Annotated in this window: 54 protein-coding genes (2 of these 54 cut by a window edge); 20 read left to right on the forward strand and 34 right to left on the reverse strand. The window is 69.3% G+C overall.

Annotated elements, in window-relative coordinates; genetic code table 11:
* On the forward strand, nt 1-293 hold the 3' portion of the coding sequence (locus ABGB12_RS13160) for a hypothetical protein (RefSeq protein ID WP_347677423.1). The gene continues 115 nt to the left of window position 1, outside the view; only the last 293 of its 408 coding nucleotides appear in the window; the start codon falls outside the window, past its left edge; the stop codon is at nt 291-293.
* 12 nt (nt 294-305) lie between these two features.
* Nucleotides 306-995 (forward strand): Crp/Fnr family transcriptional regulator, encoded by a 690-nt coding sequence (locus ABGB12_RS13165; protein WP_347677425.1) that lies wholly within the window; start codon nt 306-308, stop codon nt 993-995.
* A 40-nt stretch (nt 996-1,035) separates the two neighbouring features.
* Here the strand turns inward: ABGB12_RS13165 and ABGB12_RS13170 are convergent, their stop codons facing one another.
* The 6 genes from ABGB12_RS13170 to ABGB12_RS13195 all read right to left on the reverse strand — a co-directional run bounded on the left by ABGB12_RS13170 (nt 1,036) and on the right by ABGB12_RS13195 (nt 7,283).
* Nucleotides 1,036-3,765 (reverse strand): DEAD/DEAH box helicase, encoded by a 2,730-nt coding sequence (locus ABGB12_RS13170; RefSeq protein WP_347677427.1) that lies wholly within the window; start codon nt 3,763-3,765, stop codon nt 1,036-1,038.
* A 59-nt stretch (nt 3,766-3,824) separates the two neighbouring features.
* Nucleotides 3,825-4,694: a twin-arginine translocase subunit TatC gene (gene tatC, locus ABGB12_RS13175; RefSeq protein ID WP_347677429.1), complete on the reverse strand. Its 870-nt coding sequence runs from the start codon at nt 4,692-4,694 to the stop codon at nt 3,825-3,827.
* Nucleotides 4,695-4,740: 46 nt separating this feature from the next.
* Complete coding sequence (tatA, locus tag ABGB12_RS13180; protein ID WP_347677431.1) at nt 4,741-5,022, reverse strand: Sec-independent protein translocase subunit TatA; 282 nt, start codon at nt 5,020-5,022, stop codon at nt 4,741-4,743.
* Between the two features lie 144 nt (nt 5,023-5,166).
* On the reverse strand, nt 5,167-5,361 hold the full coding sequence (locus ABGB12_RS13185; protein WP_347677433.1) for a hypothetical protein: 195 nt from the start codon (nt 5,359-5,361) through the stop codon (nt 5,167-5,169).
* Nucleotides 5,362-5,382: 21 nt separating this feature from the next.
* A complete protein-coding gene (locus ABGB12_RS13190) occupies nt 5,383-6,345 on the reverse strand; it encodes a WYL domain-containing protein (protein WP_347677435.1) in 963 nt (320 codons plus the stop codon).
* On the reverse strand, nt 6,342-7,283 hold the full coding sequence (locus ABGB12_RS13195; protein WP_347677437.1) for a WYL domain-containing protein: 942 nt from the start codon (nt 7,281-7,283) through the stop codon (nt 6,342-6,344). Before ABGB12_RS13195 ends, ABGB12_RS13190 begins: the two co-directional genes overlap by 4 nt.
* Before the next feature lie 42 nt (nt 7,284-7,325).
* Between ABGB12_RS13195 and ABGB12_RS13200 the strand changes: the two genes are divergently transcribed.
* Nucleotides 7,326-8,402, forward strand: coding sequence for a DUF3866 family protein (locus ABGB12_RS13200; RefSeq protein WP_347677439.1), 1,077 nt, complete (start codon nt 7,326-7,328; stop codon nt 8,400-8,402).
* 37 nt (nt 8,403-8,439) lie between these two features.
* Here the strand turns inward: ABGB12_RS13200 and ABGB12_RS13205 are convergent, their stop codons facing one another.
* The 10 genes from ABGB12_RS13205 to ABGB12_RS13250 all read right to left on the reverse strand — a co-directional run bounded on the left by ABGB12_RS13205 (nt 8,440) and on the right by ABGB12_RS13250 (nt 19,969).
* Nucleotides 8,440-9,282 carry an FKBP-type peptidyl-prolyl cis-trans isomerase gene (locus ABGB12_RS13205; RefSeq protein WP_347677441.1) on the reverse strand — a complete coding sequence of 281 codons (843 nt, stop codon included), beginning with the start codon at nt 9,280-9,282 and terminating at the stop codon, nt 8,440-8,442.
* 204 nt (nt 9,283-9,486) lie between these two features.
* Nucleotides 9,487-10,845 carry a Pup--protein ligase gene (gene pafA, locus ABGB12_RS13210; RefSeq protein WP_347677443.1) on the reverse strand — a complete coding sequence of 453 codons (1,359 nt, stop codon included), beginning with the start codon at nt 10,843-10,845 and terminating at the stop codon, nt 9,487-9,489.
* Nucleotides 10,846-11,012: 167 nt separating this feature from the next.
* On the reverse strand, nt 11,013-11,720 hold the full coding sequence (prcA, locus tag ABGB12_RS13215) for a proteasome subunit alpha (RefSeq protein ID WP_347677725.1): 708 nt from the start codon (nt 11,718-11,720) through the stop codon (nt 11,013-11,015).
* Between the two features lie 39 nt (nt 11,721-11,759).
* Nucleotides 11,760-12,602, reverse strand: a complete 843-nt coding sequence (prcB, locus tag ABGB12_RS13220) for a proteasome subunit beta (protein WP_347677445.1) — start codon at nt 12,600-12,602, stop codon at nt 11,760-11,762.
* 116 nt (nt 12,603-12,718) lie between these two features.
* Nucleotides 12,719-13,507, reverse strand: a complete 789-nt coding sequence (locus ABGB12_RS13225) for an endonuclease domain-containing protein (protein WP_347677447.1) — start codon at nt 13,505-13,507, stop codon at nt 12,719-12,721.
* 116 nt (nt 13,508-13,623) lie between these two features.
* Nucleotides 13,624-13,833, reverse strand: a complete 210-nt coding sequence (locus ABGB12_RS13230; RefSeq protein ID WP_347677449.1) for a ubiquitin-like protein Pup — start codon at nt 13,831-13,833, stop codon at nt 13,624-13,626.
* Nucleotides 13,834-14,151: 318 nt separating this feature from the next.
* Nucleotides 14,152-15,669, reverse strand: coding sequence for a depupylase/deamidase Dop (gene dop / locus ABGB12_RS13235; RefSeq protein ID WP_347677451.1), 1,518 nt, complete (start codon nt 15,667-15,669; stop codon nt 14,152-14,154).
* A gap of 195 nt (nt 15,670-15,864) precedes the next feature.
* Nucleotides 15,865-17,625 carry a proteasome ATPase gene (gene arc / locus ABGB12_RS13240; RefSeq protein WP_347677453.1) on the reverse strand — a complete coding sequence of 587 codons (1,761 nt, stop codon included), beginning with the start codon at nt 17,623-17,625 and terminating at the stop codon, nt 15,865-15,867.
* 203 nt (nt 17,626-17,828) lie between these two features.
* Nucleotides 17,829-18,797, reverse strand: a complete 969-nt coding sequence (locus tag ABGB12_RS13245; RefSeq protein WP_347677454.1) for a tRNA (adenine-N1)-methyltransferase — start codon at nt 18,795-18,797, stop codon at nt 17,829-17,831.
* A gap of 50 nt (nt 18,798-18,847) precedes the next feature.
* Nucleotides 18,848-19,969, reverse strand: coding sequence for a M50 family metallopeptidase (locus tag ABGB12_RS13250; RefSeq protein ID WP_347677455.1), 1,122 nt, complete (start codon nt 19,967-19,969; stop codon nt 18,848-18,850).
* A 60-nt stretch (nt 19,970-20,029) separates the two neighbouring features.
* On the opposite strand from ABGB12_RS13250, the gene ABGB12_RS13255 reads away from it, so the two are divergent.
* The 4 genes from ABGB12_RS13255 (at nt 20,030) to ABGB12_RS13270 (ending at nt 23,751) form a co-directional block, all read left to right on the forward strand.
* Nucleotides 20,030-20,908 (forward strand): PD-(D/E)XK nuclease family protein, encoded by an 879-nt coding sequence (locus ABGB12_RS13255; protein WP_347677456.1) that lies wholly within the window; start codon nt 20,030-20,032, stop codon nt 20,906-20,908.
* 385 nt (nt 20,909-21,293) lie between these two features.
* Complete coding sequence (locus ABGB12_RS13260; RefSeq protein WP_347677457.1) at nt 21,294-21,596, forward strand: hypothetical protein; 303 nt, start codon at nt 21,294-21,296, stop codon at nt 21,594-21,596.
* 489 nt (nt 21,597-22,085) lie between these two features.
* Complete coding sequence (locus ABGB12_RS13265; protein ID WP_347677458.1) at nt 22,086-22,376, forward strand: hypothetical protein; 291 nt, start codon at nt 22,086-22,088, stop codon at nt 22,374-22,376.
* A gap of 784 nt (nt 22,377-23,160) precedes the next feature.
* Nucleotides 23,161-23,751 carry an exonuclease gene (locus ABGB12_RS13270; protein WP_347677459.1) on the forward strand — a complete coding sequence of 197 codons (591 nt, stop codon included), beginning with the start codon at nt 23,161-23,163 and terminating at the stop codon, nt 23,749-23,751.
* A 58-nt stretch (nt 23,752-23,809) separates the two neighbouring features.
* Here ABGB12_RS13270 and ABGB12_RS13275 read toward each other — a convergent pair whose 3' ends face one another.
* The 17 genes from ABGB12_RS13275 to ABGB12_RS13355 form a co-directional block, all read right to left on the reverse strand.
* On the reverse strand, nt 23,810-24,382 hold the full coding sequence (locus tag ABGB12_RS13275; RefSeq protein ID WP_347677461.1) for an HdeD family acid-resistance protein: 573 nt from the start codon (nt 24,380-24,382) through the stop codon (nt 23,810-23,812).
* A 141-nt stretch (nt 24,383-24,523) separates the two neighbouring features.
* The gene (locus tag ABGB12_RS13280) at nt 24,524-27,034 is read right to left on the reverse strand and encodes an FtsX-like permease family protein (protein WP_347677463.1); all 2,511 of its coding nucleotides are present in this window, start codon (nt 27,032-27,034) and stop codon (nt 24,524-24,526) included.
* Entirely contained in the window at nt 27,031-27,810 is a 780-nt protein-coding gene (locus ABGB12_RS13285; protein WP_347677465.1) for an ABC transporter ATP-binding protein, read from the reverse strand. Before ABGB12_RS13285 ends, ABGB12_RS13280 begins: the two co-directional genes overlap by 4 nt.
* Before the next feature lie 175 nt (nt 27,811-27,985).
* Nucleotides 27,986-28,672, reverse strand: coding sequence for a response regulator transcription factor (locus tag ABGB12_RS13290; RefSeq protein ID WP_347677467.1), 687 nt, complete (start codon nt 28,670-28,672; stop codon nt 27,986-27,988).
* A complete protein-coding gene (locus ABGB12_RS13295) occupies nt 28,669-29,865 on the reverse strand; it encodes a sensor histidine kinase (RefSeq protein ID WP_347677469.1) in 1,197 nt (398 codons plus the stop codon). The genes ABGB12_RS13290 and ABGB12_RS13295 overlap by 4 nt, the downstream gene beginning before the upstream one ends.
* Before the next feature lie 84 nt (nt 29,866-29,949).
* On the reverse strand, nt 29,950-30,954 hold the full coding sequence (locus ABGB12_RS13300) for a dipeptide ABC transporter ATP-binding protein (protein WP_347677727.1): 1,005 nt from the start codon (nt 30,952-30,954) through the stop codon (nt 29,950-29,952).
* Between the two features lie 26 nt (nt 30,955-30,980).
* The gene (locus ABGB12_RS13305; RefSeq protein ID WP_347677471.1) at nt 30,981-32,021 is read right to left on the reverse strand and encodes an ABC transporter ATP-binding protein; all 1,041 of its coding nucleotides are present in this window, start codon (nt 32,019-32,021) and stop codon (nt 30,981-30,983) included.
* Nucleotides 32,018-33,031, reverse strand: coding sequence for an ABC transporter permease (locus ABGB12_RS13310; protein ID WP_347677473.1), 1,014 nt, complete (start codon nt 33,029-33,031; stop codon nt 32,018-32,020). Before ABGB12_RS13310 ends, ABGB12_RS13305 begins: the two co-directional genes overlap by 4 nt.
* Nucleotides 33,032-33,137: 106 nt before the next feature.
* Nucleotides 33,138-34,892: an ABC transporter substrate-binding protein gene (locus ABGB12_RS13315; RefSeq protein WP_347677475.1), complete on the reverse strand. Its 1,755-nt coding sequence runs from the start codon at nt 34,890-34,892 to the stop codon at nt 33,138-33,140.
* Nucleotides 34,893-34,944: 52 nt separating this feature from the next.
* Nucleotides 34,945-35,880, reverse strand: a complete 936-nt coding sequence (locus ABGB12_RS13320) for an ABC transporter permease (protein WP_347677729.1) — start codon at nt 35,878-35,880, stop codon at nt 34,945-34,947.
* Between the two features lie 361 nt (nt 35,881-36,241).
* On the reverse strand, nt 36,242-37,237 hold the full coding sequence (locus tag ABGB12_RS13325) for a dipeptide ABC transporter ATP-binding protein (RefSeq protein WP_347677477.1): 996 nt from the start codon (nt 37,235-37,237) through the stop codon (nt 36,242-36,244).
* Nucleotide 37,238: 1 nt separating this feature from the next.
* On the reverse strand, nt 37,239-38,306 hold the full coding sequence (locus ABGB12_RS13330; RefSeq protein ID WP_347677479.1) for an ABC transporter ATP-binding protein: 1,068 nt from the start codon (nt 38,304-38,306) through the stop codon (nt 37,239-37,241).
* Nucleotides 38,306-39,319 (reverse strand): ABC transporter permease, encoded by a 1,014-nt coding sequence (locus tag ABGB12_RS13335; RefSeq protein WP_347677481.1) that lies wholly within the window; start codon nt 39,317-39,319, stop codon nt 38,306-38,308. The genes ABGB12_RS13330 and ABGB12_RS13335 overlap by 1 nt, the downstream gene beginning before the upstream one ends.
* Before the next feature lie 100 nt (nt 39,320-39,419).
* Nucleotides 39,420-41,171 (reverse strand): ABC transporter substrate-binding protein, encoded by a 1,752-nt coding sequence (locus ABGB12_RS13340; protein WP_347677483.1) that lies wholly within the window; start codon nt 41,169-41,171, stop codon nt 39,420-39,422.
* A 55-nt stretch (nt 41,172-41,226) separates the two neighbouring features.
* Nucleotides 41,227-42,162, reverse strand: a complete 936-nt coding sequence (locus tag ABGB12_RS13345; protein WP_347677731.1) for an ABC transporter permease — start codon at nt 42,160-42,162, stop codon at nt 41,227-41,229.
* Nucleotides 42,163-42,697: 535 nt separating this feature from the next.
* Nucleotides 42,698-43,117, reverse strand: a complete 420-nt coding sequence (locus ABGB12_RS13350) for a hypothetical protein (protein ID WP_347677485.1) — start codon at nt 43,115-43,117, stop codon at nt 42,698-42,700.
* Nucleotides 43,118-43,226: 109 nt separating this feature from the next.
* Complete coding sequence (locus ABGB12_RS13355; protein WP_347677487.1) at nt 43,227-43,880, reverse strand: HAD family phosphatase; 654 nt, start codon at nt 43,878-43,880, stop codon at nt 43,227-43,229.
* A 173-nt stretch (nt 43,881-44,053) separates the two neighbouring features.
* Here ABGB12_RS13355 and ABGB12_RS13360 point away from each other — a divergent pair, with 173 nt between their 5' ends.
* From ABGB12_RS13360 to mshC, 3 genes are all read left to right on the forward strand, one after another.
* Nucleotides 44,054-44,509 (forward strand): universal stress protein, encoded by a 456-nt coding sequence (locus ABGB12_RS13360; RefSeq protein WP_347677489.1) that lies wholly within the window; start codon nt 44,054-44,056, stop codon nt 44,507-44,509.
* A gap of 176 nt (nt 44,510-44,685) precedes the next feature.
* Nucleotides 44,686-45,540 (forward strand): PAC2 family protein, encoded by an 855-nt coding sequence (locus ABGB12_RS13365; RefSeq protein WP_347677491.1) that lies wholly within the window; start codon nt 44,686-44,688, stop codon nt 45,538-45,540.
* Between the two features lie 152 nt (nt 45,541-45,692).
* The gene (gene mshC / locus ABGB12_RS13370) at nt 45,693-46,922 is read left to right on the forward strand and encodes a cysteine--1-D-myo-inosityl 2-amino-2-deoxy-alpha-D-glucopyranoside ligase (RefSeq protein ID WP_347677493.1); all 1,230 of its coding nucleotides are present in this window, start codon (nt 45,693-45,695) and stop codon (nt 46,920-46,922) included.
* A gap of 36 nt (nt 46,923-46,958) precedes the next feature.
* Here the strand turns inward: mshC and ABGB12_RS13375 are convergent, their stop codons facing one another.
* Complete coding sequence (locus tag ABGB12_RS13375) at nt 46,959-47,990, reverse strand: glycosyltransferase (protein ID WP_347677495.1); 1,032 nt, start codon at nt 47,988-47,990, stop codon at nt 46,959-46,961.
* Nucleotides 47,991-48,304: 314 nt separating this feature from the next.
* Between ABGB12_RS13375 and ABGB12_RS13380 the strand changes: the two genes are divergently transcribed.
* The 10 genes from ABGB12_RS13380 to ABGB12_RS13425 all read left to right on the forward strand — a co-directional run.
* Nucleotides 48,305-49,081: a glycoside hydrolase family 16 protein gene (locus ABGB12_RS13380; RefSeq protein ID WP_347677497.1), complete on the forward strand. Its 777-nt coding sequence runs from the start codon at nt 48,305-48,307 to the stop codon at nt 49,079-49,081.
* A gap of 183 nt (nt 49,082-49,264) precedes the next feature.
* On the forward strand, nt 49,265-50,416 hold the full coding sequence (locus tag ABGB12_RS13385) for a glycosyltransferase family 4 protein (protein ID WP_347677499.1): 1,152 nt from the start codon (nt 49,265-49,267) through the stop codon (nt 50,414-50,416).
* Nucleotides 50,413-51,558: a glycosyltransferase gene (locus ABGB12_RS13390; protein WP_347677501.1), complete on the forward strand. Its 1,146-nt coding sequence runs from the start codon at nt 50,413-50,415 to the stop codon at nt 51,556-51,558. Before ABGB12_RS13385 ends, ABGB12_RS13390 begins: the two co-directional genes overlap by 4 nt.
* Nucleotides 51,548-52,579: a glycosyltransferase gene (locus ABGB12_RS13395; protein WP_347677503.1), complete on the forward strand. Its 1,032-nt coding sequence runs from the start codon at nt 51,548-51,550 to the stop codon at nt 52,577-52,579. The genes ABGB12_RS13390 and ABGB12_RS13395 overlap by 11 nt, the downstream gene beginning before the upstream one ends.
* On the forward strand, nt 52,579-53,451 hold the full coding sequence (locus ABGB12_RS13400) for a glycosyltransferase (protein ID WP_347677505.1): 873 nt from the start codon (nt 52,579-52,581) through the stop codon (nt 53,449-53,451). Before ABGB12_RS13395 ends, ABGB12_RS13400 begins: the two co-directional genes overlap by 1 nt.
* Nucleotides 53,448-54,503 carry a glycosyltransferase gene (locus ABGB12_RS13405; protein WP_347677507.1) on the forward strand — a complete coding sequence of 352 codons (1,056 nt, stop codon included), beginning with the start codon at nt 53,448-53,450 and terminating at the stop codon, nt 54,501-54,503. The genes ABGB12_RS13400 and ABGB12_RS13405 overlap by 4 nt, the downstream gene beginning before the upstream one ends.
* A complete protein-coding gene (locus tag ABGB12_RS13410; RefSeq protein WP_347677509.1) occupies nt 54,500-55,795 on the forward strand; it encodes a hypothetical protein in 1,296 nt (431 codons plus the stop codon). The genes ABGB12_RS13405 and ABGB12_RS13410 overlap by 4 nt, the downstream gene beginning before the upstream one ends.
* Nucleotides 55,792-56,640 carry a hypothetical protein gene (locus tag ABGB12_RS13415; protein WP_347677511.1) on the forward strand — a complete coding sequence of 283 codons (849 nt, stop codon included), beginning with the start codon at nt 55,792-55,794 and terminating at the stop codon, nt 56,638-56,640. Before ABGB12_RS13410 ends, ABGB12_RS13415 begins: the two co-directional genes overlap by 4 nt.
* A gap of 54 nt (nt 56,641-56,694) precedes the next feature.
* Nucleotides 56,695-57,603 (forward strand): glycoside hydrolase family 16 protein, encoded by a 909-nt coding sequence (locus ABGB12_RS13420; RefSeq protein ID WP_347677513.1) that lies wholly within the window; start codon nt 56,695-56,697, stop codon nt 57,601-57,603.
* On the forward strand, nt 57,600-57,671 hold the 5' end (the start) of the coding sequence (locus ABGB12_RS13425; protein ID WP_347677515.1) for a hypothetical protein. It continues 396 nt past the right edge of the window; the window shows 72 of its 468 coding nt (coding positions 1-72); its start codon is at nt 57,600-57,602; the stop codon falls past the right edge of the window. Before ABGB12_RS13420 ends, ABGB12_RS13425 begins: the two co-directional genes overlap by 4 nt.

Raw genomic sequence — 57,671 nt, forward strand, 5'->3', positions numbered from 1 at the left:
CCACGATGGCCCTCGGCCTGCTGATCCAGGTGGTGCTGCTGGCCAAGGCGCCGCTCTCCCCCGCCCAGCTCGGGCTGGGCGCGCTGGTGCTCCCCCTGCTGACCGCCGGCACCCGGATCGTGCTGCTGCTGGACCACGCCTCCGCCTCGATCGGCTCGGCCGCCGACCGCGTCCAGCTCCTGGCCGGGATCGAGACCCGGCGGTTCTGGACCTTCCAGGCCCGCCTGTGGACCTACGGGACCGGCGCGGCGTTCGCCCTCTGGACCGTGGCGGTCCAGCTGGTGGTGCACTGAACGGAAAGAGCCATGCCTGATTCCTCCCCCCGCCAGACGTTCTGGAGCAGCCTGGACCCTCCCGCCCGGGAGAGCCTGCTGCGCGGCTGCCGGATCCGCCGGTACCGCTCCGGCGAGCACCTGTGCTACCAGGGCGAGCCCCCCGACCACGTGCTCGTCCTCCGCGAGGGCTGGGTCAAGGTCTGGAAGACCGACGAGGACGGGCACGAGTGCGTGATCGCCGTGCGCGGCCCCGGCGACCTGATCGGGGAGGCCGGACTGCTCACCGAGACCGACCGCACCGCGACCGTCACCGCCCTGCACGGGGTGACGGCGCTGTCGGTGCCCCGGGGCCGGTTCAACGGCTTCCTCAACGAGCACCCCGGCGCCTGGCCCAAGGTGTTCGGCTCGCTGAGCCGGCGCCTGAACCAGTCCGACGAGCGCATCATGGCGCTGGGCGGCAGGTTCGGGGCCGCCCGGCTGGCGGTGTTCATGTTGAGGCTCGCCGCCGACAGCGGGCAGGTCCGCCCGGACGGCGGGGTGCGGATCCCGCCGCTGTCCCAGGCCGAGTTGGGCAGCTGCGTGGACTCCTCCCGCGAGACGGTCGCCCGCGCGCTGCGCGAGTGGCGCGAGCTGGGGTTCGTGGAGACCGGCTGGCGCCGCACCACGATCCTGGACCCCGAGGGGCTGCGCGCCCACGCCGAGACCTACGAGGGCTCCTGAAGATCTTCAGGAGCCCTCGCCTTTACGCAGTAAGGCAGGGTCAGGTGACGCTGGAGTAGGCGATGACGCCGCGGCGCATGGCGTCGGCGGCCTTGCGCGCGGTGTCCCTGACCCCGCCCGGCCCCGCGGCGTCCGCTATCTGGCCGAGCAGGTCCATCAGCTGCTTGATCGACCGGACGAAGTCGCCGGCCGTCATGCCCGCCTCGAGCAGCACCTCGTCGAGATCCTCACCACCGGTCCAGCGGTACGCCCCCCACGCGAAACCCAGATCCGGCTCCCGCTGGAAGGACACCCCGTTGTCCTTCTCCACGTTCTCCAGCTCGCCCCACAACCGCACCATGCGGGTCAGCACGTCCCTGGTCCCCGGCGGGATCTTCGGCGGCGCCGCGTCGTCGGGCTGCCGCGACTCGTACACCAGCGCCGACACGCACGCCGCGAGCTCCGCCGAACCCAGCCCGTCCCACAGGCCCTCCCGCAGCGACTCGGCCGTCAGCAGGTCCAACTCGGAGTAGATCCGGCCCAGCCTCCTGCCCTCGTCGGTGACCCTGCCGTCCTTGAGGTAGCCCAACTGCTCCAGGACGGAGCAGACCCGGTCGAACGTCCGCGCGATGACCTGCGAACGCGACTCCACCCGACGCCGAAGACCGGTGGTCTCCCGCTCGGTCCGGAAGTAGCGCTCGGCCCAGCGGGCGTGGTCCTCACGCTGGTCGCAGCCGTGGCAGGGATGCTGCTTGAGCCTGGCGCGCAGCCGCTGGATCTCGCCGTCGTCGCCCTCGGCGCCGCCGCCGCGCGCACGATGCCGCTTCACCTCGGCGTGCGGCACCTTCTCGCGCAGCGTGGCCGCCATGTCCTTGCGGTGCTGGGGATTGCGCGGACTGAACCACTTGGGGATCTTGATCCGCTCGACGGGCTCGGCCGGAGCCCCGAAGTCCGCGCACGACAGGCGCTTGACCTGACGGCTGTCCAGCAGCACCAGCGGAGCGGGCCCGTCGGAGCGCTTGGCCACCCCGGTGTCCAGGATCAGCGCCGCCCCGGCGGTGCGCCCCGCCGACACCAGCACCACGTCACCGGGACGCAGCCGCTCCAGCGAACGCGCCACCTCCAGCCGCCGCGCCCCCGCCCGCTCCCGCGACAGCGCCGACTCGGCGTCCGACAGGGCACGCCGCAGAGCCGCGTACTCCATGAAGTCGCCCAGATGACACTCCGCCGCCTCGGCGTAACCGGCCATCGCCTCCTCGGACTTGCGCAGCTGCCGGGCCAGACCCACCACGGCCCGGTCCGCCTGGAACTGGGCGAAGGACTCCTCCAGCAGCGTCGCCGCCCGCTCCCTGCCGACCGCGCCGACCAGGTTCACCGCCATGTTGTAGGACGGGCGGAAACTGGAGTTCAGCGGGTAGGTGCGGGTCGAGGCCAGCCCCGCCACCGAGCCGGGGTCCATGCCCGGCTGGTAGAGCACCACCGCGTGGCCCTCGACGTCGATGCCGCGCCGCCCGGCCCGCCCCGTCAGCTGGGTGTACTCCCCCGGAGTGAGGTCGACGTGCTGCTCGCCGTTCCACTTGTCCAGCTTCTCGATCACCACGGTCCTGGCCGGCATGTTCACGCCCAGCGCCAGCGTCTCGGTGGCGAACACCGCCTTGATGAGGTTGTCGGCGAACAGCTCCTCGACGACCTCCTTGAACACCGGGAGCATCCCGGCGTGGTGAGCGGCGATGCCTCGTTCCAGCCCTGCGAGCCAGTTGTGATAGTTGAGCACCAGCTTGTCGGACTCGGGGATGTCGGCGGTGCGCTCCTCGGCCCGCCTGCGGATCAGCTCGGCGTCCTCACGCGAGGTCAGCCGCAGCCCCGAGAGCAGGCACTGCTCCACCGCCGCCTCACAGCCGGCCCGGCTGAAGATGAACGTGATCGCCGGCAGCAGCCCGGCCCGGTCCAGGCGCTGGATCACATCGGGCCGCGCCGGCGGGCGGAACCGCACCGGCCGATGGTCCCTGCGCCGCCCGGAACGGCGGCTGTTGTTGATCTTCGCTTTGCGGACGTCGTCCAGGGAGATGCGGCGCAGCTCCGGGTTGACCTTGGGCCGGCCCTCGCGGCCGTCGTCCACGAACAGGTCGTACAACCGGGTGCCCACCATCATGTGCTGCCACAGCGGCACCGGCCGGTGCTCGTCGACGATCACCGTGGTGTCGCCACGGACCGCCTGCAGCCACTCCCCGAACTCCTCGGCGTTCGACACCGTCGCCGACAGCGCCGCCACCCGCACCGAGTCCGGCAGATGGATGATCACTTCTTCCCAGACCGCGCCGCGGAACCTGTCGGCCAGGTAGTGGACCTCGTCCATCACCACGTAACCCAACTGCGCCAGGGTCTGCGACCCCGCGTACAGCATGTTCCGCAGCACCTCGGTCGTCATGACGACGATCGGCGCCTCGCCGTTGACGGAGTTGTCACCCGTCAGCAGGCCGACGTTCGCCGCCCCGTACCGCTTCTGCAGATCGCCGTACTTCTGGTTCGACAGCGCCTTGATCGGGGTGGTGTAGAAGCATTTACGGCCCTCGCGCAGAGCCAGGTGGACGGCGAACTCCCCCACCACCGTCTTGCCCGAACCGGTGGGCGCCGCGACCAGGACCCCGTGGCCCTGCTCCAGGGCACGACAGCCCTTGAGCTGGAATTCGTCGAGGCCGAAATCGTAGAGACCCTGGAACTCCCGCAAGGCGGGCCCGTTCTCCGACACCTGTCTCTTGTGGGCCGCATAACGCTCGGCGGGACTGCTCATACCCACCAGCCTATGGTTTCAGCAGACCCGATTCCCACCGAGTTTTACGTTTGAAAATCTTATCGGCGGCCTTCGCCCGGCGGACCGATGGGCTCACCGATGTCGAACGGCTCGTCCTCGATCGCCGAGGCCTCGTCGTCCGAGAGGCCCTCGTACAGCGCGGGCTGCTTGGCCCGGCGCCGGTCCACCAGGTAGGCGACGCCGTCGGAGACGCCGAACAGCACGATCACCGGCAGCGCCAGCGACAACATCGTGAAGGGGTCGGCGCTGGGCGTGGCCACCGCCGCGAACACGAAGATCCCGAAGATGATCGCCCGGCGCCACTTCTTGATCGTCTCATGCGACAGCGCGCCGCCGAGGTTCAGCACCGTCACGATCAGCGGCAGTTCGAACGCCAGCCCGAACACCAGCAGCATCGTGACCAGGAACCCGAGGTACTCGTCGATCGTGATCAGAGCGGCGGTGTCCTCGGGCGTGAAGCCCAGGAAGAGCGCCAGGCCCCTCTCGATCGTCGCGTACGCCAGGAACGCGCCGACCAGGAACAGCGGCAGCGCCAGCGACAGGAACAGCAGCGTCCAGCGCTTCTCCTTGCGGAGCATCCCTGGCGCCACGAACGCCCACAACTGGTACAGCCACACCGGGGAGGAGACGATCGCGCCGACGATGAACGCGATCTTCACGTTCAGGAAGAACGACGAGAAGATCCCGTTGACCACCAGCGAGCAGTCAGTGCCGTTCAGGTCATGCGACTGCGGGACCTGGCAGAACGGCTCCTTCAGGATCTCCCAGACCTCCTCCTTGAGGAGCCAGCCCACCACCATGCCCGCCAGCAGGCCCAGCAGTGCCTTGACCACCCGGTTGCGCAACTCGCGCAGGTGGTCGAGCAGGGGCATGCGGCCCTCGGGGTTGTCCGAACGCCTGCTGCTCATCCTCGTCCTAGAGATCAAGTCGGTGGGTGGGGGAGAGAAAAAACGCTCAGGAGGCCCGGTTCTTCTGGTCCTGACTGACCGGCACGCCGTTCAGCGTCGTCCCGTCCTCCTGCTGCGCCGACGGAAGCTGCTGCGGCGCGGCGGGCTGCGCGGGCGCGGCACCCGGCTTGTCATCCTTGTCGTCGTTCACCAGACCCTTGGTCTCCGACTTGAAGATCCGCAGCGAACGGCCCAGAGAACGGGCGGCGTCCGGCATCTTCTTGGAGCCGAACAGCACCATGATCACAACAGCGATGAGCAGGAGCTCGGGCCAACCCAGTCCAGCCATGGAATCCTCATTTCAGCGGGTTCTACTTCGACCGATGCTACGCCCAACCCAAGGTAATACAGCGTGTCCGGCCGGTAAATCCTGCGCTTTCCTCGTCTTACCGCCCAGGTCGGAGTCGTATCGGCATCCTATGCGGACTCCGACTCAACGTTCCTTCGCCCTGGCCTTCCAACCATCGACCTGACGCTGGAGTTCACGCTGCCGGGGCTCCAGCCGACGGCGGGTGCGCTTCAGCTCGACACCCAGCCCCCTGGCGCTCAGGAACACCCGGAAGGCCGCGTAGAACAGGACGGCCAGCCCCGCGAACCCCAACACCACCGACACCATCGCCCAAGCCACACCTGAACGGTAGCGCAACCCTCACGCGTACAAGGCCAGAGCGCGCTCGGCGTCCCCTCTGATCCGCCCGGCCAGCTCCGCGGGCTCCACCACCCGGCCCTGGTCGCCCAGCCGCAGCGCCAGCGAACGCACCCACCGCGGGTCGGACGTCAGCAGCACCACCCGCAGCCGGCCCTCGCCCAGCTCCTCCACCAGCTCACACGGGTAGTAGTCGGCCACCCAGCGGCCCGACGGCGCCAGCTCCAACGTCACCCGCACATCACTGGCCGACGCCCGGAACAGGCCGCCCCCGTCGTCCAGATCACGGCGCTCGGCCCCGGCCGGCACCTCCGCGCCGACCTCCAGCACCTCGGCCTCGAGGATCTGGTCCATGCGGAACAGCCGCACCGCCTCCGCACGGCGGCACCAGCCCTCAAGGTACGTCCGGCCGTCGACCACCAGCACCCGCATCGGATCGACCTGCCGGACGGTGTTCTCGTCCCGGCCCGCCACGTAGTACGTGATCCGCAGGCGCCGCTCCTCGCGCAGCGCCCCCTGCACCACGCCCAGCGAACCCGTCCGGCGGTCCACGTCCACCGACAACTGCCTCGCCGCCGCGGCGGCCTCCCCCGCGGCGGCCTCCAGCTTGGCGATCAACCGGGTCAACGCGTCGCGCTCGGCCGCACCCGGCAGCTCGGCCAGCATCCGCAGCGCCACCAGCAGGGCCGCGGCCTCATCCGCGCCCAGCCGCAACGGCCTGCTGATCGACTCCGCCTCACTGACCGTGATCTCCCCGCCCTCATAGGACAGATCGATCGGACAGTACGGATCGGGCGAGCGCAGCTCCAGGCACCACAGCAGGTTCAGGTCGTCCCGCAACTGCCGTTCGGTGATCCCGAACGCCTCGGCCGCCTCGGTCAGGCTCACCGTCTCCCGGGCCACCACATACGGCACCAGCGCCAGCAACCGCGTCAACCGGTCCGCCGACGTCGACGGAGACTTCACGACAGCACCCCCTTCAGATGCCGGATCACTGCCTCCCGCAGATCCGGCGGCTCCACCACCAGCACATCGTCGGCGAACCTGGCCAGGCTCGCGGCGAGGAACTCCGGATCCCACACATGCAGCTCGGCCTCATCCCAGGCCTCGTCGACCTCGGTGACGTCCACCGCCCAGCGCCGCACGCCCAGCGCCCGGCCCCGGCGCAACCGCACCCTCGCCGAGCGCCGCTCCGCGGGCCGCTCCTCCCGCTCGAACGCGATCTTCCGGATGTCGACGTCCTCGGGGACCCTCACCGCTCCCGCCGGGCCCCGCACCGCGACCTCGCCCAGCACCCGGCTGAGCCGGAACACCCGAGGGGCCTCCCGCATCCGGTCGTACCCCACCAGATACCAGCGGCCCCGCCCCGATGTCAGCCCCCACGGCTCCACCAGCCTGCGCTGGGGCTCACTGCGCCCCATCGCCCGGTACTCGAAGGACACCACCCTGCCGTCCCGCACCGCCTCGTACAAGGCGGGGAACGCCGGCTCGTCCGTGCCCACCCGCGGCTCCAGCACAGAGGAGCCCTCCGGATCGGTCTCGATCCCGGCCGCACGCAGCTTGAACAGCGCGCCCGAGGCCGCCTCCGCCAGGTTCGTCTGCTTCCACACCCGGGCCGCCAGGCCCAGCACCGCCGCCTCGTCCGGCGTCAGGTGCAGCTCCGGCAGCTCATAGGCCTGCGGCGGGATCCGATAGCCGGTCTCGTCGTCCTCCGCGCCGACCTCCAACGGAATGCCCAGCTCGCGGAGCTCCTCCTTGTCGCGCTCGAACATGCGCTTGAACGCCTCGTCGGACTCCGGATAACCGGGGACCGCCTGCCTGATCTGCGCCGCCGTCAGATACCGCCGGGTCGCCAGCAGGCACACCACCAGATGCAGCAGACGATCGGTCTTGCGCCGCGACATTCCGCACCACCTCCCTCGCACCGAAACGCTACCGTCTACAGCGTGATCCGATGGCGCAAAGGCAGAGTGGAAGAGATCCGGCGGGAATGGCCCGGAGCGGTCGAACTCCGGGTGACGGTCGACGGGGAGCCCGCCAGGGCCCTGGCCTACCCCGCCCTCGTGGGCAGACCCGAGCCCGGCGACACCGTCCTGCTCAACACCACCGCCCTGGCGATGGGACTGGGCACCGGCGGCTACGCCATGGTCGTCGCCGTACCCGACCGGCTCCCGCCCGACCCCACGGGCCCCGGCCACCTCGTCAAGGCCCGCTACACCCCCCTGCAGGCCACCGTCCTGGGCGCCGACGAGCAGGACTCCCCCCACCACGACCTGCTGGCCGAGGCCGACTCCCTGGACGGAACCCCCGTCCTCGTCGCCGACCTGCACTCCGCGCTCCCCGCCCTGCTGTCGGGGCTGCTGCTGGAGAGGCCCGGCACCCGCGTCGTCTACGTCATGCCCGACGGCGGAGCGCTGCCGTCCTGGTTCTCCATGTCCATCGCCCAGCTCAAGGAGGCCGGGGTCCTGGCCGCCTGCGTCACCGTCGGGCAGGCCTTCGGCGGCGACCTGGAGACCGTCACCGTCCACACCGGGCTGCTGGCCGCCCGCCTCGTCCTCGACGCCGACGTCGTCATCCTCGCCCAAGGACCCGGCAACCTCGGCACCGGCACCCGCTGGGGCTTCTCCGGGGTCTCCGCCGGGGAGGCCGTCAACGCCACCGCCGTGCTCGGCGGAAGACCCGTCGCCTCACTGCGGGTCAGCTCCGGCGACGCCCGCGAACGCCACCAGGGGATCTCCCACCACAGCCTCACCGCCTACGGACGCGTCGCCCTGGCCCGCGCCGACGTGCCCGTACCCCGGCTGCCCGGCGAGTTCGGCGCCAAGGTCACCGCGCAGGCCGAACCCCTCGGCGCGCGGCACGACCTCGTCCACATCCCCGTCGACGGCCTTGAGGACGCCCTGCGCGCCGACGAGAAGACCTGGGGCGTGCGGATGTCCACCATGGGCAGACGGCTCGACGGCGACCTGGAGTACTTCCTCGCCTGCGCCGCCGCCGGACGCCACACCGCCTCGCTCCTGTGAACCGGCCGGGCGGACCACCGGTCCGCCCGGACCGCGCTCAGTAGGTGCCGAGAACGTCGATCACATAGACCAGGGTGTCGTCGGCCTTGATGCCGTACTTCGGCAGGCCCTTGACCTTCAGGTCCTTCGCCCCGTACGCCTTGTCCGGCGGCGCCACCACCAGCAGGCGGCTACCCGCCTTCTGACCCACCAGCGCCTCGTCCCAGCCCTTGATGACCAGGCCCTGCCCGATCACCGTGGCGTACACCTTCCCGTCCGACCAGGACGAGGAGAAGACCTTGCCGTCCCGCCACAACGCGCCCACGTACTGGATCGCCACCAGCCGGCCGGTCTTCACCTCCGCACCGGCGCCCTGCTTCAAAGTCTTGACGGTCAACTCCTTGGGCGCGGCGCCCTGCGGCACCTTCACCGTCGGCACCGCACCCGCCGACACCTCCGGCAGGCCCTGCTCCTGGAAACCGGAACCCGGCTCCACCGCGTCGCCCTTGGGATGCGCCGCGACCACGTCCAGCACATAGACCAGCGAATCCTCACCGCTGATCTGCAGCCGCGCCGCCCCCTTGTCCCCATAGCCGTCCACCGGCGGGATCACCGCGACCACCCGGGAACCGACCTTCGCGCCCACCAGCGCCTTCTTCAGGCCCGGCACCAGGTTCCAAGTCGGGAAGGAAGAAGGCACACCGCCCTGATAGCTACTGCCGATCAGAGTCGAAGTGCCCTCGGGCGACCAGGTGTAGCCGACGTAGTCCGCGACCACCAGATCGCCCTGCGCCACCTTCCGGCCCGAACCCTCGATCGGCGTGTCCAACTCGAACTCGCCCGACGGGGCCTCCCCCTTGGGGAACTTCACCTCGGGCAACCGCCCGAACTCCCCGTCCACCGCCACATCAGGCTCAGCGGGCCCATCTCCCCCGCAAGCACTCAACGACACGGCCAGCAGCAGAGGCACAGCCAGCAACCTGGCAAAACGACGCATCAACGGATACCTCAGGTCACAGAGACAAGGACGGGCTGTAACCCTACCGGCCCGTAAATCTCCACACGAGGGTTACAGGCAGGTAAAAATAGACAGCCCGTCCAGTCCCTACATCCCCGCGATCAACTTGTCGACACGCTCGTCCACCGAACGGAACGGGTCCTTGCACAGCACCGTCCGCTGCGCCTGATCGTTGAGCTTCAGATGCACCCAGTCCACCGTGAAGTCACGGCGCTTCTCCTGAGCCTTCTTGATGAACTCCCCGCGCAACCGCGCCCGGGTCGTCTGCGGCGGCACCGACTTCGCCTCGAAGATCGCCAGATCCTTCGTGACCCGCTCCACCGCACCCCGCTTCTCCAGCAGGTAGTACAACCCGCGGTTGCGGTGCACATCGTGATAGGCCAGATCCAGCTGCGCCACCCTCGGACTCGACAACGGCAGATCGTACTTGCGCCGATACCGCTCGATCAGCTGGTACTTGGTCACCCAGTCGATCTCCCGGGACACCAGATCCAGATCACCGGTCTCCACCGCCGTCAACGTGCGATCCCACAGCTCCAGCACCCGCTGCACCGTCGGATCCGGACCCCGCCGATCCATGAAGTCCTTCGCCTTGGAGAAGTACTCCCGCTGGATCTCCAGCGAAGACGCCTCCCTGCCGTTGGCCAGCCGCACCTTCCGACGACCCGTCATGTCATGCGACACCTCACGGATCGCCCTGATCGGGTTCTCCAACGTCAGATCCCGCATCACCACCCCGGCCTCGATCATGCGCAGCACCAGATCGGTCGCCCCGACCTTCAGCAACATCGTCGTCTCCGACATGTTGCTGTCGCCCACGATCACATGCAGCCGGCGGAACCGCTCCGCATCGGCATGCGGCTCATCCCGCGTGTTGATGATCGGACGCGACCGCGTCGTCGCACTCGACACCCCCTCCCAGATGTGCTCCGCCCGCTGCGAAACGCAGTACACCGCGCCCCTCGGCGTCTGCAGCACCTTCCCGGCCCCACAGATGATCTGCCGCGTCACCAGATACGGAATGAGCACATCCGCCAGTCGGCCGAATTCCCCATGCCGCCCCACGAGATAGTTCTCATGACAGCCGTAGGAGTTCCCCGCCGAATCGGTGTTGTTCTTGAACAGATAGATGTCCCCGGCGATGCCCTCCTCCCGCAGACGCCGCTCGGCGTCCACCAGAAGACCCTCCAGGATCCGTTCACCCGCCTTGTCGTGCGTGACCAGATCGATCACGCTGTCGCACTCAGGCGTCGCATACTCAGGATGACTGCCGACGTCCAGATAGAGCCGCGCCCCGTTCCGCAGGAACACGTTGCTGCTCCGGCCCCACGACACCACCCGGCGGAACAGATAACGCGCCACCTCATCAGGTGACAACCGCCGCTGCCCGCGGAAGGTGCAGGTGACCCCGTACTCGTTCTCGAGCCCGAAAATGCGCCTGTCCACACTTCGACCCTATGCGCCCGGAGCCCCGAATGGCAGTGCCCGACGCCCCCATTCTCACGGACGCCCCGCAAATCCCCCACGAAACCCTCGAATACCGCCACGAAAATACGCGACGGGGCCGCCCGGACGGAAAAACCCGCCCCGGACGACCCCGGGTGACCGACCTCTCAGCCCTCCGCCGAAGCACCCCCGCGCGACGACGCCAGCAACTCATCGATCCGCGAAGCCGGCAACCGCCGGAACAGACGACGCTCCCGGTTGCGGTCCAACACCGCCACCTCCAGCTTCTCCGCCTCCAGAACCCGCTCGGCGTCCTGCTGCTGCAGCGCGTACACCGCGATCTGCATCGCCTCCGCCAGGCTCTCCCCGTCCCGGTAACGCTCCTTCAGAGCCGTCGCCACCGCGTCCGCCGCACCACCCATCGCCACGAACCCGTGCTCGTCCGCGACCGAACCGTCGAACGTCAACCGGTAGATCTGATCACTGTCCGCGTCATCACCCACCTCGGCGACGACCAGCTCCACCTCATACGGCTTCGTCTGCTCCGTGAAGATCGCACCCAGGCTCTGCGCGTACGCGTTCGCCAGACCCCGCGCCGTCACATCCGAACGGTCGTACATGTAACCGTTCACATCCGCGTAGCGCACACCCGCCAGACGCAGCTGCTCGAACTCGTTGTACTTCCCGACCGCGGCGAAAGCGATCCGGTCATAGATCTCCGAGATCTTGTGCAACGCCCTCGAGGGGTTGTCCGCCACGAACAGGATCCCGTCGTCATACTGCAGGACCACCACCGAACGGCCCCGCGCGATCCCCTTCCGCGCGTAGTCCGCGCGGTCCTTCATCTGCTGTTCTGGCGCGACGTAGAAAGGCATCGTCATCTTTTCGACCTCCTTGGGGGATTACCGGAACCGCTACCGCAACGGGGCGTTCGGACCGCCCGGCGCGTCATGCCGGGCCTCCACCACGGCCCGCGCCAGCCCGCCCACGTCACCGTCCGGCACCCGCCGGTACCCCTCATCGGTGATCTCCGCCAGCACCGGGAAGATTCCCCGCGTCAGGTCCGGACCACCCGTGGCCGAGTCGTCGTCCGCCGCGTCGTACAACGCCTGCACACACACCAGCGCCGCGTCCTCACGCGACAGGTCCGGCCGCCACAACTTCTTCAGCGCGCCCTTCGCGAACACCGAACCCGACCCGATCGAGTGGTACTCGTGCTCCTCGTACCGGCCGCCCGCCGCGTCATACGAGAAGATCCGCCCCACGCCCCGCTCCAGGTCGTAACCCGCGAACAGCGGCACCACCACCAGACCCTGCATCGCCATCCCCAGGTTGCCCCGGATCAGCGTCGCCAGCCGGTTCGCCTTGCCCTCCAGCGACAGCAGCCGCCCTTCCATCTTCTCGTAATGCTCCAGCTCCACCTGGAACAACCTGGTCATCTCCAGGCCGATCCCGGCGGTCCCCGCGATCGCCACCGCGGAGTACTCGTCCGCGGGGAACACCTTCTCGATGTCCCGCTGAGCGATCACATTGCCCGCCGTCGCCCGGCGGTCACCCGCCATGATCACGCCGCCCGGGAACGTCACCGCCACGATCGTCGTCGCGTGCGGGATGTTCAACCGCTCAGCACCCCCCTGCACCACCCGGCTCCCGGGGAGCATCTCAGGCCGGTAGGCCCCCAGAAAGTCAGCGAAAGACGACGTTCCCGAGTTCATGAAGACCCCCGGAAGACCACCGCTCATCGGCACGGACGCCATGCGACTCCTTCCCCAGCACGCCGGTAGAACCTGCCTTGACCCTACTGACATTTGACCGCGCTGCGCATGTCGCGAGATCTTCCCCGAGTCCGCTCACGGCGAACCACTTGCACCCGTCAGACCCCTTCCGCAACCGGAATGTGACCCAACTTGTGCCACAGGAGGTAGGACTGGGCCCGCTGCAGCCGCCTCCAGTCGTCGTCGGCCTTCCCGAGCAACGTGTTGCAGTTGAAGCACAGCAACTCCCGCACCTCGCCCGTCTCATGATCATGGTCGACGTGCTCGGCGGGCCTCTCACAGCAGATCGCGCACAGCCCGTCCTGGAACTCGAACATCTTCCGCACGTCCTCGGGCGTCAGCCCGTACGAGCGCTTCAGGTGGTCGCGGGCGCCCCGCTCCTTCCGGCACGCTTTGCACTCCGACGCCAGACCGTCCTTCGTCTGCCGATTCTTGTCCCACTTCTCAAGCAGTACGGCTTGCTTGCAAGAAGGGCACCACTTGAACCCCGGTTGCACCGCGACGCGCTCTCTGATCTTCCGTCCCTGGCGTTCGACCCGCTCCCGATAGGTCCGCTTCGCCCGAACCCGCGTACAGGGCTTGCAGTAAAAACCATGCCCGTCGGGATATCCCTTGTTACGTCCGAATTCGTCCGACGCCTTAACCTCACCGCAGTCCGGACATTTTTTCCCATTGGCGATGACCTCTTCTGGCGAGACCGGCTTCTGGATCTCCCTGCCCCACGCCGCCAGGCGCTTCTCACGACGGGCGCGCGCCGCCGCATTGGTGCACGACCTACACCGGCGCGAGAGCTTATCCCGTTGACTCAGATCGACGCTGAAATCACAGAGCGGCTTGTCCAGATCACACCCTGGACAGCGCTTGATGCGCGCTTCCCATTCACTCATGCCCGGAAGCATAAATCAAAGCTCAAGGCTCGCACAGGGATTCGAAAGATTTCCCCGTGCGAGCCCCAGAGATTAAGGAGATAGCGATAATATCCGAATTAAATCGGACTTTTACCCTATTCTCCACCTTTTTGAACATAGGAACGTATAAAGTCCTCGGCATTCTCCTCGAGGACCTCATCAATCTCATCGAGAATTGCGTCTACGTCGTCCGAGAGCTTCTCCTGGCGCTCCTGAACTTCGGAAGAGGCTGCGGTGGTGGTCTCTTCGACCTCTTCGGTCTGGCGGGTGGTCTGCTTCTGTCCGCCGGTGTCCTTGGTGGCCATTGGGGCTCCTCCCGTACGTGCCGCGTTACGCCGTCGCGTTACGCCGACCCTACCCGCGGCCGTCACGCGACGGAGAGCGCGTGTTTCCGCCCTCAGCGGAGTGGCCCGGAGGGTCGTTACGGTTATCGCCTCTCACGGGGTCTTCGAAACGGGCAAATAAACCATGAGGCCGATGGAGCCTCAACGGCCTCCTCCGGTGGTCCGGCTCGGGAGAAGCGGGCCCCTACGAAAGCCGCTCCGGAAGGGCTGGGGACGGCTCAGGGCCCCGTACGGGTGGTACGGGGCCCTGAGGGTGGGGCGGGGTGGGGAAGGGGCTGGTCAGCCCTCTCCGGCGAGGACGGCGACGAGGTCGGCCGCTGTGCGGCAGCGGTCCAGGAGGGCGCCCACGTGGCTCTTGGTGCCGCGCAGGGGTTCCAGGGTGGGGACGCGCTGGAGGGAGTCGCGGCCGGGGACGTCGAAGATGACGGAGTCCCAGCTGGCGGCGGCGACGCTGTCGGCGTACTGGGCGAGGCAGCGGCCGCGGAAGTAGGCGCGGGTGTCCTCGGGCGGGTTCTCGATGGCGTCGGTGACCTGTTCCTCGGTGAGGATGCGTTCCATGCGGCCGCGGGCGACGAGGCGGTTGTAGAGGCCTCGGTCGGGGCGGATGTCGGAGTACTGCAGGTCGACGAGGTGCAGGCGGGCGTGGGACCAGTCGAGGCCGTCGCGGCTGCGGTAGCCCTCGAGGAGTTCGAGTTTGGCGACCCAGTCGAGTTCGCGGGAGAGCTGCATGGGGTCGTCGCCGAGGCGGGTGAGGACGGATTCCCAGCGGTCGAGGACGTCCTTGGTCATGTCGTCGGTGTCGGCGCCGTATTTGTCCTCGACGTATTTGCGCGCCTGTTCGAGGTATTCCATCTGCAGTTGCACGGCGGTCATCTTGCGGCCGTCGCGGAGGGTGATCTGGTGTTTGCAGGTGGGGTCGTGGGAGATCGCGCGCAGGGAGGCCACGGGGGCCTCGATGGAGCGGTCGGCGGTGAGGAAGCCGTCTTCGATCATGGCGAGGACGAGTGCGGTGGTGCCGGCCTTGAGGTAGGTGGAGATCTCGCTCATGTTGGCGTCTCCGATGATGACGTGGAGGCGCCGGTATTTCTCGGGGTCGGCGTGGGGTTCGTCGCGGGTGTTGATGATGGGGCGTTTGAGGGTGGTCTCGAGGCCCACTTCGACTTCGAAGAAGTCGGCTCGCTGGCTGAGTTGGAAGCCCTGGCCGCGGCCGTCGGCGCCGATGCCGACGCGGCCGGCTCCGCAGACGACCTGGCGGGTGACGAAGAAGGGGGTGAGGTGTTTGACGATGTCGGAGAAGGGGGTCTGGCGTTGCATGAGGTAGTTCTCATGGCAGCCGTAGGAGGCGCCCTTGCCGTCGGTGTTGTTCTTGTAGAGCTGGATGGGGTGGGTGCCGGGGACGAGGGCGGCTCGCCGGGCGGCGTCGGCCATGACGCGTTCGCCTGCCTTGTCCCAGAGCACGCAGTCGAAGGGGTTGGTGACCTCGGGGGCCGAGTACTCGGGGTGGGCGTGGTCGACGTAGAGGCGCGCGCCGTTGGTGAGGATGACGTTGGCCAGGCCGAGGTCCTCGTCGGTGAGCTGGGTGGGGTCGGCCACTTCTCTGGCGAGGTCGAATCCGCGCGCGTCGCGCAGGGGGTTTTCTTCTTCGAAGTCCCAGCGGGCTTTTCTGGCCCGCGCCGCCGATGCCGCGAGGTACGCGTTGACGACCTGGCTGGAGGTCACCATCGCGTTGGCCCCGGGCTGCCCCGGTACGGAGATGCCGTACTCGGTCTCTATTCCCATGACCCGCCGAACGCTCATGCCTTTGAGCCTAGTGCTCAAGTGGCCCGGCTCGGTGATCGGCGCCGGGTTCTTGGCCGGTTCAGGTTGCGGGTGTGTGAACGGGGTGAGCGGCGGGCACCGTGGGTGCCCGCCGCTCACCAGCGATATGGAGTTGTTTGACCACGCTTGCGTGGTCTATGTGGTTTTCTCTGGCTTTTACCGCTTTTTCGGGTTTTACAGGTACTGACCGGTGTTGGCGACGGTGTCGATGGAGCGGCCGGCGTCGGCGCCCTTGGTCCCGGAGACGAGCGTGCGGATGTAGACGATCCGCTCGCCCTTCTTGCCGGAGATCCGGGCCCAGTCATCCGGGTTGGTGGTGTTGGGCAGGTCCTCGTTCTCGGAGAACTCGTCGACGCAGGCGTCGAGGAGGTGCTGGACCCGCAGGCCCTTCTGGCCGGTGTCGAGGAACTGCTTGATCGCCATCTTCTTGGCCCGGTCGACGATGTTCTGGATCATCGCGCCGGAGTTGAAGTCCTTGAAGTAGAGGACTTCCTTGTCGCCGTTGGCGTAGGTCACCTCGAGGAAGCGGTTCTCCTCGGTCTCGGTGTACATGCGCTCGACGGTCCGCTGGATCATGGCGTCGACCGTCTGGATCGGGTCGGCGCCGTGCTCCTTGAGGTCGTCGGGGTGCAGCGGCAGGTCGGGGATGAGGTACTTGGAGAAGATGTCCTTGGCCGCCTCGGCGTCGGGCCGCTCGATCTTGATCTTGACGTCCAGGCGGCCGGGCCGCAGGATCGCCGGGTCGATCATGTCCTCGCGGTTGGAGGCGCCGATGACGATGACGTTCTCCAGGCCTTCGACGCCGTCGATCTCCGACAGCAGCTGGGGCACGATCGTGTTCTCCACGTCCGAGGAGACGCCGGAGCCGCGGGTGCGGAAGATCGAGTCCATCTCGTCGAAGAAGACGATGACCGGGGTGCCGGCCGAGGCCTTCTCGCGGGCGCGCTGGAAGACCAGGCGGATGTGCCGCTCGGTCTCGCCGACGTACTTGTTGAGAAGCTCGGGTCCCTTGATGTTGAGGAAGAAGGACCTGCCCTCCTGGCCGGTCTTCTCGGCGACCTTCTTGGCCAGGCTGTTGGCGACGGCCTTGGCGATGAGGGTCTTGCCGCAGCCGGGCGGGCCGTAGAGCAGCACGCCCTTGGGCGGGCGGAGCTTGTGCTCGCGGAAGAGCTCGGCGTGCAGGTAGGGCAGTTCGACGGCGTCGCGGATCTGCTCGATCTGCGGGCCCAGTCCACCGATCTCCTCGTAGGCGATGTCGGGGACCTCTTCCAGGACGAGTTCTTCGACCTCGGCCTTCTGGATCTTCTCGTAGACGTAGCCGGACCTGGTGTCGAGCATGAGCGAGTCGCCGGCACGCAGCGTCATGCCGCGCAGCGGTTCGGCCAGCTTGACCACACGTTCCTCGTCGGCGTGGGCGACCACCAGGGCGCGTTCGCCGTCGGCGAACACCTCCTTGAGGGCCACCACTTCGCCCTGCTGCTCGAACTCGAGGGCCTCGACCACGTTGAGGGCCTCGTTGAGCATGACCTCCTGTCCGGGCTGGAGATCGTCGATCTCCACCGCCGGGCTGACGTTCACCCGGAGCTTGCGGCCCCCGGTGAAGATGTCGACGGTGCCATCCTCACGAGAGTTCAGGAAGATGCCGTAGCCGGACGGCGGCTGCGCCAGCCGGTCGACCTCTTCCTTGAGAGCGATGATCTGCTCTCGTGCCTCTCTGAGTGTGGACACCAGTCGCTCGTTCTGGCCTGTCACAGCTGCCAGATTCGCCTGTGCCTCGTGCAGGCGCTCCTCGAGCACCCGCGTCTGGCGGGGGGATTCCGCGAGCTTCCGACGCAGGACGGAGATCTCTTCCTCCAGGAAAGAGAGCTGCGTCTGGAGGTCACGAACCTCCTTGTCATGCGCCTTTCGCCCCGCGGCGTCATCACGAGCGGCCACGCCCCGTCACCTCCTCACGAAGAGCCGACGACCTACTCTGACCCTACCTATCTGGCGGGGTTCCGTAACCTGACTATTGCGTTTCCTTATCGCTGCCGCCCGGTTACCGAGCGTGGTTTCCCCAGGTCGGAGCCGCTTCCGACGTAAAAAGAAACGTCACTGAAACAGAAAAAACACGGCGTGTCGGCCGGAGCTCTGATCCGTTACGCCGGAGGCGAACCAAAACCGGATTCTTCTCCCGTAACGTCTCGTGAAGTGTCGGGGAAACCGTTGTCATTACCCCGGGTGAGTTCCGTTGAACCGCTTTCGGGGTAGGCGCCCTTGGCCGGGCGGCGGCGGCGCAGCGGCGGGGTGACGCCGTCGGCGAGCCGGCGCGCGGTCACCAGGAATCCGGTGTGGCCGACCATCCGGTGGTCGGGGCGCACCGCCAGCCCTTCCACGTGCCAGGAGCGCACCAGCGTCTCGAAGGCGTACGGCTCGGCGAAGCAGCCGTGCTCGCGCAGTCCCTCGACGACCCGCGACATCTGGGTGGTGGTGGCGATGTAGGCGCACACCAGGCCGCCGGGCACCAGGGCCTTGGCGACGGCGTCCAGGCACTCCCAGGGGGCCAGCATGTCCAGCACGACGCGGTCGACGTCGGTCTCGGTGATGGCGTCCTCGAGGGAGCCGATGGTCAGCTTCCAGGACGGGTGGGGGCCGCCGAAGAACTTCTCGACGTTCTTGCGCGCCACCTCGGCGAAGTCCTCGCGCCGTTCGTAGGAGGAGACGGTGCCGTGCTCGCCGACGGCGCGCAGCAGGAAGCAGGAGAGCGCGCCGGAGCCCGCTCCGGCCTCCACGACGCGGGCGCCGGGGAAGATGTCGGCCATGGCGACGATCTGGCCGGCGTCCTTGGGGTAGACGACGGCGGCGCCGCGCGGCATGCGCACGGCGAAGTCCTGCAGCAGGGGCCGGAAGACGAGGTAGTCGATGCCTCCGGTGGACCGTACGACGATGCCTTCGGGCCTGCCGATGATCTCGTCGTGGCTGATCCAGCCCTTGTGGCCGTGCCACTGCTTGCCGGTCTGCAGGGTCAGGGTGTTGATCCTGCCCTTGGGGTCGGTCAGTTGCACCTGGTCGCCGTCCCTGAGGATGCCGTGGGGCGTGCGGGGAGCAGGTGTGGTGCTGGCGGTCATCCGTCCAGCCTAGCGGCGCCGGGGTGCCTCCGGGCCGGGACGGGACGGGCTCAGGTCTGGGCCAGGACCCGGTCGAGGTCGCGGGTGGACAGCACTCCGTAGATCTCGCCGCCGGGTTCGACGAGCAGGTGCTCGGTGGCGCCGGAGTCCCGGATGGCGACGATGAGGTCGGTGCCCGACAGGTCGGCGGGGAGGGTGGTGGCGCCGGAGAGGGTGCGGGAGACCTCGCCCGCGCTCACCCAGGGGCGGCGGTGCTCGGGTACGGCTTTGACCGCCCGTTCGCTGACCAGGCCGGTGGGCCGCCCGTCGTGGTCGACGACGACCATGGCGCCGGCCTGGGCGGCGCGTGCGCTCTCCAGTGCCTGGGCGAGGGGGGTGGCGGCGGTGACGGCGACGGCTCTGCGGCCCAGGCGGCGGGCCTGCAGGAGGGGGATGCGGTCGCGTATGCGTTCGTTGCGGATGGACTGGGTGGCGGCGATCCACATGAAGGCGGAGAGGAACGCGGCCCAGATGAGGGAGATCCACTCGACGCCGGTGCTGCGGGTGGAGATGAAGACGCCTCCGGCCAGGACGACCAGGGCCAGGAGCCGTCCGGCGTAGGCGGCGGCGATCGTGCCGGTGCGGTCCTTGCCGGTGAGTTTCCAGACCGCGGCGCGGAGCAGGAAGCCGCCGTCCAGCGGCAGTCCGGGCAGGAGGTTGAACACTCCGACGGTGAAGTTGGTGAGGGTGAGGGCGCGCAGCAGCAGCTCGGGGACGGGTGGCAGGTCGATGAGGACGCCCGCGGCCAGGCCGGCGGCGGCCAGGGCCAGGGACAGCAGGGGCCCGGCGGCGGCGATGAGGAAGGAGGCGCCGGGTCTGGTGGCTTCGCGTTCGAGGTGGGTGACGCCGCCCAGGAGGTGGAGGACGATCGCGCGGACGGGCAGTCCGAAGGCCCGGGCGGTGATGGCGTGCCCGAGTTCGTGGAGGAAGACCGACAGGTAGAGGAAGACCGCGAAGGAGAAGGAGACGAGGGTCGCGGCGGGTTGGGGGGCGACGGCCTTGGCCGCGGGGAGGAAGGCCAGGGTGATGAAGAGCGCGATCAGGAACCAGCTGCGGGCCACGTACACCGGTACTCCCGCCACGGTGCCCAGTGTCAGGCCGGGCGGGCTCTGGTCTTCTCGCTCTTGGTACACGTCAATGATGCTAACCAGGCTGGGAGCGTTTTCGTCCGACCGGTCCCCTAGTCTCTGGACATGACCTCCACCGGTACCGGGATCTCAGTGATCGGTTCGCTGTCCCCCTCGCGCGCGGGGGATTTCATGACCTGTCCGTTGTTGTATCGCTTTCGGGTGATCGATCGTATTCCGGAGCGGCCGAGTCCGGCGGCGGTGCGCGGGACGCTGGTGCACGCCGTGCTGGAGCGGTTGTTCGATCTTCCGGCCGCGCAGCGGACGCCGGAGACGGCGCGGGGGCTGCTGGATCCGCAGTGGGAGCGGCTGCTGGCCGAGGAGCCCGAGCTGGCTTGCCTGTTCGAGGACGCCGAAGACGGCGATCGGGAGGAGTGGCTGGCACAGGCGCACACGATGCTGGAGCGGTATTTCACGTTGGAGGATCCGCGGCGGCTGGAGCCCGCCGACCGCGAGCTGTTCGTGGAGACGGTGCTGTCGTCGGGGTTGAAGCTGCGCGGGTACATCGACCGGGTGGATGTGGCGCCCGCGGGTGAGCTGCGGATCGTCGACTACAAAACGGGTTCGGCTCCGCGTGCGGATTTCGAGGCCAGGGCGTTGTTCCAGATGAAGTTCTACGCGCTGGTGTTGTGGCGGTTGCGGGGGCGGGTGCCGAGTCTGCTGCAGTTGATGTATCTCGGCAATGGCGAGGTACTGCGGTATGTCCCGGATGAGGCGGATCTTCGGGCGACCGAGCGCAAGGTGGAGGCCTTGTGGCAGGCGATCCGGCGGGCGATGGATTCCGGGGACTGGCGGCCCCGTCCGGGACGGTTGTGCGACTGGTGCGACCACCAGGTGCGCTGCCCGGAGTTCGGGGGTACGCCGCCGCCGCTGCCGCGGGGCCCGGTGGAGGCCGGCGAGCCGGAGGTCGTCCCGGCGACCAGGGACGTGTCGGTGGACCTCTAAGGCCTGTTTCAAAGTTGCTGAAACAGTCCGGTGCCCGGTGGCGTCTGCCCGGTGGGACCCGTGGAGGGTCCCGGTCCGGGGTCGGCGCCTCTGGCGTTCCGGATGCGGCCGAGCAGAGGCCTCCCTGTAGAGGCGGCTGCCGCCTCGCCTCCCGCCGCCTGTTCGGGCGGGACGGGGACGGGTGGCGGTTGACTCGGCCAGGACTCCTTGCAGCCCCGGCCCGAACACGCCCAACGCGTGCCGGGAAGCATCGAAATCGACAGACGCGGTCTTGGGGTCGGCCGGATCGGTCCAGACCACGAACGCGCCGAGCGCGGCCGAGACCAGGTCCCGGTCCGCGGCCAGCCCGCAGGAAGGGCAGCAGTGCACCCGGTCGGCGAGGGTCTTGGGCGTTCTCCGGCCGCACAGGCAGTGCTGGGACAGCGCGGTGGTGAACGTGGCCGCCCGCCTCAGTCGCCCGCCGACTGCGGCGCATTCGGCGGCCAGCGCCGCCTTCAACATGCCGGGGGTGAACACCGCGCACGCCCGCCCCCACAGCCGGAACCACGCACCCAGATGGCCGTCCTCGACGGTCAGCCGCACCCCGTGGGCGGCGGTGATCCGCTCCGCCACCCGCCTCGCGCGGGCGTGTTTGGCCTCGGTGCGTCCGGCCTGCTCCGCGCGGGTGCGGGTGCGCAGTGCCCGGTAGGCGCCGGTGGTCCGGTCTTTGCGGTAGGCGGTCAGGGGGCGGCCCGCCGCGTCGGCCAGGCGTGGTCCCTTGGGCAGGTCGACGTGCCGTTCGGGTAGTCCGGCGGCCTGCCTGCGCTGTTGCCGTCTGCGCTGGCGGTGGGAGAGTTCGTAGCGGGCCTGGTTGTTGGCGCGCCGGGAGCGCTCCAGCGCCCGGGCGCGTCGGCGGGCGGTGCGCCGCTGGCGCTGCACGGCGGCGCGCTCCAGGTCGGTGAGGGTGATCTGGTCGGCCAGCACCCGCCCGTCACCGGGCTCCAGCATGGCGGGCAGGAAGACGACGGACAGATTTCCGACGTTGAGGTCCACCCCGCCAATCCGCTCCAGAGAAGCCGTCCGCTGGCGGCGCTGGTCCGTGGCCGGGGAGGTGTAGCCGCCGTCCAAGACCATCAGGTGCGCCTCGTACACCCACCCGCCGGGCGCGGACGGATGCGGCCTGCGCACCAGGTCGATCTTGTGCCAGGACTCGGGCCTGCCCAGGAAGTGGCACAGCCGCCGCCACCGGCCCGCGCCCTGGGGCAGCCGCACCGGCAGCACGATCTCCCCGCGCTTGTCATCGGGGCCGCCGGTGAACACCACCGCCAACGGCCCCTCATGCTCCCACCACAACCCCTTGCCCCCGCGACCGGCCGCAGGCCGGGGCGCGGGCATGCGCCGGGGCTGGGCCAGCACCCGCGCGCCCGGCTCCAGCCGGGCCGCCTGCTCGGGAGACGTCACCTCCGAAGGCAGGGCGGGGTGGCGGTAGGCGTCCAGATGGCCCTGCAGGCTGCCGTGCAGCCGGAACGTCTCCCACTTACGGGCAGTCGTGTGCGAGCGCGCCCGGCCGGGGATGCGCGTGTACTCCCACCACGAGCCCGCCCGGGGACGCCCGGCCCTCTTTCCTGAGGAGTCGGGGAACAGGTGCCGCTCCACCCCCGCCCACACCTCGTCGGCCTGATGCAGCGCCAACGCCTTGGTGGCGTGGTGGCGCAGCCAGCCCGAGGCGTCCAGATGCCGATATGCCGCCCGCTCCAACGCCGGGCGGGTCAGGCCCACCGCACGCCGCCAGGCCGCCGTATCCGCCTCCCGACGGTGTCGACCCGCCCAGAACGCCTCCGTCCGGGAACGGGCGTCGCGCTGCACCGCCCGCTTGAGGCAGAACATCGCCCAGAACAGAGACTCCACACGCGCCGCGGCCTGCTCGTCCACCACCAGCGGCAGGCGGATCACCGACACCGGGCCGTCCCACCGCCACGCCGCAGCCTTGTTCGCGCCCCGCGTGCGGCGCACACCACCACTTCCAGGGACGGCGGGCGCACCCGAAGGCCCGGTGCCAGAGGCGGAGGTCATCTTCACGACCCACATCCTGCCACGAGCAATCGATAGAACGCGGAGAGTAACCAAAGTTCTCGTCGTCGCCCCGCAAAGCCACGGCGGCTCCGGCCCGGCCGACCATCACCTGTCCCGATCGAACACCGACTTTGAGCCAGGCCTAGTGTCCTGCGCCTGAATCAGGTGCGGTGCGGCCGGGGCCCGGTTACGGTGCCCGCATGGGTTCCAGCGATCTTTATTTCTCCTGTGATGTGGAGGCCGACGGCCCTGTTCCCGGCCCGTATTCGATGGTGAGTTTCGGGTTGTCGGTGGCGGGGAGTTTCGACGGCTCGGTGTTCACTCCGCATGATCCGCTGGAGCACACCTTCTACGCGGAGCTGAAGCCGATCAGCGAGTCGTTCGTGCCGGAGGCCCTGGCGGTCTCCGGCCTGGACCGGGACGCGCTGCTGGCGGAGGGCGCCGAGCCGGCGGAGGCGATGACCGAGGCGGCGCGGTGGGTGCGGGAGCGGGCGGCCGGGGCGAGGGCGTTCCCGGTTTTCGCCGCTTACCCCTTGGGCTTCGACTGGATGTGGATGTACTGGTACTTCGTGCGTTTCGCCGAGGGCGGGTCGCCTTTCGGGCATTCGCGGGCGCTCGATCTGAAGACGCTGTACGCGGCGCGCGCCGGGGTCCGGGTGCGGGACGCGGTGAAGGGGAAGATGCCGCGCCGGCTGTTGTCGAGCCGTCCGCACAGTCATCATGCGCTGGACGACGCCGTGGAGCAGGCCGAGTTGCTGCAGAATCTGATGGTGTGGGACGGGCGGGCCTGAGCCCCGGCGGCCGGAAGCCCTCCGCGCGGGGCGGAGGGCCCGGGGATGGGGCCTTCTTTCAGATGGCGTGGGTGCCCGGCCTGGGTGAGCCGATGCGTTGGCGCAGGGAGCGCAGCCTGAATGCCGCGACGACGAGTGCGATGCCGAAGGCGATGGAGAACACGCCGATGAGCCAGATCAGGGCGAGGCCTCCGGTTCCGGGCCAGGCCAGCAGCGCCAGGCCGAAGAGCACCGAGAGGCCGCCGCTGAGGATGTGCCATCCCTCCCCCGCGATCTGGCGGCGCATCCAGATCGCGGCGACGATCTCGGTGACGCCGGTGGCGATGGCCCAGATCCCGATCAGCAGGATCAGCGCGAAGACCGTCGCGGCGGGCCAGAACAGGGCGAGGATCCCCACCACGATCCCGCAGGCTCCGGACAGGGCCAGCCAGGCGCGTGACTGGCCGCGGACGCCGCCTTTGAGGGCGTGGAAGAGTGCGACGGCTCCGTCGACGAGGGCGTAGGCGCCGAACAGCAGGGCCAGGGCGAGGGCGGTGATGCCGGGCCAGGCCCAGGCGAGTACGCCGAACAGGATGGCCAGGCCGCCGCGCAGCGCCAGCATCCACCAGTTACGGGTCATTTCTTCGAGCATCGCCGTCTCCCGCCGGTGGGATGTTCCTGTGTCGGAGCCTCCCGCGTTCCCGCTCAAGCCAATCCGCGCGGCGGTCAATTTCCTTCCAAAGGGGACGGGCCCCCCTGCGGCGCTGCCGGGGGGCCCGTCCAGAGGGGTGGGTCACTGGGTGGCGATGGCCTCGAGGACGTCCATGCGGCCCGCCCGCCAGGCCGGCCACAGCGAGGCCAGAAGGCCGACCAGGACGGAGAAGAGCGTGCAGCCGGCCAGGAACACGACCGGGATGGACAGCACGCCGATCTCCTCGCTCATGCTGTGCTGGATCGCGACGCCGAAGGCGACGCCCAAGCCGATGCCCAGCAGCCCGCCGAACAGGGCGATGGCGACCGACTCCAGGCAGACCATGCCCCGCAGCTGGCCGCGGCTGAGGCCGACGGCCCGCAGCAGGCCCAGTTCCCTGGTGCGTTCGGTGACCGACAGGATGATCGTGTTGATCACGCCGAACACCGCGATGATCACCGAGAGGGCGAGCATCAGGGTGAAGAAGAGAACGAAGCCGTCGACCTCCGACTGGATCTCCTTCTTCAGGTCGTTCTGGTCCTGGAGTTGGACGCCCGGGTAGGGCTTGAGGGCGCCGTCCAGCGCCTTGCGCGTCGCGGTGTCGGTCTTCTCGGTGTCCAGCGCCATCAGGAACGGCAGGGCCTGGGCGGTGTGCGCCTTCCAGGCCTCCGGGGCCAGCACTCTCGGGCCCAGTAGGTCGTTGTCGGTGTAGAGGCCGGTGATCCGCAGGGTCTGGGTCTTGCCGTCGGGGAACGTCGCCTTGACGGTGTCGCCGACCTTGCGGCCCTCCTTCTCGGCGAGTTCCTCGCCCAGGAGCATGCCGTCGGAGCCGACGTTCGCGTCTCCGGCGACCAGCCGGGCGTTGGTCGCCTTGAGCAGCGCCGCGGGCTCGCCGGCGGCGTACCCGGTGCTCTTGCCGTCCAACTGGAACCGGCCGGTGCCGACCTCGACGGCGCTGAGGACCCCGGGCGTCCGGCGGACCGCCTCCACCACGTCCGGGCCCAGGCCCTGGCCGGTGGCGGCGACGGTGTAGTCGGCGCCGAACTGCTCGTCGACCATCTGGTCGGCGCTCGCCCTGAGGGAGGAGCTGAACACGTTGACGGTGGTCACCAGCGACAGGCCGATCATCAGCGCGACCGCGGTGACCCCGGTGCGGCGCGGGTTGCGCCGGGGGTTCTCCCGCGCCATCCGGCCGGTGACGCCGAACGCCCTGGGGTACCAGCCCGCCAGTGCCTTCACCGCCGGGCTGCCGATCACCGCGGCGAGCACCGCCGCGGCCAGCCACACCAGCAGTACCCCGGCGCCCAGCAGGGACAGGGTCTGCGCGGTCTCTCCGGTCCCGGCCAGACCCAGGCCCAGGAGCACCACGCCGATCAGGGCGAGGACGCTGCCGATGATCGCCCTGACGCGCAGTCCGCGCTGTGGCAGGGCGACGTCGTCGCGCATGGCCGCCACCGGGGGGATCTTGGACGCGCGGAGGGCGGGGAAGAAAGCGGCGACGCAGGTGACGAGGATGCCGACGAGGTAGGCGAAGATCACCGGGGTGGCGGTGAAGACCAGCCCGCTGGACAGCTCCAGCCCCTGGGCCTGGAAGACCACTTTGAGCAGGGCCGCCAGGCCCGCGCCCAGCCCCAGGCCCAGGGTGGCGCCCACGGCGCCGACGGCGGCGGCCTCGCCCAGCACCGCGAGGACGACCTGGCGGCGGGAGGCGCCGACGGCGCGCAGCAGGGCCAGTTCCCTGGTGCGCTGGCCGACCAGCATCGAGAAGGTGTTGAAGATGTTGAACGAGCCGACGATGATCGACACGAGGGCGAAGGCCAGCAGGGCGCCGCGCAGGAAGTTCAGGAAGCTGTCGATGTCGCTCCGGCTCTCCTCGATCATCTGCGTGCCGGTGACGGCCTCGAGGTCCTCGGGAAGGGTCGCGGCGACCCGTTCGGCCAGCTCTTTCTCTGTGCCGCCCGGGGCGACCTCCAGGGTGACGGTGGAGAACGCGCCGGGCTTCAGGAGCAGTTTCTGCGCGGTGGGGGCGTCCCAGAACACCAGGGTGACGCCGGCGTTCTCGCCCTCGGTCAGGCCGGTGACCGCGACGTCCTTGACGGAGCCGGCGACGGCCACCTTGATCCGGTCGCCGACCTTGAACCCGGCTTTCTCCGCGGTGTTGCGGTCCAGGACGATCTCGCCGTCCCCGGCGGGGGCGCGGCCTTCCAGCAGCGGCTGGTCCCGGTTGCCGTCGACCCAGTTCAGGCCGAACTGCGGGGGGCCTCCGCCGCCGATGAGCTTGCCGTCCTTGCCGATGACGGCCGTGTAGCCCTGGACGGAGCCGCGGGCGTCGGCGGCCCCGGGGATCTTCCGCAGGGCCGGTAGGAGTTCCTGCGGGACGGTGATCTCGGTGGCGGCGGTCTCGTCGCCGTTCTCCTCCAGGACGGTCTCGCCCCGGACGACCACGGTCTGGCGGCCTCCGTCGTCGAAGATCTCGTCGAAGGTCTTGTTCATCGTGTCGGTGAAGATCAGGGTGCCGGCGACGAACGCCACGCCCAGGATCACCGACAGGGCGGTCAGGACCAGTCGGAGCTTGTGCGCCGCCAGGTTGCGGAGCGTGACCTTGAGCATCATTTGGCCACGGCCTTCGGCAGGTCGAAGCCCTTCATGCGCTCCAACACCTTCTCGGCGGTCGGGTCGGCCATGGTGTCGACGATCCGGCCGTCCTGCAGGAAGACGACCTCGTCGGCGTAGGCGGCGGCGCCCGGGTCGTGGGTGACCATGACGATGGTCTGGCCCATCTCCCGCACCGAGGAGCGCAGGAACGACAGGACCTCCGCGCCGGAGCGGGAGTCGAGGTTGCCGGTCGGCTCGTCGGCGAAGATGATCTCGGGTTTCGAGGCCAGGGCGCGGGCGCACGCCACGCGCTGCTGCTGGCCGCCCGACAGCTCCGACGGCCGGTGTTTGAGGCGGGGCCGCAGCCCGACGGTGTCGATGACGGTCTCCAGCCACGCCTGGTCGGGTCGGCGGCCGGCGATGTCCATCGGGAGGGTGATGTTCTCCAGCGCGGTCAGGGTCGGCACGAGGTTGAACGCCTGGAAGACGAAGCCGACGCGGTCGCGGCGCAGCCGGGTGAGCCGCTTGTCGTCCAGCCGGGTCAGTTCGACGTCGCCGACGAATACCTGGCCGGAGGTGACCGTGTCGAGCCCGGCCATGCAGTGCATCAGGGTGGACTTCCCGGAGCCGGAGGGGCCCATGACGGCGGTGAACCGGCCCTTGGGGATGCCCACGGTCACGTCGTCGAGCGCCCTCACCTCGGCGTCACCGGTCCCGTAGGACTTGGTGACCCGCTCGACGCGGGCGGCGAGTTCGCCCAGGGGCGGCGCGGGGTTCGGAACGGAATGCGACACGGGTCTGCTCCCTCGGGGGGTCGGCGATCGGCTGATCGCAAGGACTGACCCCAACCCTAGGGATCTCGGGTTTGCGGCGGATCGGCCGCGGGAAGGGACTTGCGGCTCCCTCCGCCGCAGGAGGGGTGAGAGGGTGCTCATCCCTCCGGAGTAGGGGTTTCCCGGGGTTGTCCCCTTAGTGGCCCCCCGGCCGGATCACCCCGGTCTCGTAGGCGTAGACGACGGCCTGCACCCGGTCGCGCAGCCCCAGCTTCGCCAGGACGTTGCCGACGTGGGTCTTGATGGTCGTCTCCGACACCACCAGTTCCCTGGCGATCTCGGCGTTCGACAGGCCTCGCGCCACCTGGCCGAGGACCTCCCGTTCCCGGTCGGTGAGGTGGTCCAGGCCCGGCGGGGGGCCCTCCTCGCGCAGCGCGGGCAGCCGGGAGGCGAAGCGGTCCAGGAGGCGGCGGGTCACGCTCGGCGCGACGATCGCGTCCCCGTCCGCGACGATGCGGATGGCGTTCACCAGGTCCTCGGGCGGGGCGTCTTTGAGGAGGAAGCCGCTGGCGCCCGCCCGCACCGCCTCGATGACGTACTCGTCCAGGTCGAAGGTGGTGAGGATGAGGACCCTGGGGTCGTGGGCGGCGGCCCGGTCCCGCACGATTCTTCGGGTGGCCTCGATCCCGTCGACTCCGGGCATCCGGATGTCCATGAGCACCACGTCGGGCAGCAGGCTGCGGGTGGCCTCGACGGCGGCGGCGCCGTCCCCGGCCTCGCCGACGATGGCCAGGTCGGGCTCGCTCTCCAGGATCAGCCGGAAACCGGTCCTCAGCAGCGGCTGGTCGTCGACCAGCAGGACTCGTACCGCCGCCGTGCTCACTTGACCTCCAGGGGGAATCGGGCGCGGACCTCGAACCCGCCGCCGGCGCGGGGGCCTATCCGCAACTCGCCACCATAGAGGGCGACGCGTTCGCGCATGCCGACCAGTCCGTGTCCGGGGCCGGGGTCGGCGCAGGTCGCCTCGCTCGCGCCGCGCCCGTCGTCGGCGACCTCCAGGGTGAGGGCCCGGTCGGAGTACTTCAGGTGGACCCAGGCGCGGGCGTGCGGCCCGGCGTGTTTGAGGCAGTTGGTGAGGGCTTCCTGGACCAGCCGGTAGACGGCCAGGTCGACGCCGGTCGACAGGTCGCGCGGTTCTCCGTCGACTCGCATCTGGACGGCCAGCCCGGTCTCGCGGATCTGCTCGACGAGGCCGGTGAGGTCCTGGGTGCCGGGCTGGGGGGTGAGTTCCGCGGCGGACGCGGCCGGGTCCCTTTCGGTGCGCAGCACTCCGACGATCCGCCGCATCTCCGACAGGGTGGTGCGGCCGACCTGCTCGATGGTCTCGACCGCCTCCCTGGCGCTGGCGGGGTCTCGTTCCATGATGCGGCGGGCGGCCCCCGCCTGGACGGTCATCACGCTCACGTGGTGGGCGACCACGTCGTGCAGTTCCCGGGCGATGCGGGAGCGCTCCTCGACGCGGGCGGTGCGCGCGTCGGCGAACCGGGCCTTCTCCAGCCGGGCCGCCCTGTCCTCCAGTTCGGCCAGGTAGGAGCGGCGCAGCCGCAGGCTGCGGCCCAGCCACCACACTCCGGCGAACAGCCCGAGGTCGGCGATGAGGGAGAAGAAGCCGTCGTCACTTCCGATCATCAGCGTGACCAGCACGGCCAGGGAGACCAGCCCGGCCAGCGCGCTGCGGGCCAGGGGAAGGTGCGCCGCCACCGTGTAGACGGCGATGAGGAAGGCGAACACGTCGCCGGACGTCTGGTAGTTCCCGACGGCCAGGAACACCTCCCCGCACAGCACCACGGCCAGGACGCTCATCGGGAAGCGCTGCCGTACCGTCAGCACCGCGATCACCAGCACGGTGACGGTGTAGCCGGCCGCGTCGTGCGGGGTGTAGGTGTGGCCGGGGAAGGCTGTGTCCTGCGCGAGGTCGACGAGGGTGAGGACGACCAGCAGCGCGGCGACGATGCCGTCGGGTACCTGCGGGTGGCCGCCCAGCCAGATCCTCAGGTCACGGATACGGAAACTCACCCCCTCAAGGTAGGGTCTGCGGGCGGGCCGGGCCCCATCCCGGATGGGGATCTGTGTCCCCTCCTTACGGATGAGGACCGGCGCCTATACGGCTTCCTCCGGGAAGTGGCAGGCGACCTGCTGGCCCGAACGCTTCTCCTCCAACGGAGGCTGCACCGTCCTGCACACCTCCTGCGCCTTCCAGCACCGCGTGTGGAAATGGCAACCCGGAGGCGGATTCAACGGACTGGGCACATCACCCTTCAACCGGATCCGCTCCCGCTCCCGCCGCGCGTTCGGATCCGGAATCGGCACCGCCGACAACAGAGCGTTCGTGTAGGGGTGCATCGGCCGCGTGTAGAGGTCCGCCTGATCGGCCACCTCCACGATCCGACCCAGATACATCACCGCCACCCGATCCGAGATGTGCCGCACCACCGACAGGTCATGCGCAATGACGACGTACGTGAGACCGAGCTCGTCCTGAAGGTCCTCCAGGAGGTTGACGACCTGCGCCTGGATCGAGACGTCCAGAGCCGACACCGGCTCATCCGCCACGATCAACTTCGGCTTCAACGCCAACGTCCGCGCGATACCGATCCGCTGACGCTGACCGCCCGAGAACTCGTGCGGATACCGGTTGTAATGCTCCGGATTCAACCCCACCAGCTCGAGCAGCTCCTGCACCGCCTTCTTCACCCCGTTCGGAGTGTCGATGCTCTGCAGATGGAACGGGGCACCCACGATCGAACCGACGGTCTTGCGGGGATTGAGAGACGAGTACGGATCCTGGAAGATCATCTGGATGTCGCGGCGCAAAGGACGCATCCGCCGCTGCGACAGACCCGCGATCTCCTCACCCTCGAACCGGATGCTCCCGGACGACGGATCCAGCAACCGCATGATCATCCGGCCCGTGGTCGTCTTGCCGCAGCCCGACTCCCCCACCAGCCCCAGAGTCTCACCCCGGTTCACCGAGAACGACACACCGTCGACCGCCTTGACCGCCGCCACCTGACGACGCAGCAGACCCGCGTGCACCGGAAAATGCTTACGCAGGTCGGTGACCTCCAGCAGCGGGGTACCGCTCTCCACTCGCCCTGCCTTCATGGACTCCGCTTCCACGGATTCGACCTTCACAGCTTCGGCCTGATCTCTTCTTCCCAGATCTCCCGGCGGCGATCCACCGGCAGATGGCATGCGGCCCGTTGTCCCGGCGACACCTCGGTCAGCTCGGGCACCTCGGTGGTGCTGCGCCCGCCGGTGAGGTCGGCGTAGGCGCACCGGGGGTGGAACGCGCACCCCGACGGCAGGTTGATCAACGACGGAGGCGTGCCCTTCACCGGCATCAGCCGCTCCGAACGGTCCCGGTCCAGCCGCGGCATCGACCCCAGCAGACCCCATGTGTAGGGGTGGGCGGGGTTGTAGAACGCGGATTCGACGGAGGCCTGCTCCACGCAGCGCCCGCCGTACATGACCAGGACGTCGTCGGCGAGCTCGGCGACGACGCCGAGGTCGTGGGTGATCATGATGATCGCCGAATTGAACTCCTCCTGCAGATCCCGCAACAGATCCAGAATCTGCGCCTGCACCGTCACATCCAACGCCGTCGTCGGCTCATCGGCGATCAACAACTCCGGATCACACGACAACGCCATCGCGATCATCGCCCGCTGCCGCATACCACCCGAGAACTGATGCGGATAATCATCCACCCGCTTGGCCGGAGTCGGAATCCCCACCCGACCCAGCAGATCCACCGCGTGCTTACGCGCCACCTTCTTCGACACATCATGATGAATCCGATAAGCCTCAACAATCTGAGCACCCACCGAATAGAACGGATGCATCGCCGACAACGGATCCTGAAAGATCATCGCCATCTTCCGGCCCCGCAGCCTGCGGACCTTCTCGGGCGAGGAACCCACGATCTCGGTGCCGTCGAGCCAGATCTCCCCGGAGATGCGGCAGTTGCGGCGGTTGTGCAGGCCCAGGATGCCCAGGCTCGTCACCGACTTGCCCGAACCCGACTCCCCCACGATCCCCAGCGTCTGCCCGCGCTCGAGCCGGAAGTTCAGCCCGTCCACGGACTTCACCAGGCCGTCGTCGGTCGGGAAATGGATCCTCAGGTCACGGACCTCGAGGAACGAGCCCGGCGGATTCAACTGTTCCTTCATCCCATCCTCACCCTCGGGTCGACCACCGCGTAGAGGACGTCCACCACGAAACTCGCCACCACGATGAAGATGGTGGCCAGCAGCACCACGCCCATCACCATCGGCAGGTCCCCCGACTCGATCGAATCGATGGACAGCGCGCCCAGGCCGGCGAAGCCGAAAGTGCTCTCGGTGAGGACGGCGCCGCCCAGCAGCAGCCCCAGGTCAAGTCCGAAGATGGTCAGGATCGGCGTCAAGGACGCGCGCAGCGCGTGCTTGACGATCACCGTCTTCTCCGGAAGCCCCTTCGCACGGGCCGTCCGGATGAAGTCCTCGTTCAACGTCTCCAGCATCCCCGCACGCGTCAACCGCGCGTACAGAGCCGCGTACAAGAACGCCAACGTCACCCAGGGGAGGATGAGGTTGTAGGCCCAGTCGACGGGGTTTTCCAGGAATGGCCTGTAGGCCACGCCGTCGGGCCAGAGCTTGAGCCCGTAGGCGAACACGGCCAGGGACACCAGGCCGGTGAAATAAATGGGAAGCGACACACCCGCCAGAGCCGTCATCATCGCCACCCGGTCGAACACGCTGCCTCGCCGCAGGGCCGACAGCACCCCGATCCCGACGCCGAGGACCAGCCAGATGACCGAGGCCCCGACGGCCAGGGAGATCGTCACCGGCGCCCGGTCGAGCAGGGTGGGCAGGACGGGCTCGGAGTTGCGGAACGAGTACCCCAGGCAGGGAGCGGGGCAGTGCGTCACGCTCGGCCCGTTGTTGAACTCCCGCCCCGCCACGACGCCCTTGACGAACCGGCCGTACTGCACGGCGATCGGATCGTCCAGGCCGAGCCTCTCCTTGATGTCGGCGATCGCCTCCTTCGTGGGGGCCTTGCCGGCGTAGGCGGCGGCCTGCTGGTCGGGGGTCTGACCGGCCATCTTGGGCAGGAGGAAGAAGATCCCGAAGGTGACCATGCTGACGATGAGCAGCATGACGACGGCGCTGATCATGCGCCGGATGAGAAAAGTGAACACGAGCGGCGGCACCCGGCTGCCGGGGCCCGCCCCCGAAGGGGCGGACCCCGGCTCCGTTAGGCCTTCACCTGCCTTCTACGAACGCGGAGGCCTGCAGACCCGACTACTACTCGACACCGAGGTTGAGGTAGTCGTACATGCCGCCGTAGCCGTTGCTGAGCGTCACGTTCGTGACGTTCGCGGGCCGGTACAGCAGCAGCTTGGCGTAGATGAGCGGCACGATGCCCGCGTCCTCCATCACCAGCTGGTCGACCTTGGTGTAGCGGGCGTTGCGCGTCTCGGCGTTGGTGTCCTGGGCCGCCTCGTCGAGCAGCTGGTTGACCTCGGGCAGGTCGGTCTCCTGCAGGTTGGTGCCGCCGGAGGGCTTGATGGCCCGGCCGTCGACGATCTGCTGGAGGAAGCCGAAGCCCGACGGCCAGTCCGCGGCCCACGCCATGAGCATGAGGCCGACGCCGTTGTCGTGGACCCACTTGGGGGTGCCGGCGTACTTGTTGAAGTAGTCACCCGCGGGGACCTGGACGATCTCGGTCTTGATGCCGGCCTTGGCCAGGCCCTGCTGGATGGCCTGCGCCGCGGCGACTTCCTTCGGCCGGTCGGACCGGGCCGAGATCTTGGTGGAGAAGCCGTTCGGCTGCCCGCAGGCGGCCAGCTCCTCCTTGGCCTTGGCCATGTCGCCGTGCTGGTCGGGGCCGACGGGGTAGCGGTCGGCCTTCTGGTAGCCGGTGACGCTCGGCGGCAGGATCGTCGTGGCGACCTCGCCGCCGGCGACGGGTCCGCCGAAGCCGGTCTGCGCGGCGACCTTGTCGGTCGCGTAGGCCACGGCCCGGCGGCAGTGGACGTTGTCGAGCGGCTTCACCTTGCCGTTGACCGCCATGTAGCGCAGGTAGCCGGCGGTGACGTTGTCGGCGTTGGCCTTGTACTGGGCGTTGCTCAGGACCTTGGGCTGCGCCGCGCCCTGGACGCCGGTGCCGGCGATGTCCATGTCGAGCGCGCCGGCCAGCAGCTTCTGGTCGAGGTCGTCGGCGTTCTGCTTGAGCGCGACCTCGATGTTGTCGGGCAGCGCCGTGCGCAGGGGGTCGGTCGCCTTGTCCCAGTGCGGGTTGCGCGACAGCTTCATGGCCTTGCCGCGCTCATAGCTGTCGATCTTGTAGGGGCCGGTGGAGACGATGCTCTTCTGGTACTCCAGGCCCTTGTCCTTGGCCCTGGGCACCGGCTGGGTCTGCATCGACACCAGGTAGTCGAACTCCGAGAACGCCTGGTTCAGGTGGAAGACGATGGTCTGGTCGTCCGGCGTCTCGATCGACTTCAGGCCCTCTTCGGACTTGTCCTTGTAGGGGCCCTGGTAGGGCGGGTTGTTGTCGACCAGGTACTGCTTGAAGTACTTGGGGCCGAGCTGAAGTTCCGCGCTGAAGTTCGAGCGCTCGACCGCGTACTTGACGTCCTTGGACGTGACCTCGGTGCCGTCGTCGAACTTGACGCCCTTGCGGATCTTGTACGTCCAGGTCTTGCCGCCGTCCGACGGGGTGCCCAGTGCTTCGGCGAGGTCGGGGACGATCTCCTGGCTCTCCAGCCCGGTGCCCACCTTGAAGGTGGTCAGCGCCCGCCCGTACAGCCGTCCGAAGTTCTGGGAGAACGCGTAATACGTATCGCCCATGTCGGGCGAGTCCCAGTCGTCCGAGCTGGCGTAGCGGATGGTCCCCCCCTTCTTGTCCGAGGGGTTGACGACGCCCTTCTCAACGGCGTTGAAGCCGGAAGCACCCGAGTCTGACGAATCAGATGAATCATCCGAGCCGCAGGCCGCCAGGACCCCGCTCAGCATCAGGCCGACCGCCACGATGGCGGTCGCTTTGAACTTGCCCATGTGACCGGCACACCTCTTTTTCTGTGATGGAGGATGACGAACCCGGTGGGGTTCATCTGGCCCGGGGGTCGAGCGCGTCGCGCAGCCCGTCCCCGAGCAGGTTGAAGGCCAGGACCGTGATGAAGATCGCGAGGCCCGGAACGATCATGAAGAGCGGCGTGTTCTGGTAGGTGGGCACCGCCAGCGTGAGCATGCCGCCCCAGGAGGGCGCCGGAGGGATGACGCCGACGCCCAGGAAGGACAGCGCCGCCTCGAAGAGGATGTTCGTGGGGATCAGCAGCGTCGCGTAGACGATGATCGGCGCCACCAGGTTGGGCAGGACCTCGCGGAAGAAGACGTGGAAGTGCCCCGCGCCCAGGCTGCGGGAGGCGTCGATGAACTCCCGCTCGCGCAGCGACAGGGTCTGGCCTCTGATGATGCGGCCGATGTAGGGCCAGTTGAAGAAGCCGATCACGAAGATCAGCACCGACACCCGCAGCCCGTTGCCCTTGATTCCCATCACCCCGTCGCCGGGCACCACGCCCACCAGCGCGATCGCGAACAGCAGCAGCGGGAAGGCCAGGAAGACGTCCATCGCCCGGCTGATCAGGGTGTCGAACCAGCCGCCGAAGTAGCCGGCGAGCCCGCCGAGGACCACGCCGATCAGGACCGACAGCAGGGTGGCCGCGGCGGCGACCAGCAGGGAGATGCGGGCTCCCACCAGGACGCGCGCGAGCAGGTCGCGGCCGGTGGTGGGGTCGACGCCCAGCGGGTGGTCCCAGCTGATGCCCGAGTGCAGCCAGCCGTCCTTGGGCCGCTGGTAGGTCGCGTCGATCAGGTCCTGGTTGTACTCCAGCGGGTCGGGGGTGAACCAGGGGCCGACGATCGCGGCGAGGATCAGCAGCAGGATGACGGCCCCGCCGCCGAGGGCCACCTTGTCCCGCCTGAGCCGCAGCCAGGCGATCTGCCAGAGCGAACGGCCCTCGATGGACTTGCCGAGGCCCTTCAGTAGATCCTCTGGGCGGGCCTCGGCCTCGCTCTTCGAGACCTCGATCGGTGCGGCCACGCTTACGAACCTCCGCAACAGGCGTCATCGCCGGAAAGCTGTCTTGGAGAATCTGCTGGCGCGGACCGGGGGCGCACCAGCCCCCGTATCTGGATCGTGATCCCGTCGTTGCCCGACCAACACCTGTTCCTGACAGAGAAGCGGACATATGTTGCACATAGCAACTTATGTCCGCTTTGACCCTATTTTTCGAAATGGGGGATACCGGGAAGTTTTCGCGGCCGATACCGGCCAGAAGAAGGTCGTCCGGTCTCCCCCGCGGAGGGCCGGAGATCGTCCGTCACCGGGATCCGCGGGCGAGATCTCAGGAGCCGTCGTTCTCCGGGAAGTGGCAGGCGACCTGCTGGCCCGAACGCTTCTCCTCCAACGGAGGCTGCACCGTCCTGCACACCTCCTGCGCCTTCCAGCACCGCGTGTGGAAGTGACAACCCGGAGGCGGGTTCAGCGGGCTGGGCACGTCGCCCTTCAACCGGATGCGCTCCCGCTCCCGCCGCGCGTTCGGATCGGGAATCGGCACCGCCGACAGCAGAGCGTTCGTGTAGGGATGCATCGGCCGCGTGTAGAGGTCCGCCTGATCGGCCACCTCCACGATCCGACCCAGATACATCACCGCCACCCGATCCGAGATATGCCGCACCACCGACAGGTCATGCGCGATCACCACATAGGTCAACCCCAGCTCGTCCTGAAGGTCCTCCAGCAGGTTCACCACCTGCGCCTGAATCGAGACGTCCAGAGCCGACACCGGCTCATCCGCCACGATCAACTTCGGCTTCAACGCCAGAGTGCGGGCGATGCCGATCCGCTGACGCTGACCACCGGAGAACTCGTGCGGATACCGGTTGTAATGCTCAGGGTTGAGACCCACCAGCTCAAGCAGCTCCTGCACCGCCTTCTTCACCCCGTTCGGAGTGTCGATGCTCTGCAGATGGAACGGGGCACCCACGATCGAACCCACCGTCTTACGCGGGTTCAACGACGAATACGGATCCTGGAAGATCATCTGGATGTCGCGGCGCAAAGGACGCATCCGCCGCTGCGACAGACCCGCGATCTCCTCACCCTCGAACCGGATGCTCCCCGACGACGCATCCAGCAACCGCATGATCATCCGACCCGTGGTCGTCTTGCCGCAGCCCGACTCCCCCACCAGCCCCAGAGTCTCACCCCGGTTCACCGAGAACGACACACCGTCGACCGCCTTGACCGCCGCCACCTGACGACGCAGCAGACCCGCGTGCACCGGAAAATGCTTACGCAGGTCGGTGACCTCCAGCAGCGGGGTTCCTGAGGTACTCAACTCACTTCACCTTCTCCAGGTTCGGCTGGATCTGGGTCTCCCAGATCCGCTGGCGCCGCTCGGCGGACAGGTGGCAGGCGACCAGGTGGCCGGGGTCGCCGGCCGGCCGCAGTTCGGGCACCTCGGTGACGCTGCGCCCCTCGTTGAGGTCGGCGTAGGCGCACCGGGGGTGGAACGCGCACCCCGACGGCAGGTTGATCAACGACGGAGGCGTGCCCTTCACCGGCATCAACCGCTCCGAACGGTCCCGGTCCAGCCGCGGCATCGACCCCAGCAGACCCCACGTGTAGGGGTGGGCCGGAGAGTGGAAGATCTCCTGGACGTCGCCCTGCTCGACGGAGCGGCCCCCGTACATCACCATGATCCGGTCCGACAGTTCGGCGACGACGCCGAGGTCGTGGGTGATCATGATGATCGCCGAATTGAACTCCTCCTGCAGATCCCGCAACAGATCCAGAATCTGCGCCTGCACCGTCACATCCAACGCCGTCGTCGGCTCATCAGCGATCAACAACTCCGGATCACACGACAACGCCATCGCGATCATCGCCCGCTGCCGCATACCACCCGAGAACTGATGCGGATAATCATCCACCCGCTTGGCCGGAGTCGGAATCCCCACCCGACCCAGCAGATCCACCGCGTGCTTACGCGCCACCTTCTTCGACACATCATGATGAATCCGATAAGCCTCAACAATCTGAGAACCCACCGAATAGAACGGATGCATCGCCGACAACGGATCCTGAAAGATCATCGCCATCTTCCGGCCCCGCAGCCTGCGGACCTCCTCAGGGGACGCCCCGACGAGTTCCTTGCCGTTCAGCCAGATCTCCCCCGACATCCGGCAGTTGCGGCGGTTGTGCAGGCCCAGGATGCCCAGGCTCGTCACCGACTTGCCCGAACCCGACTCCCCCACGATCCCCAGCGTCTGCCCGCGCTCGAGCTGAAAGCTCAGCCCGTCCACGGACTTCACCAGGCCGTCGTCGGTCGGGAAATGGATCCTCAGGTCACGGACCTCGAGAAAGGGCCGCGGCCCGGTGGCGGGAGGAACGGATGCGATCTTCACTAGTTCAGCCTCACCCTCGGGTCGACGACGGCGTACAGGATGTCCACGATCAGGCTGGCCAGCACGATGAAGATGGTGGCCAGCAGCACCACGCCCATCACCATCGGCAGGTCCCCCGACGCGATCGAGTCGATGGACAGGGCCCCGAGCCCTGCGAAACCGAACGTCTTCTCGGTGAGGACGGCGCCGCCCAGAAGCAGCCCCAGGTCAAGTCCAAAGACGGTCAGGATCGGCGTCAAGGACGCGCGCAGCGCATGCTTGGTGATCACCGTCTTCTCCGGAAGCCCCTTCGCACGGGCCGTCCGGATGAAGTCCTCGTTCAACGTCTCCAGCATCCCCGCACGCGTCAACCGCGCGTACAGAGCCGCGTACAGGAACGCCAACGTCACCCAGGGAAGAATCAGGTTGTAGGCCCAGTCCACCGGGTTGTCCAGGAAGGGCTTGTAGGCCACGCCGTCGGGCCAGAGCTTGAGCCCGTAGGCGAACACGGCCAGGGACACCAGGCCGGTGAAATAAATGGGAAGCGACACACCCGCCAGAGCCGTCATCATGGCGAGCCGGTCGAAGACGCTGCCGCGCTTCAGCGCGGAGACGATGCCGATGCCGACGCCGGCGACCAGCCAGATGACGGCCGCGCCGACGGCCAGTGACAACGTCACCGGCGCCCGGTCGACCAGGGTGGGCAGGACGGGCTCGGAGTTGCGGAACGAGTACCCCAGGCAGGGCGCCGGGCACTTCATGACACTCGGCCCGTTGCTGAACTCCTGGCCCGCCACGATCCCCTTGACGTACCGGCCGTACTGCACGGCGATCGGGTCGTCCAGGCCGAGCCGCTCCTTGATGTCGGCGATCGCCTCCTGCGTCGGGGCCTTGCCCGCGTAGGAGGCGGCCAGCTGGTCGGTGGTCTGACCGGCCAGCTTCGGCAGCAGGAAGAAGATGCCGAAGGTGACCATGCTGACGATCACCAGCATGGCGACCGCGCCGAAGAGGCGCCTGACGATGAATGCGAACACTGTGGAGCGGCCCGGTGAGCGCGGCCCCCGGAGGGACCGCGCTCACCTCTCGGCCTTCACCTGCCTTCTGCGGTGATCAGACGAACCGAGCGGACGTGGGCTACTTCACGCCCATGTTGAGGTAGCTGTACATACCGCTCCAACCGGCGGCCACGAACACGTTCGTGACGTTCGCGGGGCGGTACAGCAGCTGGTTGGCGTAGGTCAGCGGGACGATGTCCGCGCTCTCCATGACGGCCTTGTCGACCTGGGTGTAGATCGCGTTGCGCTCGTCGGTGTCGGTCTCCTTCGTCGCGGCGTCGAACATGGCGTTCACGGCCTTGATGTCGGTCTCCGACAGGTTGGTGTTGCCCGCGGGCTTGATCGCCCGGCCGTCCACGACCTGCTGGAGGAAGCCGAAGCCGGACGGCCAGTCGGCGCCCCACTTCATCATGGCCAGGCCGACCTTGTTGGACTTCATGAACGCCGGGGAGCCCGCGTACTTGGTGAAGTAGTCACCCGACGGGTAGCTCTTGATCTCGACCTTGATGCCGACCTTGGCCAGGCCCTGCTGGATCGCCTGGGCGGCGGCCATCTCCTTGGGACGGTCGGCGCGGGCGGTCAGCGTGGTGGAGAAGCCGTTCGGCTGCCCGCACGCGGCCAGCTGCTCCTTGGCCTTGGCCTGGTCGCCGGCGTTGCCGGCCGACGGGTACAGGTCGAACTTCTCGTGTCCGGTCACCGACGGCGGCAGGATGGTGGAGGCGACGGCGCCGCCGGCGACGGGGCCGCCCAGGCCGGTCTGCACGGAGACCTTGTCGACGGCGAACTGCACGGCCTTGCGGCAGGCGGCGTTGTCGAACGGGGCGGTCCTGGTGTTGATCGCCATGTAGGTCAGCGTGCTGCCGGTGGCGACGTCGGTGTGCTGCTTCTGGGCGCTGTTGCCCAGGACCTTCGGCTGGGCCGCGGTGGCCAGGCCGGCGCCGGCCAGGTCCATGTGGACCGCGCCGGACAGCAGGCGGTTGTCGATGTCGTCCTGGTTCTGGTTGAGCGCGACGGAGATGGTGTCCGGCAGCGCCTTGCGCAGCGGGTCGGTCCCGGCCGCCCAGTTCGGGTTGCGCGAGAGCTTCATCTCCTTGCCCGGCACGTAGGAGTCGACCTTGTACGGGCCGGAGGAGACCATCTGCTTCTTGTAGTTCACGCCGGTGTCCTTGGCCCGCGGGACCGGGGCGGTCTGCGGCATGGCGGCCAGGTAGTCGAACTCCGAGAACGGCGTGTTCAGGTGGAAGACGATGGTGTGGTCGTCCGGCGTCTCGATGGACTTCAGGCCGTCCTTGGACTTGTCCTTGTAGGGGCCCTTGTATCCGCCGGGGTTGTCGACCAGGTACTGCTGGAAGTACTTGGGGCCGAGCTGGAGCTCGGAGGTGAAGTTCGAGCGCTCGACGGCGTACTTGACGTCCTTGGACGTGACCTCGGTGCCGTCGTCGTACTTGACGCCCTTGCGGATCTTGTAGGTCCAGGTCTTTCCGCCGTCCGACGGGGTGCCCGCGGACTCGGCGAGGTCCGGCACGACCTCCAGGCCGTCGGTGCCCGGCGCGTCGTTGAAGGTCATCAGCGCCCGCGAGTAGTAGCGGGCGAAGTTCCAGGAGAAGGCGTAGTAGGTGTCGCCGGGGTCGGGCGAGTCCCAGTCGCTCGACATCGCGAAGGACAGGTTGCCGCCCTTCTTGTCCGAGGGGTTGACGACCGCGGTGTTGGCCGCGTCCGCCTTGGCCGCGGAGCCCGAGGTACCCGACTCGGAGTTCCCACCGCAGGCGGTGAGCCCGGCGGCGAGCACCGCGCCCGCCGCGAGGGACGCCCCGATCTTGATCTTGTTCATAGTGCTGAGCGCACCTCTCTGGGAACTTGCAGGGAGAACACGAACCCGTGGGGGTTCACCGGGCCCGGGGGTCGAGCGCGTCGCGCAGCCCGTCCCCGAGCAGGTTGAAGGCCAGGACGGTGATGAAGATCGCCAGACCTGGGATGATCATGAAGAACGGCGTGTTCTGGTAGGTGGGCACCGCCAGCGTGAGCATGCCGCCCCAGGAGGGGGTGGGCGGGTTCACGCCGACACCCAGGAAGGACAGCGCCGCCTCGAAGAGGATGTTCGTGGGGATCAGCAGCGTCGCGTAGACGATGATCGGCGCCACCAGGTTGGGCAGCAGCTCCTTGAACAGCACGTAGCCGTGACCGGCGCCGAGGCTGCGGGAGGCGTCGACGAACTCCCGCTCGCGCAGCGACAGGGTCTGGCCCCGGACGATGCGGCCGATGTAGGGCCAGTTGAAGAAGCCGATCACGAAGATCAGTACCGACACCCGCAGCCCGTTGCCCTTGATGCCGAACACCTCGCCGGGCACCACTCCCACCAGCGCGATCGCGAACAGCAGCAGCGGGAAGGCCAGGAAGACGTCCATCGCCCGGCTGATCAGGGTGTCGGCCCAGCCGCCGAAGTAGCCGGCCAGCACGCCCATGACGGTGCCGATCAGCACCGACAGCAGCGTCGCCAGGAACGCCACCAGCAGCGAGATGCGGGCCCCCGAGACGATTCTCGACAGCATGTCGCGGCCGGTGGTGGGCTCCACCCCCAGCGGGTGGTCCCAGCTGATGCCCGAGTGCAGCCAGCCGCCCTTGGGCCGCTGGTAGGTCGGGTCGATGAGGCCCTGGTTGTAGACCGTGGGGTCCTGCAGGAAGAGCGGGCCGAAGATCGCGGCCACGATCAGCAGGACGATGACCACCGCCCCGCCCAGCGCCGCCTTGTCGCGCTTGAGGCGGAGCCAGGCGATCTGCCCCAGGGAGCGGCCCTGGATGGCCTTCCCGGAGACCCCCTGCAGAACGTCTTCCGGATGGGCCTCGACCTCGCCCTTGGAGACCTCGATGGGCGCGGTCACGCGGCCTCCCTAAGCTCGCTCACGCACGTTCCTCTCCTGCCACCGGACACCAGCCGCCTCAGCCGTGGTGTACGTGCCCCTTGTACCGACGCCGTGGTCGGCGCCAAGGCGCGCAAGGCAGCCCTCTTAACAGAAAGTTACCGTCTGATGACGCATCTCGGACTCCTCTTCGCCTGATGGAAGAACTTCCGTCATGAAGCCGAATTCGGACACGCCGGAAGAGAGTATCCATGCGACCGGATAGGAATTTGTTCCCGAAGGCCACTATCGCCGAAAAATTTACGTTTCCGAGTCATACGTGTGATCTGATCACTGGTTTTTCACCCGAAGGAACGAAAGATATCCCTTGTGACCATGAGGTCAGCTCTGGTATGGAACGTTCCAGAGTGGCGCTTCCCACGTTTCGGACAGACACAAAAGCCCGCCCCCTCGCGGGGACGGGCTTGACTCCAGGCCCTCCGGCTCCGGGCGGGAGCGATCAGATCCCTCGGCGGCGCAGGATCTCCTCGATCTCCTTCATGTCGTCGTCCAGGTCGCCGGCGGCACCCGAGACGGGGGCGGACGCCCGGCCGCGCGGGACGGGCGCGGCGCCCGGCCGCCCGCCGGCCTCCACCCGCCGTGGACCCGGCTGCGTGCCAGAGCGCAGCTTCACGCCCGACACCACGTACAGGACGCCCGCGAGCCCCAGCACCGCCACGCCCGTCCAGCGGGTGGGGTTGAGGACCAGCGAGCTGAGGAACCCGGTCAGACCGGTCAGGTAGAACCCCAGCGGCACCAGCGACCAGGCCGCTCCGCGCAGCCCCGAGGGCAGACCTCGGCGGCGGGCGGCCCTCCAGCTGGCCAGCAGGCCCAGGACGGTGACCGCGAGGCTGATGGTGAAAAGCAGGACATCACTCATTGTTCGACTCCCCAGTGCGCGCTCCTTCCATCGTCACACGGGAAGCCGGAGGGCTCCTCCTCCCCCGGGAGGGTTCCGCCCCTGATCTCCGCGGGGGTGAACCCCCGCCTCAGGGCCGCGGGACCAGGGAGCGCAGCCGCTCGACGGTCAGGCCCTCCATGGAGGGCAGCACCATCCGGGTCGGCGCGTGGTCGATCGGCACCACGCACGGGATCGCCACCACCGCGCAGCCCGCGGCCTCCGCCGCCCTCACCCCGGTCGGGGAGTCCTCCAAGACGACGCACCGGGCGGGTTCGGCGCCCAGCAGCCGTGCCGCCTTCAGATAGGGCTCCGGGTGCGGCTTGGTGTTCTCCACCTCGTCCCCGGCGACGGTCAGGGCGAAGTGGTGCCGCCCCAGGGCGTCGATCGCCACATCGGCCAGAGCCCGGACCGTCGAGGTCACCAGCCCCACCGGGATCCCCTCGGCGGCGGCCTCGGTCAGCAGCTCCTTGGCCCCCGGCATCACGGCCAGCTCCGTCGGCAGCAGCTCGGCCATCCGCCCCAGGAGCCGCTCGGCGACCGCCTCGGGCGGCACCGAGGCCCCCGACAGCGCCAGCATGTACTCGATCGTCGACCACAGCGCCCCGCCCACGACGGCGTTCTGGTGCTCGACGTCCCAAGGTCCGCCGAGCCAGTCCATGACCTCGTGCTCCACCGTGAGCCAGACCGGCTCGGAGTTGATGAGGGTTCCGTCGAGGTCGAAGAGGATCGCCTGAAGAGTCACGTGACCGGATGATATTTCACCGACTGGCCGGGAGCCCCCTGCGCGGCGGGCCTGTGCGGCCCGGCTGTGTCCGACCTCACGCGGATTTTCTGAGGACTTCGGTCCCATGGCGGAACCCGGCGCGGCGCAGTAGCGTTCCCCGGACAAACTACCGACTGGTAAGGAGCCCCCCCATGACATACCGGTCCATCCTTGTGGGAACCGACGGTTCGCCCACCTCCCTCCGGGCCGTCGACAAGGCCGCCGGCCTGGCCGCCGCCACCGGCGCGGTGCTGGTACTGGCCTCGGCCTACCACCCGATGCCGGAGAAGGAGCGGGCGAGCGCCGCCGATCAGCTCGGCGACCTGGCCTACAAGGTGCAGGGCGCGACCCCGGCGGAGGACGCGCTGCGCGCCGCGCGGGAGCGGGCGGTGAGCGCCGGCGCCAAGGAGATAGAGACGGTGGCGGTGGAGGGCGACGCCGTGGACGTGCTGTCCTCGCTCGCCCGCCGGCGCGAGACCGATCTGGTCGTGGTCGGCAACCGGGGCCTGAACAGCCTGGCCGGACGGCTGCTCGGCTCGGTCCCGGCGAACCTCTCCCACAAGTCCCCTTGCGACGTCCTCATCGTGCACACGACCGACGGCAAGTAGTTTCGGTATCAGAAAGCCGGGAAAATCCCCGTGAAACAACGGGGATACCCGGAACGCCGACATCCCTCCCCGGGGCCGCCCCGGGCGGGATGCCGGTCGAAGGGACGGGGACGGGCCGCCCAGGACATAGGCTGGAATCGGCTCCGATCTGTCGTCACCCCCGGTAAGGAGGCCGCGTGCTCGAACTCGAATCCGTGCCGGAGCTCGACCGCCCGGTGCTGGTCGCCGCGTTCGAAGGCTGGAACGACGCGGGAGAGGCGGCCAGCGGGGTGATCGGCCACCTCGCGGAGAGCTGGGGCGCGCGCCAGATCGCCGAGCTGGACCCGGAGGACTACTACGACTTCCAGGTGACCCGTCCCAACGTCAGGCTGACCGGTGACGGGGAAGGCCGCGAGATCGTCTGGCCCACCACCCGGATCTTCGTGGCCCGCCTGGAGTCCGGCCGCGACGTGGTGCTGCTGCACGGCATCGAGCCGAACATGCGGTGGCGCTCGTTCTGCCGGGAGCTCACCGACTACCTCGTCAGGCTGGGCGTGAAGACCGCGGTGCTGCTGGGCGCCCTGCTGGCCGACTCCCCGCACACCCGTCCCGTCCCCGTCAGCGGCAGCGCCGCCGATCTGGGGCTGGGCGAGACGCTGGCGCTGGAGCCGTCCCGCTACGAGGGCCCCACCGGCATCCTGGGCGTGCTCCAGGACAGCTGCGACCGCCTGGACATCGCCACGGTCTCGCTGTGGGCGCAGGTGCCGCACTACGTCTCCCAGCCCCCCTCGCCCAAGGCCACCCTGGCCCTGCTGCACCGGGTCGAGGACATCCTGGACGTGACGGTGCCGCTGGGCGAGCTGCCCGAGCAGTCCCGCGCCTGGGAGGAGGGCGTCAACGAGCTCGCCGAGCAGGACACCGAGGTCGCCGACTACGTGCGCACCCTGGAGGAGCAGAAGGACGCGGCGGAACTGCCCGAGGCCTCCGGCGAGTCCATCGCCCGGGAGTTCGAGCGCTACCTGCGCCGCCGCGGCATGGAACCTCCGGTCTGAACCGTCCCGGATCATCCAGCGCGCGTCCAGCCACGACCAGCACGCCGTCAGGCGCGCGTTATTCATGTGGATCGCCCAGCACGCGTCAGCGCGCGTCCAGCCACGACCAGCACGCCGTCAGGCGTGCGTATTCATGTGGATAAGCTGCCTTCATGCGTTCTTGGTCTGCACCCGAGGTCCCCCGGCTGTCCGCTCTAGGTCTCCCCGGTCCGGGACCGGAGCTGAAGGTCTACGACAGCGCCACCCGGACGGTGCGGCCGACCGCACCGGGCCCCGTGGCCCGCATGTACGTCTGCGGCATCACCCCTTACGACGCCACCCACCTGGGGCACGCCAACACCTACCTTTCCTTCGACCTGGTGGGCCGGGTCTGGCGGGACTCCGGGCACGAGGTGCTCTACGTCCAGAACGCCACCGACGTCGATGATCCGCTGCTGGAACGTGCCGAGGCGATCGGCGTGGACTGGCGGGACCTGGCCGAGCGGGAGATCGAGCTGTTCCGCACCGACATGGAGGCGCTGCGGATCCTGCCGCCGGCCCACTACGTCGGCGCGGTCGAGGCCATCCCGACGGTCATCGAGATGATCTCCGAGTTGAAGGCCAAGGGCCTGACCTACGAGGTGGACGGCGACCTCTACTTCCCGGCCGACGCCGACCCGGACTTCGGTCAGGTCAGCGGGCTCTCCCGGGCCGAGATGCTGCCGCTGTTCGCCGAGCGGGGCGGCGACCCCGACCGCGCGGGCAAGAAGAACCCGCTGGACGCGCTGCTGTGGCTGGCCGAGCGGCCCGGTGAGCCGTCCTGGGACTCCCCCTTCGGCAAGGGACGTCCCGGCTGGCACATCGAGTGCTCGGCGATCTCCCTGCGCCATCTGGGCATGGGCTTCGACGTGGAGGGCGGCGGCAGCGACCTGACCTTCCCCCACCACGAGTTCAGCGCCTCCCACGCCCAGGCCGCCACCGGGGAGACACCGCACGCCCGGGCCTACGTGCACGCCGGGATGGTCGCCCTGGACGGCGAGAAGATGTCCAAGTCCAAGGGCAATCTGGTCTTCGTCTCCCGGCTGCGCGCCCAGGGCGCCGACCCGATGGCGATCCGCCTGGCCCTGCTGGCCCACCACTACCGCTCGGACTGGGAGTGGACCCTGTCCCAGCTGGAGACCGCGCACGAGCGGCTGACCCGCTGGCGCGCCGCCGTGGCGCGCCCGTCCGGGGCGCCCGCCGCGGAGCTGCTGGCCGAGGTGCGGGCCGCCCTGTCCGAGGACCTCGACGCCCCGGCCGCGCTGGCCGCCGTCGACCGCTGGGCCGCCGAGGAGGGCGCCGACCCCGACGCCCCGGCCCAGGTCGCGGCGATCACCGATGCCCTGCTGGGCGTCGCGCTCTGACCCGGCCGGCCTTCGGGGCCGTCGCGCGGGCCCTCCTCAGGGGGCGCGGCGCGGGGCCTCGAAGGCCCGCCGGTACTTCCACGCGCCGTGGGCGAACCCGATGTTCTCGCACGCCTCCTGCAGCAGCCGCAGATACGGGTCGGCGAGCGGCTCCAGAGACCGGCGCCGCAGCGCGTTCCGCAGGCCCGCGGGGTAGAGCCCCAGGGGCAGCAGTAGCCCGGCCGCGGCGAGCGGGGGCAGGAACACGCCCGCGGCGAGCAGCGTGAGCACGAGCAGCGGCCAGGGGAAGACCGTGGGCCGCACCTCGGGCCACTTGCGGTAGTGCAGCGCGTTGCCCCGGCCGTAGGCGACGCTGTGGCGCAGCAGGCCGCGCAGGGTCGGCTCGAACCGGTAGAACGTCCAGGCCGCCTGGACGCAGCGCATCCTGCCGTGTCCGGCGCCCCGCAGCCGCCGGGTCAGGTCCTCCTCCTCCCCGCCGAAGCGGAAGGCCGGGTCGAAACCGCCGACCGACAGCAGCGCCTCCCGCCGGAAGGACATGTTGCTGCCGGTGAGCGCGTAGACGTCGTGGACCGGCGGCGGCTCGCGGGTCACCCACTGCCGGCGCAGGTAGAGGAAGAAGCGGTAGGGCAGGGCGTGGCTGCGGGTCAGTTCCAGCTCCTGCGGCTGGTGCCGGTTGTTGCGCTCCACATAGCGGGCGAGGAACCCCCGGCCGCCCTCGGGCAGCGCGGGGCCGCCCACCCCGGTGACGTCCTCGGCGTAGCCGCTCAGCAGCGCCTCGGCCCAGCCCGGCGGAGGCGCGCAGTCGTCGTCCAGGAAGGCCACCACCGGGGCCTTCGCGGTGCGCGCGCCGGTGTTGCGCGCCCCGGAGACCCCTTGATTGTGCTCGTGTTGGAACACCGTCGCGCCTCTGTCACGGGCGACGTCCGCGGTGCCGTCGGAAGAACCGTCATCGACCACGATGATTTCCAGTTCTGGCCGGATCGTCTGTGCCTCGAGCGCGTCCAGGACCCGATGTATTCGGGCGGCGCCGTTCAGTGAGCTGATGACGGCGGTCAGTCTGGCGGGCATGGTGCCGCACTCTACTCGACGCGCGCCAGAGGCGACCAAAAATCCCGGGAATTGTAAGAACCTGTTAATGAGTGCGGCCCGGGCGACGTCCCGCGAAATTGCTTCCATATCCGAGAGGTCAAACGACTTGTTCTTCCGGAAAGCAAGACGGGCCGGGTGGATCTCCTTGTCCGTATCGCGGCGCCCGACTACAGGCCATGGGGTAGGCTCGCGGCGTTTTCTCCCCCTAGCCCTTCCGGAGTCCCCCCGTGGCACCTCACAGGACTGCATCATCGGCACGTTTTGTCCGGATCACTGCTCTAGCGGCCCTTCCCTTGCTGGCGGGCGCACTCGTCGCGTCCCCCGCGGGCGCGCAGCCGAAAGCGCAGGCCAAGGCCAAGGCCAAATGGGCCATCAGCTGGCGCCAGGAGTTCGTCGGCTACGGAGCTCCCTCGGCCAAGTACTGGAACGCCCACAACGGGAACGGCGTGAACGGCTACGGCCACAAGGCACTGCAGTACTACGACCCGGCCAACGCCCAGCTCAACGGCAACGGCCAGCTCGTCCTGACCGCCGAGAAGAAGCGCAACGGCAAGGCCTGCTGGAACGGGCCCTGCCAGTACGTCTCCGGACGGGTGGACACCCGCGACCTGTTCTCCCACGGTTACGGCAGGTTCGTGGCGCGGATGAAGCTGCCCACCGGCGTGGGCCTGTGGCCGGCCTTCTGGATGCAGACGGTCGACAAGCGCAGGTCCCAGTACGCCGAGATCGACGTGGTCGAGACCATCGGGAACGAGCCCAACCGGGTCCAGGGCTTCGCGCACACGGCCAAGGGCAAGGTCGCCGCGGGCTCGCTCCTGCTGAAGAAGCCGCTCAGCGCCGGCTACCACAACTACTCCGTCGAGTGGACGCCCAAGGGCATCGTCTGGCGGGTGGACGGGCGCAAGTACGCCTCCCTGAAGAAATACAAGGGCTGGACCTTCAACAAGAAGATGTTCCTCATCCTCAACCTCCAGGTCGGCGGAGAATGGCCCGGCAAGCCGAACGCCGCCACCCGTTTCCCGGCACGCATGTCGATCGACTGGATCCGCATTTACAAGCGCGTCGGGTGACACAGGTCACCGTCACAGCGAGTGGCGGGGCGGATATCGGGAGTAGGGATTCGCGGAAAACTTTGTAGCGACTCTCAATACGTGATATTTCTACTCCCGCTTCGTCCTTGCCATTCGCCCAATTCGCTTTGGGTTCCTTTCGCGCTGTGCCAGTCGGCAGGATGCGCCGACCCCCCGAATCGGATGACGACTTCTCATACCCCGCGAAAAAACAGACCTGTCATCGCCATCGTCACCGACGCCGTCCACCCTTACAGCCGGGGTGGACGGGAGGTTCGATACCACCAGTTGTCCCGGCTGCTGACCGAATACGCCGATATCCATGTGTTCACCATGCGCTGGTGGAACGGGCCGCGGACCCTCTCGGAAGGTCATGTGACCCTGCACGGCGTCACCCGGGTCCTGCCCTTCTACCGGGGCACCCGCCGCTCGGTGACCCAGGCGGTCGTCTTCGCCCTGGGCTGCCTGCGGCTGCTGTTCCGCCGCTTCGACGTGCTGAACGTCGACCACATCCCCCAGTTCCAGCTCTTCACCCTGCGGATCGTCGCCACCCTGCGCCGCAAGCCCCTGATCGCCACCTGGCACGAGGTCTGGGGCCCGGAGTACTGGCGCGACTACATGGGCGGCATGTCCGGTCGCCTCGCCTGGTGGATCGAACGCGTCTCGATGCGGGTGCCCGATCACATCATCGCCGCCTCCGAGCAGACCGCCGACCGGATCCGCGAGCTGGTGGGCGACCGGACCCCGGTGACGGTCGCGCCGAACGGCATCGACCTGACCGAGGTGGAGGCCGCCGCGGCCGCGCCGGAGCGCTGCGACCTCGTCGTCGTCAGCCGCCTGATGCAGCACAAGCGGCTCGACATGCTGCTGGAGGCCGTCGCCTTGCTGCACGCCCAGGGGCATCCGGTCACCTGCCGCATCATCGGCGACGGGCCCGAGCGCGACGCCCTGGCCGACATGGCCGCCGCGCTCGGTGTCGGCCACGCGGTGGAGTTCCGGTACGACGTCACGGAGCAGAAGGACCTGTACTCGCTGCTCAAGGCCGGCCGGGTCTTCCCCTTCCCCTCCAACCGGGAGGGCTTCGGCATCGCGGTGCTGGAGGCCCTGGCCTGCGGGCTGCCCGTGGTGACCACCACCGCCCCCGACAATCTGGCGGTGCACCTGGTGGCACGCTCCAGACACGGCCGGATCTGCGCCCACCGCACCCAGGCCCTGGCCGCCGCCCTGCTCGAGGCGCTGCGGGACGGCGGGGAGGCCGACTGGGTGGAGCCGTGGCTCAGGGAGTACAGCTGGGAGGCGGTGGCCGACCGGGTCCGCGAGGTCCTGCTCAAGTGAGGGTCCTCTTCATCAGCCCCTACCCTCCGGCGAAGGACGGCATCGGGACCTACACCCGGATCCTGGCCGGCGAGCTGCGCGCCGCCGGCCACGAGATCGCCGTCGCCGTGCCGCGCGCCCTCGGCGGCGCGGCGCCCGAGGTGATCGGGCATCTGGGCGACCTGCCCGCGCTGGAGCGGGAGATCGACCGGTTCGGGCCGGACGTGGTGCACGTGCAGTTCGCGGTGCCCGCGTTCGGCGGCCGGACGCTCGCGGTGCCGCGACTGCTGGACCGGCTCGCCGCCCGCCGGGTCGCCCCCGTGGTGGCGACCATGCACGAGGTCACCCGGGACACCGAGCTGCTGCGCGGCCCGGGCCGGGCGCTCTACCGCCGGGTCGTCGCCCGGACGGCCCGGGTGACGGCGCACACCCGGGCGGCGCGGGACCTGCTCGCGGGCCCTCTCGGCGCGCGGGACGCCGTCCTGCTCCCGCACTTCTCCACCCCGCCGCCCGCCGCGGTGCGCAAGCCCGAGGAACTGCGAGCCGAGCACGGCCTGGGCGAGGCCCGGCTGCTGCTGATGTTCGGCTTCATCCACATGCACAAGGGCCTGGACGACCTGGTGCGCGCGCTCCGGTTGCTGATCGACGCCGAGCCGGAGCTGTCCGCCGACGTCCGGCTCGTCGTCGCCGGGTCGGTGCGCCGCCGCAGCGGCGTGTTCCGGGTGATGGAGGCGCTCGACCATCTGCACCACGCGCGGGTGCGGCGGCTGGCCCGGCGGCTGGACGTCTCCGGCCGGATCACCTCCACCCCCTTCGTTCCCGAAGGGGACATCGCCGCCTGGTTCGCCGCCTCCGAGGCCGTGGTCCTGCCCTACCGGCGGGCCGAGCAGAGCGGGGTCGCCAACCTCGCCCTGGCCTACGGGACCCCGGTGCTCGGCACCACCGCCGGCGGCCTGTCCGAGCTGTTCGCCGAGTCCCCCTGGAGGGTGCCCCCCGGCAGGCCGGACCTGCTCGCCGAGATGATCGCCGACTTCCTCCGTTCCGGGGCGAGGCCGTACATTCCTGCGGACCGATCCGGCCCGCAGGACGTCTCCCAGACCGGGCTGGAGCACATCGCGCGAGCCACGCTTGAGCTGTACCGGAGTGTCATCGATGTCCGCTGATCTGACCGTCGTCCTCTGCTCGATGAACGGGCGCACCCGCATCTCCGAGACGCTCGACGCGCTGGAGAAACAAACCGTACGGGACCGGATGGAGGTCATCGTGGTGGACGACGGGTCCACCGACGGCACCGGCGACCTGGCCGCCGAACGCGGTCTCACCGTGGTACGCCACCCGGTGAACCGCGGCCTGTCGGCGGCCCGCAACACCGGGATAGGCGCGGCGGCCGCCCCGCTCGTCGCGTTCCTGGACGACGACTGCGTCCCGGGGCCCGAGTGGGCGGAGATCCTCCTCGACGCGCAGGAGGACGGCGTCATCGGGGTCAGCGGCCCGGTCATCCCCATCACCGGCACCGGCTTCCTGTCCCGCTACGTCGAGCGCAACAACCGGCATCTGCCGCTCGAGCTGAACCTGACCGTCAGCCAGAGCCCCGCCTACCGGCTCTTCCTCTACCTGCGCCGCCAGCTGGCCGCGCCGGAGCCGCCGCGGCGCCGGGACATCTACTGCCCCACCGGCGGGAACATGGCATTCCGGCGGGCCGCGCTGACCGCCGTCGGCGGGTTCGACGAGCGGTTCCGGTTCGGGTCCGAGGAGGAGGACATGGTCCGGCGGATGCGCCGGGACCACCCCGGGCGGCTGGTGTTCCTCCCCGAGGCGGCGGTCACCCACCGGTTCCTGCCGACCTGGCGGGGGCTGCTGCGCCGGAGCGTGGCCTACGGCATGGGCAACGCGCTGCAGTTCCGCAAGTGGCCGTCGGTCAACCCCACCTTCTTCCCCTGGCCCCTCCTGGTCGCCGCGCTGCTGGCCGCCGGGCTGTGGAAGGCGCCGCTGGCGGCCGCCGGGCTGCTCGCGCCGCTGGTGCTGTACCCGCGCGGGCTGCGCGACGCGGTGGCGTGCCGCCGACCGGGCCCCCTGGCCGACCCCTACCTGCAGCTGATGCAGGAGGCGTGCGAGGACTACGGCTTCCTGCGCGGCGCCTGGCGGTACCGGCACCTCCCGCGCGAGACCAGAGAGGCCACCTGATGATCTCAGTGGTAGTGATCAGCAAGGACGAGCCCGCGCTGGACGGGACGCTCACCGCGGTCTCCGCCCAGCTCGCGGACCTGGACGGCCCCGCCGAGCTCGTCGTCGTCGACGCCTCCGAGGGGAGGCTCGCCCGGATCGCCGAACGCCACCCCGGAGTGCGCTGGCTGGACTTCCGCCGCCCGCCGGGCGTCCGCGTGTCGATCCCGCACCAGCGCAACGCGGGGGTGGCCGCCGCCGAGGGCGACGTCATCGTCTTCACCGACGCCGGCTGCGTGCCCGCCGAGGGGTGGCTCACCACGCTGACCGGGCCGATCGAGCGGGGCGAGGAGGCCGTGACGGCCGGAATGGCCGCCGGCGGGCTCTACGAGGACGACGCGCGCAGGCGGCCGGAGTACCTGGACGAGTGCCCCACGATCAACCTGGCCTTCCGGCGGGAGGCCTTCGACGCCGTCGGCGGGTTCGACGAGCGCTTCGAGTACGGCTCCGACGTGGACTTCAGCTGGCGTCTCATCGACCACGGCCACCGGATCAAGAGCGTCCCCGAAGCCGTCGTCACGCATGACTGGGGGAGCGCCGGACGTCAGCTCAAGCGCTCCTACGCCTACGGGAAGGCGCGGGCGCGGCTCTACCGCAAGCACCGGGCCCGGCGCGGACGGCTGCTGCGCGTCGAGCCCATGGTGGTCGTCTACCCGGTGTTCCTGCTCGGCCTGCCCGTCCTGGCCCTGGCCCCCTGGTTTCCATGGGTGCTGGCCTATCCGGCGGCCCTGCTCGTCCCCGCCTGGCGCAACCGGCGCAACGGCCCGGTCCGGGTGATCGTCGACCATCTCGCCTACGGCGCGGGAGTCCTGGCGGAACTGGCCGGCCGATGAGGGTGTTCGCGCTGCCCCGGGACGGCAACCCCTACCAGGAGCTGCTCTACGGCGAGCTGCGCGGCCTCGGTTTCGAGGTCCGCTACCTCGCCGACCGCACGCCCTCCCGCACCCTGAACCTGCTGCTGCTGCCGACCGAGCTGCTGTACGCCAGGCTCAGCGGCGGTGGAGTGGTGCACCTGCACTGGGTGTTCGGCTTCGGCCTGCCCGGCGGGCCGCGCACCCGGTGGCTCGCGCGCCGCTGGTACGACGTGGTGCTCGCGGTCATCGGCCTGCTGCGCCTGCCGCTGGTGTGGACCGCGCACAACGTGCTCCCCCACGACCAGGTCTTCCCCGACGACCTCGCGGCCCGCCGCGCCCTGGTCCGGCGCTGCGCGCTGGTGATCGCCCACGACGAGGCGGCGCTGCGCCGGCTCGACGGGCTCGGGCTGGTGCCCGCGCGGGCGGCGGTCATCCCGCACGGGTCGTATCCGGCCCCCGCCGTGCCGCCGCCCGGGGCCACCCGGGAGCGCACCCTGCTGTTCTTCGGCCGGGTGGCGCCCTACAAGGGGGTGCGCGAGCTCGTCGCGGCCTTCCGCGCTCTGCCCGCCGGGCACCGGGCGCGGCTGCGGATCGTCGGCTCCTGCCCCGACCCCGCGCTCGCCGAGGAGCTGCGCGCGGCGGCCGGAGCGGGGGTCGAGCTCGACCTGCGCCGGGTGCCGGAGGCGGAGCTGCCGGAGGTCTTCGGCTCGGCGGACGCGGTGGTCCTGCCCTTCCGGGAGATCACCACCAGCGGCAGCGCCCTGCTCGCGCTGAGCTACGGCCGTCCGCTGGTGCTGCCCCGAGGGGTGCTCCCGGGGCTGCCCGCCGCCGCGGCTCTCCGGTACGACGGCGCCGGCCTGACCCGCGCCCTGGCCGAGGCCGCAGCGCTGGACCGGGACGTGCTCGAGGCGATGTCGCGGGCCGCGCTGGACCACGCGGCCCGCACCTCTTGGCCCGCCATCGGGGAGGCGACCGCCTCGGCCTTCCACGGCCTCCTCCCCGGGGGCGCCACCGACGGAGAGAGAACATGATCAAAGGGGTGCTGCACTCGGTGCGGACGGACGCCCAGTACCGGGGTTCGGTCCTGCTGCTGGCCAACACCGTGTTCCTGGCCGGATTCGGGTTCGTCTTCTGGACCCTGGCGGCGCGCGGTTATCCCGACACCTCGGTCGGCCGGCTCGCCGCGGTGACCGCGGCGGTCAACCTGCTCGGCACGTTCGCGGCTCTGGGCCTGCCCAACACGATCATCCGGCACCTCAAGGAGGAGGCCAACCCGCGGGAGCTGCTCGTCCTCATCGTCTTCGCGACGGGCGCGGTCGGCGGCCTGCTGGCCCTGCTGGGCCTGCTCCTGGTCGGGCCGGTCCTGCCCTCCGACATGGCGCTGCAGCACGGCGGCGGGTCCGCCGCGCTGGTGACCGCGCTGGTGGTGCTCACCGCGGTCAACTCGGCCTTCGACGCGGGGCTGGTCGCCGTGCGGGCGATCGGGGCGCTGACGCTGAAGAACCTGACGGGCAGCGTCCTCAAGATCGTCGCGCTGTTCCTGCTCAGCGGATTCGGCTCGGCCGGGCTGATCGCCGCCTACGGGACCGGCACGATCGTGGCGGCGGTCCTGGGCGGCTGGGCGCTGTGGCGGCGGGTCGCCCCGGTCCCCCACCGGTCCGGGTCGATCGCCGTGCTGCGCCGCTATCTGGCGTTCTCGGCCGGCAACTACGTCGGCACCGTGTTCGGCATCCTGCCCAGCACGATCGTGCCGCTGCAGGTGCTGGCCGTCCGCGGCGAGGCGGCGACCGCGTGGTTCGCGGTGGCCTTCCAGCTCGTCGGCTTCCTCAACTTCATCCCCTCGACCGCCTCGCAGGTGATGTTCGCCGAGGCGCGCCAGGGCGGGCTGATCAGCTACTTCCGCAAGGCGTTCAAGAGCATCTACGTGCTGCTGGTGCCCGCCGCGCTCGCCATGTTCCTCGCCGCGCCCTACCTGCTGATGGCCTTCGGCCGGGAGTACTCCGACAACGCGACCGGCGTCCTGCGGATACTGGCCCTCGGCTCGCTGCTGACCGCGGGCAACTACCTGGTGGACGCCGCGCTCATCGCCCGCGACCACACCCGGTCCTATATGTTCATGAACGCGACGAACTCGGCGCTCGTACTCGTCCTGACCGGTCTGCTGCTTTCCTACGGCCTGGTCCAGGGCGCGTTGGGCTGGGTGCTCGCGCAGGGCCTGTCCCTCCTGATCGGATTGTTCATGCTGATGGTGGCCTTCCGGCACCGCCGTCCGAGCCGCTTCCGCCCCGCCCAGGCGGCCCCCGCCCAGAGCGAGGCCGCGTGAGCGGGGAGCGGATGGCGGTGGTCGTGCCCGCCGGACCGCGTGACGACGTCGCCGACACGGTGCGCAGCGTCCTGCGGTGGGTGGAACGGCCGGCGATCGTGGTCGTGGTGGACGACACCGGCGGCCGACTTCCCGAGCTCGGCGGGCCGCCCGTGACGGTGGTCCCCGCCCCGTCCGGCGCGCCCGGCGGGCAGGGCGGGCTCTGGGTCAAGCTGGCGGCCGGGATGCGTTACGCGCTCGACCACGCCGACTTCGACCTGCTGCTGCGGCTGGACGCCGACGCCCTGGTGCTCGGGCCGGGGCTGGCCGGACGGGCCGCCGAGCGGTTCGCGGCCGCGCCTCGGGTGGGGCTCCTCGGCTCCTACCGGGTCGGCCCGGACGGCGCGGCCCGGGACTGGTCCCCGGCGCGGCGGGTGCTGGCCGGCGAGCTCGGTGTCCGGGGACTGCGCGCCCCCGCGCTGCGCGGGCTGCTGCGGGAGCTGTGCCGGGAGGCGTCCGGCCACGGCTACGAGCTCGGCGCGCATCCGCTCGGCGGGGCCTACGTGTTCCGCGCCGAGACTCTCCGGGCGATGCGCTCGCTGGGACGGCTGGACCTGCCGGTCATGGCCCGCAGCGGCGCCGGGGAGGACCACCTGTTCGGGCTGCTGACGTTCGCCTGCGGCTACGCTGTGGACGACTTCGGCGGGCCCGGCGACCCTCTGGCGCTGCGCTGGAGGGGCCTGCCCTGCGCACCGGAGCAGCTATTGCAAGAAGGCCGTCTTGTCACGCATTCAGTGCGTTTCTGGCAAGAAACACAGGAAAGGGAGATACGCCGGTTTTTTGCGGCGCATCGCGGGGAGGGATAGCCCCCTTTTGCCCTAAGCTCCTGGTGAAGCGGAAGAAAGTCGAGGAAGTACACCATGCCGGGAACCGGAAACGGGTCCCTGTGGCGCGTGACCGCCGCTCTCGCGGGAGCCCTGTCACTGGCGGTCATCGCGGTCTCCCTGCAACCGGGCGAGACCGAGAACGCCTCCGACATCCCCACTCTGCTTCCCGAACAGCCAGCCTCTCCCATCCCCACAGAGCCCACCATCGAACTTCCGAAGATCAAGTGGAAGCTCAGCTTCCGCGACGAGTTCAACGGCACCGGCGCCCCGTCCAGCGGCCGGTGGAACTCCGCGACCGGCAACGGCATCAACGGCTACGGGCACAAGGCCCTGCAGTACTACGACCCCGCCAATGTCCGTATGGACGGCTCCGGATCGCTCGTCATCACCGCCCGCAAGGCGCGGAACGGCGAGAAGTGCTGGTACGGCCCGTGCACCTACACCTCCGGCCGCATCGACAGCGCCGGGAAGGTCACCCACACCTACGGCAGGCTCGCCGCCCGGATGAAGCTGCCCGTCGGCAAGGGGCTGTGGCCGGCGTTCTGGACCCAGACGACCGACAAGAAGAAGGCCCGGTACAGCGAGATCGACATCCTCGAGACCATCGGCAGCGAGTCCAACCGGGTCCAGGGCTTCGCGCACACGGTCAAGGGCAGGGTCGGCGGCGGGGACCTCTTCCTCGACCACAACCTCGACGAGAAGTTCCACGTGTACGGGGTGGACTGGACCCCCGAGCGGATCGTCTGGTGGATCGACGGCAGGCCCTACGCCGAGCTCAAGCGCTACCCCCGCTGGCCGTTCGACGACGACACCGAGCTCTTCTTCATCTTCAACCTGCAGGTCGGCGGCGAATGGCCCGGCAAGCCCGCCGCCGACACCGCCTTTCCCGCCCGGATGTACGTCGACTGGATCCGCACCTACCACCCCGTGTCAGGCTCATGAGCGACGAACAGAACTCCCCGGGGCCGGACTCGTCCCGATGGCTGCCGCTCGGCGCGGCGGCCGGAGCG

Origin of the sequence: Actinocorallia sp. B10E7 (assembly GCF_039871655.1) — a bacterium.
Taxonomy (GTDB): Bacteria; Actinomycetota; Actinomycetes; order Streptosporangiales; family Streptosporangiaceae; genus Actinocorallia.

Coding starts and splice junctions, on each gene's coding strand:
- ABGB12_RS13165 (WP_347677425.1), top strand. CDS start 306: ATGCCTGATTCCTCCCCCCGCCAGACGTTCTGGAGCAGCCTGGACCCT.
- ABGB12_RS13170 (WP_347677427.1), bottom strand. CDS start 3,765: ATGAGCAGTCCCGCCGAGCGTTATGCGGCCCACAAGAGACAGGTGTCG.
- tatC (WP_347677429.1), bottom strand. CDS start 4,694: ATGAGCAGCAGGCGTTCGGACAACCCCGAGGGCCGCATGCCCCTGCTC.
- tatA (WP_347677431.1), bottom strand. CDS start 5,022: ATGGCTGGACTGGGTTGGCCCGAGCTCCTGCTCATCGCTGTTGTGATC.
- ABGB12_RS13195 (WP_347677437.1), bottom strand. CDS start 7,283: ATGTCGCGGCGCAAGACCGATCGTCTGCTGCATCTGGTGGTGTGCCTG.
- prcA (WP_347677725.1), bottom strand. CDS start 11,720: ATGCCTTTCTACGTCGCGCCAGAACAGCAGATGAAGGACCGCGCGGAC.
- prcB (WP_347677445.1), bottom strand. CDS start 12,602: ATGGCGTCCGTGCCGATGAGCGGTGGTCTTCCGGGGGTCTTCATGAAC.
- ABGB12_RS13225 (WP_347677447.1), bottom strand. CDS start 13,507: ATGAGTGAATGGGAAGCGCGCATCAAGCGCTGTCCAGGGTGTGATCTG.
- ABGB12_RS13230 (WP_347677449.1), bottom strand. CDS start 13,833: ATGGCCACCAAGGACACCGGCGGACAGAAGCAGACCACCCGCCAGACC.
- dop (WP_347677451.1), bottom strand. CDS start 15,669: ATGAGCGTTCGGCGGGTCATGGGAATAGAGACCGAGTACGGCATCTCC.
- ABGB12_RS13245 (WP_347677454.1), bottom strand. CDS start 18,797: ATGACCGCCAGCACCACACCTGCTCCCCGCACGCCCCACGGCATCCTC.
- ABGB12_RS13255 (WP_347677456.1), top strand. CDS start 20,030: ATGACCTCCACCGGTACCGGGATCTCAGTGATCGGTTCGCTGTCCCCC.
- ABGB12_RS13270 (WP_347677459.1), top strand. CDS start 23,161: ATGGGTTCCAGCGATCTTTATTTCTCCTGTGATGTGGAGGCCGACGGC.
- ABGB12_RS13275 (WP_347677461.1), bottom strand. CDS start 24,382: ATGCTCGAAGAAATGACCCGTAACTGGTGGATGCTGGCGCTGCGCGGC.
- ABGB12_RS13280 (WP_347677463.1), bottom strand. CDS start 27,034: ATGATGCTCAAGGTCACGCTCCGCAACCTGGCGGCGCACAAGCTCCGA.
- ABGB12_RS13300 (WP_347677727.1), bottom strand. CDS start 30,954: ATGAAGGCAGGGCGAGTGGAGAGCGGTACCCCGCTGCTGGAGGTCACC.
- ABGB12_RS13305 (WP_347677471.1), bottom strand. CDS start 32,021: ATGAAGGAACAGTTGAATCCGCCGGGCTCGTTCCTCGAGGTCCGTGAC.
- ABGB12_RS13315 (WP_347677475.1), bottom strand. CDS start 34,892: ATGGGCAAGTTCAAAGCGACCGCCATCGTGGCGGTCGGCCTGATGCTG.
- ABGB12_RS13340 (WP_347677483.1), bottom strand. CDS start 41,171: ATGAACAAGATCAAGATCGGGGCGTCCCTCGCGGCGGGCGCGGTGCTC.
- ABGB12_RS13350 (WP_347677485.1), bottom strand. CDS start 43,117: ATGAGTGATGTCCTGCTTTTCACCATCAGCCTCGCGGTCACCGTCCTG.
- ABGB12_RS13360 (WP_347677489.1), top strand. CDS start 44,054: ATGACATACCGGTCCATCCTTGTGGGAACCGACGGTTCGCCCACCTCC.
- mshC (WP_347677493.1), top strand. CDS start 45,693: ATGCGTTCTTGGTCTGCACCCGAGGTCCCCCGGCTGTCCGCTCTAGGT.
- ABGB12_RS13375 (WP_347677495.1), bottom strand. CDS start 47,990: ATGCCCGCCAGACTGACCGCCGTCATCAGCTCACTGAACGGCGCCGCC.
- ABGB12_RS13385 (WP_347677499.1), top strand. CDS start 49,265: ATGACGACTTCTCATACCCCGCGAAAAAACAGACCTGTCATCGCCATC.
- ABGB12_RS13395 (WP_347677503.1), top strand. CDS start 51,548: ATGTCCGCTGATCTGACCGTCGTCCTCTGCTCGATGAACGGGCGCACC.
- ABGB12_RS13400 (WP_347677505.1), top strand. CDS start 52,579: ATGATCTCAGTGGTAGTGATCAGCAAGGACGAGCCCGCGCTGGACGGG.
- ABGB12_RS13405 (WP_347677507.1), top strand. CDS start 53,448: ATGAGGGTGTTCGCGCTGCCCCGGGACGGCAACCCCTACCAGGAGCTG.
- ABGB12_RS13410 (WP_347677509.1), top strand. CDS start 54,500: ATGATCAAAGGGGTGCTGCACTCGGTGCGGACGGACGCCCAGTACCGG.
- ABGB12_RS13420 (WP_347677513.1), top strand. CDS start 56,695: ATGCCGGGAACCGGAAACGGGTCCCTGTGGCGCGTGACCGCCGCTCTC.